We start from the raw sequence: 57,155 nt of genomic DNA, 5'->3' as shown, positions 1-57,155 counted from the left end.
CTATACAAGTCAGAAGCAATTTACATTTATTTACTAAGCGCTCGGCGCATTGAAATTTAATATATTTAAAGAATATGTAAAGAAAGCAAAGGGTATTGATGGCGGCTACAGACCGGAGCGCACCCGCATCTACTCGACTAAATAATACATTTTTATTAATTTTCTCGAAATTTTTACATTTTTTAACGCAGAGGGCTTTATTTATGTCCAGGTACTTAGTTAATCTTACTTTTGTCCACTCCACCTACTTACTTTTACAGCCACTCTATAGTGGCTGCGTTGTGACAACGAAGAAGTCATAGATTTATGAACTTGTTGCAGATTGCGCTTGAGAACTTGTGGCAGACTCAGGATATAAACCTAATTGTTGAGCTAATTGTCGGGCAACATGAAATAAAAATTTAGCTCCATCTGGGTTACTTTCATGAGCCATCATCGTTCCTACTTGTACTAAAGCTTGAACTAACCCTTGATCAATTAACTCAGCATTAGCATCTAAAACTTCAGGTTCTTGCCCATTAGGACAACGAAGAAGTTGATCAATTAAATTAAAATATTGTTCTTGACGTGAGGATGCCATGACTTTATTTTTCATTCATAATTGGTAAAACCACACTATCATTTTAAGTAGGCAAGTTTAGTAATAATTTTTACAATAACTTAGGACTTAACAGCGAGTATGACTAAAGACTAATGACTAATGACTAATGACTAAAGATTAATGACTAATGACTAATTAATCATCTTCATCAGGTGAGTGAGTTAAGACATCAAAGACGGTAGAAGCACAAGATTCTCTATTTTCATCAATGGCTTTAACTCGTGTGGTGATCATTTTAGCTTCCTCAATTCGGCCAATTTTAGCTAATAGAAAACCCTTAGCCGCATAAGCATTTAAATAGAGCCTAATGAGAGAATCATCTTTTTGTGTAAGCAGAATAGATTGAAGTTGTTCCCACGCTTGGGGTAAATTTTTACGTTGTTGGACTATCTCTAAAACTTTTTCCGAAATTCCGAGAGCAATATCTGTTTTGCCCTTATAGAAAAAGAAACGATAAGCACCAATTAAAACATCAAGATTATTGGGTGCTAAGGCCAGAGCTTCGTTAATGTATTGCTCTGATAAGACTGTATTTTCCCAGTTTTGTGAAGCTAACTGTAATTTTATCTTAACATCCTGAGATATATCAGAGCCAGAGAAATTTTCTTCAGCCGCTAGGGAATTGCTACTCATATTGTGGGAAATCAAATAAAAAAAGGGTCTTGGGTTATGTACTGATTGAGGCTCTTAATTAATGCTATAAATCCCGGGTCGAGGAAAAGAATTAACCTTTTTTAATGAAAGTCAATATCTCCTCTTTATAACAGTCTTAAGAGACAATTAGAATTTCATAACCCAGCCCGCTAGTCAGTGACGAAGAAATCAAATCTAACTAAGAGGAAACTCTAGGCTGGTAGAGGTTCATGAGTATAGCAATTTTTGGGGCATAAACGCGCACAAGCTTCACAACCAATACATTGAGCTTGGTTAAAAATGGTCATAACTTGACGCTCAATTTCGTCGTCTTCTGCATCTTCTACAAATTCTCCATCTTCGTTCATTCCCATTAATTTCAAGACATTCTGACCACAAGCTTTAAAACATCGTCCGCAACCAATACATTTACTAGCATCAATTGCTGTAACGAATTTAGGAATCCAATCGAGTTTACCAAATGTTAGACCTGATAAAGTTGACATAAGTGTTCTCCTTGGAGATGGTTTTTGTTTGGCTTTAGACCATTCATATAACTATTTTAATAATATTATTTATCGATTGCGTGAATTTTTTTAAAAAAACAAAACAAGAAAAAAATAATTAAAAATTTTCCCGGAATAATCGCTATACTAAAACACAAAAGCAGAGCAATAACAGCCGTACTGATGGCCGCTATTTGATGAACTTGATCTTGATCATTAGACACAATCCAAGCTGTCACAAAAACAATCAATAACAAAAGAAAGTAAACAGCAAGCATAGAAGAGTCCTTAATCAGAAAAAACCTGTGTAGAAACCCAATATAGCTCTAGCCATAAACGCGGATTGTCTTGTTTAATTTGTGACAAAGGGTCTCGAATGATCCGATCTGCATTGACATAAACAATATCAATTAACCCCATGTTTTCTGCTACTTCCTTCAAGGCATCTTGTTGATTTTGAAGCTCAAAGAACTTTTGTTTAGGATAATAAATGCCCAAGTAATAGGAAGATTTTCGCAGTTTTTTTACATAGTATTCAAGAACTCTGACATAGCAATACTGTAAAACTTTACCGGTTTCTGGGTAGTATTGATCGATCAGCTTAACAAATTCGGCGGCTAAGTATTCTTGTAACATTAGAGTCCTCAAAAAAGAGAAACTAGAGAAGTTTTGAGAGAATTTCAGCTTTAATACAAAAGTGTTTCAGCTTGAGGCATTTTTTATTGAAAGTTTCTGAAGAATATAAGTAACTTTTTTCACAGCTATCCTTTTTGTCTACCATAACTTTAATGGGGCAGGCATCATTAATTTTATTGCAGAACATAGGATTAGAACCCGAAAGCTTGACAGTACGATTATTTTTTTTGGATAATTCTAAATCTTGCTCATAAAGAAAATCCTGATAATCAGCAAAATCATCAATTCCTATCATCCCTAGCCAAACTTCCCCCACCGCCCAAAACACAAGCTTAAAAAGAAACTTTCTATTCAATACTCTACGTAAGATAGAGTCTTGAGGATGATTGATAACTTTCATAGACTTTAATATAGCTAGTCCAACTGTCAAACTTAATAAGTCAATTAGGATAAGAAGCCGCTCCTGTAATACCCCTTCTCATGCTCAAAACTACATATTAGAAATTTGGTGTAAATACAGGATACGACTTCAAAGTTTACCGGAGAGATAAAAATTAATTTTTAGACCAAGTAAGCTTCTTGATGAGTTCTAATCGTACAATCGGAACGAGGATAAGCACTACAAAGAAGAACGAATCCTTTTCCAACTTGTTCTTCATCTAAGAAACTTTGCTCAGACTGATCAATTTCTCCGGCTTCAATTCTGCCGGCGCAACTCGAACAAGCACCAGCTTTACAGGAAGAGGGTAAATCAATTCCTTCTTCTATTGCCGCATCAAAAATGGTAGTATCTTCATCTACTGTAATAGTCACATCCATTTCAGGCGGTTTTTTCTTGCTGCCTTTGATAAGACGAACTTGATAAGTAGCCATAATAGTGTTCTCCGTTGTTGATAAGAAAAAAACAAAAACTTAACTACAAGACACTCCGGCAGGAGTGCATTCTCCGGCTGAAAAAGACTTGCCACACCCGCAGGTACTGGTAGCATTAGGATTCTTGAAGGTAAAGCCTGCTTGGGTTAAACTTTCCACAAAATCTATGACAATTCCCTCTAATAAAGGGGCGCTTTTAGGATCAACATAGATTTGCATTTTATCTTGTTCAAAAATTAAATCTTCAGGATTGGGTTGCCCGACAATTTCTAAGGAATATTCGTAACCACTACATCCTCCATCGATGACTCCTACTCGAATTCCTTTTTGATAAGAAGTGCCTGATTCTGTCGTACCCCGTAAAAAAGTGCGAAGTCTAAATGCCGCTTTGTCTGTGAAGGAAACTGTCATGGAAACCTCCGTAAATCGAGATCTGAAAGATGAGTGCGTTAATAAGGGGCTAATTTATGGATGATTCACACTGAAATTGACAGATTTGTTTTGGTATTGACTAAATTCAGTGTTTGGTTAATTTTTTGTTGAGTAATCTTGCTACAGATGGGACAATTGGGGTCATGATAGGGACGATGTTTAGCAAAATGTAAACTGCCTAATTCCATCGTCAGGAGTTTTCCGTATAAGGGTTGTCCCAAACCGGTGATGACTTTGATGACTTCTAGGGCGGCTAAAGTGGCAAGGGTTCCCGAAACCGCGCCCAGAACACCAAACCCCCAACGGTCCCATTCAGGTTTTTCTGGAAAAATGCAAGATAAACAAGGAGTTTTACCCGGGATAATGGTAGTTAGATAAGCTTCCATTTCATTCATAGCCGCTTCTACCATCGGTTTATCCCACCTGACACAAGCTTCATTTAATAAATCGCGTTCCTCAAAATTAAAAGCGCAGTCTATGGCAATATCGGCTCCTCGAACCAAAATATCCACATTGTCAGGGGTAACGTATTCAGGTATAGCCTCGATTTGCACATCTGGATTAATTTTGCTGAGAGTTTCTTTGGCTTTGAGAACTCTTGGCTTTCCTACCCAGTCATCCGTCATCAAAATTTGACGATTCATATCATCGAGGCGTAGGTTTCCACCGCGAACCAGAATTAATTTTCCGATTCCTGCCACCGCCAGATAGAGGGCGACTGTACCTCCTAGTCCTCCTACTCCCGTCACGAGGGCGGTAGTGGACTTGAGTTTTTTCTGTCCTTCCTCACCCAAACCCGGTAACATGATTTGTCGCTGATAACGCTCTATTTCGGTCGGTGTAAGTTCCATCACGTTTATTTGACTCCTGCGTCCTTGGTAAGATCTTTGAGGAAAACTACATCTTTGGGTTTTTCTTGAAAGACTTTAAACAGTTTTGTTTCTACAGGGCTGGAAGTTTTAAAGAGTTCGTAAGCTTCTGCAAAGGCTTCACCATATTTGCTTAATTTTTCTGTTTCACTCAGGTCAGGAAACGCTTGGTCAACTTCTTCAATTAAAAGAGAAAATTGCTTGAGGATATGCAGGCGATTGACATTGACAAATGTCTGATCATAACTAATCCCAAAAAATTGTAAGTAGTCTTCAGTATCGGTTAAGCTTTTGAAATCAGCAAAGGTTTGAGTAGCCGGAGTAGTCATTTGAGTTGTTTCTCCCATTGTTTGAGTTGTTTATTTAATTGATCTAACTCACGAAAAATCTCGTAAGTTTTGCTGGCTTGCTCCACGAGTTTTTCATAATCAGTGGGCAATCCTTCCGCCAAATCATGAAGATCCATCTTCATTTGACCCGCTTTGCTATTTAGCCGCCGAATGGTGTTTTTTAGTTCGGTTACAGCTTCAGGAGTTGGACTTTTATCACTTAGTTGAACCATAATCTCTTCTTGTAGGCTGCGATATTGAGCGCATCCTGATAAGGTTTAAAGGTTAGCGACTTCAGGAAAACGTTGAATTAATTCGATTCCATTTTCAACCAATTTTTCTCCATCGGCCGCTAATTTTTCTAGAGATTCAAAACCGAAGCGATGAGCATCTCTGACTGTCCGACAAACCACCATTAAGCGGCCACTCCAAATTAAAGACCAACCAAAACCTTCATGGCTTATATCCAGGACAACTTGACATAATTTTCCAGTTTCTTTTTCAATACTAGCAGCGATAGCCCGATAGAATGATAAGATTCTTAATTGGGTTGCTGGATCGACATCTCCGTTAACCGGAATTTCCCGCTTTCTCTTCTTACTGACAATAAAATTAGCGAGAACTAATCTATCTTCCCAAGTACGAAAAACGCCATAATGATCTTGGGCACGTATTTGCTGAGCCAATTCTTTAAGAAAGGCATTTTCAGCAATAAAAAGAGCATCGGCTTCTGGATTAGTGCTTGTGGCTGTTGTCATGGATTTCACCCTAAGTTTATTAGTGATAAATTAACTGAACTTTGAGCAGTTAACAGTTATCCTTTTTGGAGTTTTTGTGAGCAGTTAACAGTAATAAACGGTATTTTTGGGTATTGTTACAGATATTGTAAGCAATATTTTTTCGGTTAACTGTTCACTGTTAACGGTTAACTGTTAACTAATTCTTCCTCTTCTTCAAATACGAATTGCTTATTTTCTTGTTGCAGAGCTTTCCGTAGCCAAGGGGGAGGATTTCCTTTCAATTGCTTGACTAAATTGGTGAGAATATCGGTAATTTTATCCGTCTCACTATTAGCCTTAATGGGGGTAACTTTTTTGCGAATTAAACGGGCTGCTGCGCTACCGCCAATGGCCGAAACATAAACGATAATACAATCGGTTAGAGCTTCGATTTTAGGAACTAATTTATCTTCATTCCCATCCTCTTTTAAATCTCCACTAAAATGAAGAGTCTCTAAAAAATTATAACCCTCGGTATTCACTTCGTAAAGATCAATTTTTTTCGCCCATCCAAAGTGAGCATTAACATGAATATTATCACTGGTGGTGAAAGCAACTTTCATGGTATTTCTCCTTAAAGATAGCTTAACAAAATTTAGGCTAAAAAAACTGATGGACTCTAGCTACAGCATACTGAATTAACTGTTCTCCAGTATTAATGAGCTTTTCTAGGGAATCAAACCCAAAAGAACTCACTCGTTCTAAAAGTTCATAAACCACTAATAAATTTCCACAACAAATCAAAGCTGAACTAGAACCTTGAGGACTTAAATTAATAAAAGTTTCAGGCAATCGTCCGGTTTTTTTCTCAATCTCTATGGCAACAGTATGATAAAAAGCACAAACTCGTAAATAAGATAAAGAGGAGTCTACCTGGCTATTTATCGCTCGATTTTTTTCCCGAATAGGAGACAAAATTAAAGAATTTAATAGCAACTCATTCGACCAATTTTCATAACATCCAGAGGTATCATGAAGTCGAAACTGTCTGAGCAACTCATCCACAAAAGGATGTTCTCGGGATAGGCTTTGCGCTAGAGAAAGAGTAGCACCGGACTGCATTTTTCATTAACTCCTAGAAAATCTTTTCAAGGTCTGTATAGGTGTGGAATCCTGAAAAAAACTTAATGGGCCGCTTCTTGTTCTTGCAACAGGTTACCAATATCGAACAACATAGAAACGGTACCCCGATAACCGACTAAACACCGTTGTCCATTTCCCAGGCGATCAAAAATGGGGAAACCCATACGATACAAAGGAACGCCAAGTCGCTGACTAATCCCCTTACCATGAGAATTGGTAATAATCAAATCAGCCCCCACTGACAAATCCTCCAAATCTTGTAAATCCCCAATCAGCACTTTTTCAACTGGCAAATCATACAATAAAGGCGATTTAGTCGTGGTGACAGCCGCTCCGATCACGGCTCCCATTTCTTTGAGCAACCAACTGGTAGAATAAAGTAAGTCCGGCTCTAGGGCCAAACAGATACGCTTACCACCAAAATAAAAATGACTATCGAGGATAGCATCCTGTAACTGTTTGCGTTGACGATGAAATTGGTCCGGCACAAACGGCGTACAGATAAAATGCGGGTCACAATAATTAAGGGCCATCTGGGATAACCGCATAATAAAGTTATCCATCGCCTCTAATCCGGTCAGCCTAGGAAACACCTCAAAAGGAGTCCCAAACCGCTTTTGTAGGATTTCCGCCGCGCCCCGCATACTCTCGCCAATGGCCAAAGTAAAAGTAGAACGTTCCAAGCGCTTCAAATCCGTCAACGAAGTCCCACCAGAAGTCACCGAATAATACTCGTCTTCTAAGTGTCCATCCACTGAACCCGATAAATCCGGCACCACAAGGGGAGTAATGCCAAAAGATTCGACGATTTCTTTAATTTCCTCTACATCCCCAGGCGAGAGCATTGGCCCAGCTAAGACCGTAATAAGCGGCTTAGAATGAACTGAAGGCGGCAACCCTTCCTCCGGCACATAGTGCCCATAATTGGTGGATACTATCTGCTCGACGGCGGCTGCGTAGCCATCCTGCATTGCCCCCTTATAATCAGGCGTAGAGACTAAGATAATCGGAAAGTTTTTTAACTGAGGGTTACGTTGACGAATACTTTTGAGGATGCCTTTCATATCATCCCCCCGAGTCTCGGTTAAACCTGTGGTTAATAAGCCGATAATGTCGGGTTTGGCTTTTTCTAAGAGGGTTAAGATGGCTTGTTCAACATTTTCCTCTCCCCCTAAAATGGTAGTGACTTCTGTCATGGCGGTAGTGGCCATGGGAATAGCTTCCCGGAAATGACGCACTAATAACACTTTGGCAAAGGCGGTACAACCTTGGGAACCATGAAACAGGGGCATCATTCCTTTTAACCCCAGAAAGGCTAAAGCCGCTCCTAAAGGTTGACTCTGTTTGAGGGGGTTAACGCTAACAGCTTTTTTCGGATCTAGTACGGTAGTCATCTTTCTCGTTATTAGTCTTACGTCATTAGTAGGAGGGCAGATTCAAGCCCCCATTGTCATTAGCTATTGACTATTGACTATTGACTTAGTGGATATAGTGGGCCAGTGTAGGATTATGATGTGCTAAATCCCAGGGAGCGGGTTTACGCACTTGTTCCCAGATTGGACTATGTAGCGCTTCGTCTAATTCTCTGGCCATCTCTACCAACCCTACATATCCCGCATAAGGATGATGCCGCTCTTGATTGATATCTAAAAAGGGTATTTTCGCTTTTAAAGCGGTGTACTGATTTCTACCCCCCGCCACCAACAAATCCGCTCCGGTTCTCTCGACGACTTTTAGAATTTCGGCAGCACTGCCTTTTTCTAACATAATCCCATCAGCACCCAAAAGGGTTTTTATCCTAGCAATATCTTCTTCTGTACTCTTTTTCGTGCTGGTGGCCACCACTTCCATGCCTAAATCTTGCGCGGCAGAAATAATCGACCAACTTTTTACACCACCGGTATACAGCACCATTTTTTTACCTTTTAGCCGCTCTCGATAGGGCGCTAAAACGATATCTAATTTAGCCGTTTCATCAGCAATTAATCGCTCTACTCGCTCCTGTAATTGGGCATCTCCTAAAGAAGCGGCAACATTTCTCAAGCAGCGATTCATATCCGCAATGCCGTAGAAGGATTCCTCGATGTAGGGAATATTATATTTTTCCTTCATTTTTTGGGCCATATTAATCAGCGCTTTCGAGCAAATCATCACATTTAATTTAGCCCGATGAGCCTGACAAACTTCGGCAAAACGAGCATCACCGGTAATTTTTGCTAATACCCGAATGCCCAATCTTTCAAATAACGGCAAAACCCCCCACATTTCCCCAGCGACATTGTATTCGCCAATTAAATTAATATCATAAGGAGTGGTATATTCTGGCTCTTTTGTGCCTACGACATACTCTAATAGAGCCTCTCCTCCTAAACGGTTGCCTAAATTTTTACTGCCGACAAATCCGGGAGAGTTAACCGGAATGACAGGGATTTTATATTTGTTTGCGACGGCTTCACAAACTACATCGATATCATCCCCGATCAAGGCTGTGACACAGGTAGAATAGACAAAAACAGCAGCCGGTTTGTAGCGTTTGACTACTTCGACGATGGCTTTATATAACTTTTTTTCGCCACCAAAAATAACATCATTTTCCGATACATCGGTGGTAAAACCCATTTTATAGGTAGTTGGACCACTAGAAAGGCTACCCCGGCTACCCCAGGAATTACCCGCACAAGCAATAGGTCCGTGTACTAAATGGGCTGCATCGGTAATGGGAACTAGAGCAATAGAAGCCCCATCAAAAGCACAACCGCCTTGAGCCGCTCCTGGTTGAGCTTGTTGTTTACAAGCTTTATTTTTTTGTGATTCTTTCTTATGGTTGTGTTCACAACCCGGTTGATCAAGCAGTTCGGCGATTTTGCCTTTTGTTATCTTCATGATGTCTTGCTTTAAAAAGTCTCTTGAGGAGTTAATTAGGGGGGGGGTTGGCGGTATTAATTGCCAAAAATATCATGTTTTAAATTTAAAAAATTAGCGATTCAATGCTTTGATACAATCTGCTCCGCAGCGCCGAAGGCTCCCAGAGAATCAGGAATAGGAAATAGGGAACGTTGATCAAGATATTTCTGTTCCCTGTTCCCCGTTCCCTGTTTCTTCTCGTATTAACGAACTAGATCGAAGGAGATATCAGTCTTAGAGGGGATATTGGTCTTACGATCGATATCTTCAAACAGAGCATTAACGATCCAATTGAGGAGGTTGATCGCACCATTGTAACCGATAGTAGAATAACGATGTAAGTGATGGCGGTCAAAGATGGGGTAGCCAATGCGGATTAAAGGAATACCTGTATCGCGCCAGAGGTACTTACCATAAGAGTTACCGATTAAGAAATCAACGGGTTCGGTAAACAGTAATGAGCGCATATGCCAGAGGTCTTTACCACCCCAAACGGTTGCTTTTGAACCATAGGGAGAGGAAGCGAGTAATGCTTTAGCTTCTGCTTCAAATTCAGCGTTAGAGTTGTTCACTAGCACATGAACGGGTTCTACACCCATTTCTAACATGAATTGTAACATTCCCATTACGAGGTCTGGGTCGCCATAGATAGCGGCTGTCTTACCATGTAACCAAGCATGGCTATCGGTCATCGCGTCAACTGCGCGTCCTCTTTCGAGTTCTAATTCAGCAGGGATAGGATTACCGGTCAGTTCAGAAAGTCCCATTAAGAACTCATCTGTTCCTTTGACACCCCAAGGACGATAGGTAAAGGTTTTTTGTCCCCATTTTTCCTCGATATATTCCCGAGTTTTAACGGTGGGGTAGGTTTGTAGGGTGATGGTAGCTTCTGCGTTGATGGAATCAGCCCCTTCTTCTAAAGTTGTACCGCCTTGGTACATCTTGAATTCCCCATCGTTAGGAGAATCTAAATAGAGTTCATTGTCAGCTAAAATGGTCGCATCAACGCCCATAGCAGCAGTCAGGTGCTTTAATTCGCGCAGGTTGCCAATGTAGGTTTCAAACCCAGGAATAAAGTTAATTTTTCCGTTGGTGGTTTCTTTCTTCTTGCCTTCAGTCAGGTTGAGCAATATGGCTTTGAGCATATTGTCATAACCCACAATGTGGGAACCGACGAAAGACGGCGTATGAGCAAAAGGTACGGGGAAAGTTTCGGGAACAGACCCATCTTTTTTAGCCGCACCAATGAAAGCACCTAAGTCATCCCCGATAACTTCCGCCATACAGGTTGTACAAACGGCGATCATTTTGGGTTTGTAGAGGCTGTAGGCGTTCTCTAACCCTTCGATCATGTTTTTCAGTCCACCGAAAACGGCTGCGTCTTCTGTCATGGAAGAAGAAACGCCGCTAAAGGGTTCTTTGAAGTGACGGGTAAAGTGGGTACGGAAATAAGCCACACAACCTTGGGAACCATGAACGAAGGGGAGGGTTCCTTCAAAACCGACGGCGGCTAAAATAGCACCGAGGGGTTGACAAGCTTTAGCGGGGTTGATGGTGAGGGCTTCGCGAGCAAAGTTCTTTTCCCGATAATCCCAACTCTTAGTCCATTCGGCTATTTTTTCGACTTCTTCAGGAGAAGCCATGCCTTCTACAGCTTTCTTGTTTTCGAATAACTCTTGGTACTCTGGCTGATGGAATAATTCAACGTGGTCTTGAATTTTATCGATATTCTGAGACATTACTTGTACTCCGTTCTTGGTTGCGATAACTGATGTAGTGTAAGGGGGGTGTGGGGGGGAAGGGGGAAGGGAGAAAAGGGCAAGTTTTACAGAGAAATCTTATCCCTTTAACCCTTGGTTATCTTGGGCAGACCTTTACCCTTTACCCTTTGCCCAACTTTCTATTTTTTCCAAGGAGTCTTAATCAAGCCCCAGGTTGGATTATTCAACGCTAAGTCCATATCTTTAGCAAAGATAGCAAATCCATCATAACCGTGATAAGGACCAGAGTAATCCCAAGAGTGCATTTGACGGAAGGGTAAGCCCATCTTCTGGAAGACGTATTTTTCTTTAACACCAGAAGCCACTAAATCGGGTTTGAGTTCAGTAACGAACTTCTCAAACTCATAAGCGGTTACGTCATCATAAACGAGAGTTGCATCTTCGATATAATCGGTTGTCCGCTTGTAGTCGTCACCGTGAGCAAATTCATACCCAGTACCGATGATTTCCATGCCTAAATCTCTGAAGGCGGGAACCACGTGACGAGGACGTAAACCGCCCACCATCAACATCACTTTCTTACCTTGTAAGCGAGAAAGATATTTATCGAGGACATCTTGGGTTTGTTTTTGGTATTTAGCGATGACTTTCTCAGCATTTTCGCGGATGGTATCATCGAACAGATCAGCGATCGCTCTTAAAGAAGCGGCAATCTTGGTGGGTCCAAAGAAGTTATACTCGAACCAGGGGATACCATATTTTTCTTCCATGTGACGGCTGATGTAGTTCATCGAGCGGTAACAGTGGATGAGGTTGAGTTTGACTTTGGGGGTTTGCATCATTTCATTGATGGTTCCATCCCCAGACCATTGAGCCACAACGCGCAGGCCCATTTCTTCTAACAGAATGCGAGAAGACCAAGCGTCTCCACCGATATTGTAGTCACCGATGATGGCGACATCATAAGGAGTGGTTTCGATTTCTTCTGCGTCTGTGCGGCTGAATACCCAGTCACGAACAGCATCGTTAGCGATGTGGTGTCCTAAAGACTGAGATACACCTCGGAATCCTTCGCAACGGACGGGAACAACCGGCTTACCAGTGTCTTTGCTGGCTTTACGGGCGACTGCTTCAATGTCATCCCCAATTAGACCAATCGGACATTCAGACTGAATTGAAACCCCATTGTTGAGGGGGAACAACGTCTCGATTTCCGTCATGATCTTGGTGAGTTTTTTATCTCCACCAAAAACGATGTCGCGTTCTTGGAAATCGGAGGTAAAGTTCATGGTTCCAAAGGTATCTACCCCAGTGGTTCCGATGTAGTAGTTACGACGACCAGACCAAGAGTAGTAACCGCATCCTACGGGACCGTGAGAGATGTGGATCATGTCCTTGATAGGACCCCAAACCACCCCTTTAGATCCTGCATAAGCACAACCACGAGCGGTCATTACCCCAGGAGCAGACTTGATGTTAGATTTTACACCGCAGTCTGACTTACCTTCTTCGTAAACATTGAGGTGTTTTGCCCGTTTTTTAGCTAACTTCTCAGGATACTCGTCTAGAACTTCCTGAATTAACTGCTTCCTGTCCTCTACCGTTGACATAGTGTTCCTCAGTTTCGATGGTGACAATAAAAAGGATCGGGGAAATTGAGTTAACAGTTAACAGTAATCAGTTAACAGTTAACAGTTTTTAGTTTTGCAGTTAACAGTTTTTAGTTTTGCAGTTAACAGTTTTTAGTTTTGCACTGTTAACTGTTAACTGTTAACTGTTTACTAATTACTTAGCGTTGAGAGACTTGGTCAGCGCTTGCTGTGCCATGTCAGCTTCCATTACTTTCTTGTACTCTTCATCAGAACCTAATAGACCGTAGTTGATCAGCAGTTCTTCGAGGGTATCATTGTCGATCGGAGTGGGGATAGTCAGTTTGGTATTTTCTTCGATCTTCTTAGCCAAAGCGCGATACTCATCAGCTTGTGGGTGATCGGGAGAGTATTGAATAACGGTCATCCGACGTAATTCAGCTTCTTGTACCTGCTTAGAACGAGGTACGAAGTGAATCATCTGAGTATTTAAGCGATCCGCTAACTCTTCAATGAGGTCAATTTCACGGTTAACGTTACGGCTGTTACAGATTAAGCCCCCTAAGCGAACACCGCCAGTATGGGCATATTTTAAGATGCCTCGGGCAATGTTGTTCGCAGCATACATCGCCATCATTTCCCCAGAGGTAACGATGTAGATTTCTTGTGCTTTTCCTTCACGGATAGGCATAGCGAAACCACCGCAAACAACGTCCCCTAATACGTCGTAGGATACGAAATCTAGGTCTTCGTAAGCTCCTTCTTCTTCAAGGAAGTTAATCGCGGTAATAATCCCACGACCGGCGCATCCTACACCAGGCTCAGGACCACCAGATTCTACGCACTTGATATCTGCGAACCCTTGGAGTAATACATCTTCGAGTTCTAGGTCTTCAACAGCACCCCGTTCTGCGGCTAAGTGGAGAACAGTTACTTGCGCTTTGGTGTTGAGGATCAAGCGAGTAGAGTCAGCTTTCGGGTCACAACCAACAATCATGATGCGGTTGCCGTTTTGAGCCATCCCTGCTAAGGTATTTTGAGATGTGGTAGATTTACCAATACCGCCTTTACCGTAGAATGCTATTTGTCGCATGGTTGATTTCTCGCTTAGTCTAGTTTAGAGTTTGATGAACTTGGAAAGTTCAAGTAGAGATAAAATAGAATGTCGATTGTTGGCCCAGTAGAGGTGAAAGAGTTTAAAGGATATTCAGTTTAACCTTTGTTCTCGTTCCACTTATCAGCCTTTCAATCTCTGTGTTAATTGGATTTCCCAAGGAAACACAGGTGAATAGATCTAGGGTTGTTAGTTTAATACAGCGTTGGGGAAAAGTTCACTATGATTTTTGAGATTTATTGAGCAACTATGGTTTAATCATAGTTTTTCTTTAATCATGGCAATCATAGTCACTTTTGGGGATGAAAGCGATGCTCAAGGGGGCGAACGCTCTCGGTTTTTGCCATTGTTTAACATATTAGGTTTGATTGAGTTTAATGATTTAAGTTGATGAAAATGCTTTATACAGCTTGAACCACTAAGGCGGGATCAATTAACTCTTTGAGCTTGGCTTCAATGGCGATTTTTAGGGTTGCAGTGCTACCAGCACAAGAGCCACAAGCTCCTTTTAGAACGACTTTAACTATCTCTCCTTCGAGATCATAGAGTTCTACATTTCCGCCATCAGCCATTAAAATCGGTCTGACTTCTTGTTCTAAAACTCGTTCGATCAGTTGGATTTTTTTGATGTTGGTTAGTTGTTTGAACCCGTTAGTATTATTCTCTTTAGCGGTTACCACGTTGGTCGCGGCTTCTACGGCTTTTGTTCTTTCTGTAGCCACTTCTTTGAGAATGTCATCGATATCGGCTAAACAAGAACTACAGCCACCACCCGCTTTAACATAGTTGGTTACTTGAGAAATGGTCGTCAAGTCATTTTCGATAATGATTCGGCGAATTTTTGTATCTGTAACCCCGAAACACTTACAAATTAATGCTCCTTCTTCCTCTTCATGAGTGGCTAGGGGAATGCCTTTGTAACTGAAGACTGCCGCTTCTAGCGCTTCCTGTCCCATCACAGAACAGTGCATTTTTTCTTCGGGTAAGCCGCCTAAATATTCGGCAATCTCTCTATTGGTCAATTTTAAAGCCTCATCTACGGTTTTCCCTTTGAGTAACTCTGTTAGGGCTGAAGAAGAAGCGATAGCAGAAGCACAGCCGAAAGTTTGGAAACGAGCATCTAATATGATTTGAGTAGCTTCGTCAACTTTTAAATGGAGTCGGAGAGCGTCTCCACAAGCAATACTTCCTACTTCTCCTGTAACAATTTTTTCGCCTTCTTTCTTCTCGGTAATCGTCCCTTGGTTTCGGGGATTGTAGAAGAATTCCATTACCTTATCTGTATATTCCCACATATCGATTCAAAAGTCAATACTCTAAGGGCAAATTTGTGATTAATTTAAGATTTATCGAGACAAGACAGATTTTTCCTGTTCTTGAAGCCACTGCGCGTTATCACTGTTAAAAGGAGACAGTGCGCGGAGACGATCGATAATGGTGGGCAAAATTTCCAGCACCCGATCAATCTCGGCTTGAGTGGTATAACGAGATAAACTAAAACGAATAGACCCGTGCAGTACACTATAGGGCAGTCCCATTGATCGCAGGACATGGGAGGGTTCTAAAGAGCCTGACGTACAGGCAGAACCAGAGGAGGCACAGATCCCATGTTGATCGAGAGACAGAAGAATCGCTTCACCTTCTATGTATTTAAAACCGATATTACTGGTATTAGGAAGACGTTGGAGGGGATGACCATTAACAGCAGTATCTGGAATAATAGCTAAGATAGTTTGTTCGAGATAATCTCTTAACTGTTGTTCGAGTCCTACATTAATCAGATGAGACTCGGCCAATTCTGCCGCTTTTCCTAAAGCCACAATACCTGGGACATTTTCGGTTCCGGCTCTGCGTCCTCGTTCTTGGTGTCCACCAATCAATAAAGGACGAAAGATCGTTCCGCGACGCACATATAGGGCACCAATACCTTTAGGAGCATGAATTTTATGACCACTGAGGGTCAGTAAATCGATGGTGCTAGTTTTCATATCGAGGGGAACTTTTCCCACAGCCTGAACGGCATCAACATGAAAGATTGCACCGCGTTCTTTAGCGATAGAACCAATACGCTCGATGGGAAAGATTACGCCAGTTTCATTATTGGCATACATAACCGACACAAGAGCGGTATTGCCAGTAATAGCGGCTTCTAATTCATCGAGATCGATTAATCCTTGGGAATCAACGGAAAGATAGGTAACGCTGTAGCCCTGCTTTTCCAGGAGTTTACACAAATTGAGGACAGCCGCATGTTCAACAGCAGTCGTAATAATATGGCGTTTATCCGGTTGAGCGGCAAGAGCGGCGCGAATAGCTGCATTATCTCCTTCCGTTCCACAACTGGTAAAAACGATTTCTGAGGCTTCTGCACCGAGTAGAGAAGCGATTTGCTCTCTGGCAGTTTTTACGGCTTTGCCTACTTGTCCGCCAAACGAGTGCATACTCGATGGGTTGCCGTAATATTGAGTTAGATAAGGCAACATTGCCTCTAAGACTTCTTCACTGACTTGTGTTGTGGCATTGTTGTCGAGATAAATACAGTCTCTCATCGCACTTTTCCCGTTGCTATCAGTAATACAATTGCGTTAAATCATCGATTGGGATAAAAGACTTGTGAGCTTCGATGAATAAGTATCAAACCAATGTTGCCAATAGCCGGTTTGATCGCCGCTTTTGAGTCGTTGCATCAGGTAGTTATAACGAGCAAACCAGCTATCCCAGTAGGGTGAAACCTCGCTTTTGAGGGCTTGCGGCACCCAAGTCGGTTCAGGCGTAATTGAGGCGGCACTGGGAATACAGCCGCCATTGGTGGGACAAATTGAGGCACACTGTGGTGTTCCATGATAACCGACACAATCATTACAGAGAGTAGAGTCAATTAGGAGTAGTCCGTCAACTTTTTGGATAGCTCCGGTGGGACATTGTACATAGCAGCGATCACAGCCGATGCAATTATTGGTGATGGTATAACTCATAACTCTACTCCTCTGATTTAATGATGGTGTGTGATTATCGGGTGAATTTATGCCTGAACTCGCTCAAGGGACTCTTTAGTGAGATACAGTTGATAGAAGTCGAGGGCAGCAGCATCGATAGTGTCAAAAGCCTCGTAGGGTTCTATACCAGCAGAGCGCAATTCTTCTTTAGGACAAGAACCGATCTTAGAAACCAGAACCCCTTTGCAATCAGCAATTGCTTTAATGATATACTCTAGGGTTGCCTCTTCGCCGTAGCCACTTTGACAATAATGATCGATTTTGCGGTGTCCGACGTATTTAACTTCAGTTCCATCAACTTCATAAACTTGGAACTCTTTAGCATGGCCAAAATGTTGATTGACTAAGCCGCCTCCCTTAGTAGCTACTGCTACCAAGATTTTTGGGGTTTTAACTGCTTCGTTATGAAGCGCTTTACGAATCGCTTTAACCGTTTGAGCTTCGGCGCGGATTTTTTCAATCCCGGCATGAACTTCTTGACGAACTCCTAGGTCATACTCGGGAGTCATTTCTAGGAATTTATCCTTGGTGAATTCCTGAGAGCGGTCTTCTCCAAGGAGTCCTACAGCATCCGCACGACACTGACGGCAATGGCGCATCATTTTCATGTTGCCAGAGCAACTATCTTGAACGGCTTTGAGTTCTTTAGGAGTGGGACCACGTTGTCCGGTCAACCCGAAGTGAGTACCGTGTTCAGGAGCCGAAATGAGGGGCATAATGTTGTGAATAAATGCTCCTTTAGAGCGGATCACTTCATTGACCTCTTGTAGGTGATGATCATTAATTCCCGGAATCAGCACCGAGTTAACTTTGCAGAGAATATCTGCTTCTCTTAGCGCCTCTAGTCCTTCCATTTGGCGCTCGTGTAAGATTTTAACTCCTTCTATACCGGTATAACGTTTGCGATTATATCGTACCCAAGGATAGATTTTTGTCCCTATCTCAGGGTCGATCATGTTAATGGTGATGGTGACGTGATCGACATTGAGTTCTTTAATACGATCTATGTAGTCCGGTAGCATTAAGCCGTTGGTGGACAAACATAATTTAATATCTGGAGCTTTGTCAGCGACTAGCTCAAAGGTCCGAAAAGTTTGTTTTGGATTTGCCAAAGGATCGCCAGGGCCTGCTATACCCAGAACGGTCATTTGAGGGATTTTGCCGGCAATTACTAAAACTTTGTGAGCCGCTTCTTCGGGGGTTAGCACTTCACTAACTACGCCGGGACGGCTTTCATTGGCACAATCATATTTGCGATTGCAATAGTTGCATTGAATGTTACAGGCAGGGGCAACAGCCACGTGCATCCGCGCATAATGATGGTGCGCTTCTTCGCTGTAACAAGGATGCTTTTCAATACGTTCTAAGATTTTCTCATCAGTAACGGCTTGGGTAGTAGGCCCGCAACCACAGCCTTTGTCGGCTTTGATAGAGTTGATCTTATTGTCACTCGTTGGTGTGTTTGTCGTCTTCAACATTGAATTCCGTGATTCTTATGAGTTGGAGAGTTGAACATCGTGCCTTTCATCAATTCAACTATTATGAATTTTTGAAAGAGCCTAACGGCTCACTGCCGACTAATTTGTTAGACTGTTATGTTGACGTTAACTGGTAGCATCCAGAGCCATCTTTCTCATTCCCTAGGGAGGGAGCTAGATTTAACATTTGTTTAAACTTTCTCTGGATGTTACTTTCAGTTATAACATCCCCCTTGTTGGACTCAAGAAAACTAGGTCGTGGTTCAAACTGATTGAATTACTTAGCAATGTACTCAATGATCAACCTTCGTATTTATACGGTTTCTAGCCTTCAAAAAAATTTTTTGAGGCTGGAGGACAAGTATTTTTTTGATGAGGCTTAGGTATTTTATGATCAGGTGACGGGGATTTATGCACTCAGGCTCAAGCCCAGGCCAGATAAAGGATTGACTGCTTTATTTCCTCTCCTCAAAATGACGATGAGGCTGCACTCAAATGACTAAAAAAAAACTGGAGTCAGCGTCTTGCTGCTTCCCCAGTGCTGTCACGGAATTCAATTCTGTATCTAATGTAACATATTTATCCGGATAGACAAGTAAGATGTTTACCAAGAGGAAGAAAAAAACTTGGAAACCTCCAATTGATAAGGGTTTAGCTCACTGTTGAGCGAGGAATAGATGAGTTGATCATCACTCATGCTCGGCGAGAGGCTAAAATGCCGTCAAACCTTCCACCAGCAAGGGGTTGACCTTGAGTCCACAAATACTAATCCCCTACTGGAAAAATACCCTAACCCCCAAGAAAAAATAATAGTCCCCCTACCCCAAAATTTTTTTTAAGCTATCCTTGTGCCATTGTCTCAGCGTTGATTGTAGTCTTGAGTACCCTCTAAATAAATTCAATCAATTTAACTGAGTGAAGCTGACCTAGAAAAAAATCAAGGCTTGATATAAGCATTAGAATTGCACCCATTTTAATTGGCTAATTAAAATTTGAATGTTTGGACTTATCTCTCTAGAAGCAAATCGCCATCATCACCGAGCCGCTCAAACCAAGAGTGCGGAACTCGTTCCGCACCCCACTGAGTCCTGCAAATTAGGCGCAGGCCATAGCCAAATTGGCCCTCAGTCAGGGATGATAGCAAAAGACGAGGACACTTGTCCGAAAGAAAGTTTTCTGTCTCAAATTCCCAAGGCTTTCTCGAATATTGCCCAAACCCTAAGGAGTGATTTTCAAATTATTTTTGAGCGAGACCCAGCCGCCAGAAATTGGTTAGAAGTGTTATGCTGTTATCCAGGATTACACGCTTTAGTGCTGCATCGACTTGCTCATGGGCTGCATCAGCAAAAAATCCCCTTTTTTCCCCGTTTTATCTCGCATTTAGCACGGTTTTTCACCGGCATTGAAATCCATCCAGGGGCAACCATTGGACGGGGCGTATTCATCGATCACGGAATGGGTGTAGTAATTGGTGAAACCGCTATTGTAGGAGACTATTGCCTGATTTACCAAAATGTTACCCTCGGGGGGACAGGGAAAGAAACCGGCAAACGCCATCCCACCTTGGGAAATCATGTAATTGTTGGTACAGGAGCAAAAGTTTTAGGAAACATTGAAATTGGCAGTCAAGTTCGCATTGGTGCTGGTTCGATCGTTTTGCGAAATGTTCCCAGTGATTGCACCGTTGTAGGAATCCCTGGTAGAATTATTTCTCGCAAAGAACACGCGCCGCTTGAACATGGGAAACTCCCTGATGTGGAAGCATCCGTAATTCGCTCATTGTTAGATCGAATTGAGCAATTAGAACAAAAACTACAAAATTTTGTTGGCGATTCAACTATACTGAATTCTAGAGGGGAAAAACCCCAGGGTATTACTCCTACTTCAGTAGAAAGCATTTTTTCTCAGTCGTTGACTTCAGAACAAGAGTTTTTAATCTGTGAGTTACCCAAAGAATTTTTGAGAGACAATTCTCAGCTTCAGGAAAATTATCAGGCTTCTTCTCACTCTAATTCGGCAACAGTGATCTAGCTGATGTAATTAACTGTTATTGCTAACAGCGAAAAGCTCAAGTTACTGAACTGGTTTGCTTCAAGGACAACCTTGCTCACACTATTCACGGTGCTCTCATGGAATCCAATTCAATTCTTAATCAATTTTATGAATTTTTACAGGAGGATTTGTTCCTCTCGAGTGCTGAACTGGCTGTGGTGCGAAATCAGCAGCATTCTGTCACTTCTTTAACCAATTTACCAATGCTTCTGTGGCAATATGGTTTAGTATCTCTAGAACAACTCCAACGAGTTCTGGATTGGTTAGATCACCAAACCTTGCTAAATCTACTCTAACCGCTATTGTTGGGAATAAAGGGATGAGTCATATTCAAATTAATGATACTACTTTACGGGATGGAGAGCAATCAGCAGGAATTGCTTTTACAGTTAGTGAAAAAGTAGCTTTAGCGACTATAATGGATGCGATCGGCATTCCTGAACTCGAAGTGGGAACTCCAGCCATGGGAGGAACCGAAGCTCAGGCAATTACCGAAATGACTCGTTTAGGATTACGATGTTCTCTACTTGGCTGGAATCGAGCCTTGCGCTCAGATATTGAAGCCTCAATCGCTTGTGGCCTCAAACGGGTTCATATTTCGATTCCCGTCTCAGATATTCAAATCAAAGCTAAATTTGGCGGCAATTGTCGTTTCGTTGGCGAGCGGCTGCGAGATAGTATTCACTTTGCTTTAGATCAAGGTTTATATGTGTCTATTGGGGGCGAAGACTCCTCAAGAGCCGATGAATCTTTTTTAATCGATATTGCTCTTTCTGCCCAAGATTGGGGGGCTTCTCGATTCCGTTTTTGTGATACGGTGGGCATTCTTGATCCAGTGACTACGGGTCAGAAAGTGAGTAAATTGGTGAAAGCTTTGTCTATCCCCGTAGAAATGCACACCCATAATGATTTTGGATTAGCCACCGCCAATGCACTTGCCGGATTGCAAGCGGGTGCTACCTCAGTTAACACCACAGTCAATGGTTTAGGGGAAAGAGCCGGCAATGCCGCTACTGAAGAAGTGGTGATGGCCCTTAAGCGGCTTTATGAGATCGATTTAAACCTTGATACTCGTCGGTTACGCGAACTGTCCCAATTAGTGGCGGCGGCTTCAGGTCATCCGGTTGCCCCTTGGAAAGCCATTGTGGGAAAAAATGTTTTTGCTCATGAATCGGGTATTCATGTTCATGGTGTACTGCAAAATCCGGCCACTTATGAACCCTTTGCCCCTGAAGAAGTGGGTATCCAACGACAACTGGTAGTCGGTAAACATTCCGGACGACATACGGTGTCTTCTCTTCTACAACAACATGGAATTACTTTAACGAAAGAAGAAACTCAATCGGTTTTAGATCGAGTACGGAATCTTTCAGTAGAAGTAAAACGGGGTTTAACCGTAGAAGAATTACTCAATTTAGTGTCAACTCATTAAGGAGAACTTAGATGGGACTCTATAACCCCGGTGAAGTAGAAATCAATGACCCCCCGATATATGAAATCGAGGAAAAAGTCCGCATTCGTAAAGTCTTACGGAATGATGGCACGTTTCCAGGCAAAGAAATAGGAGAAGTTTTAGCCAAAAAAGGCGATATCGGCTACGTTGTCAGTATAGGAACCTATTTACAAAGTTACTACATCTATGCTGTGCATATCCTCGAAAGAGGTGTTGTAGTGGGTTGTCGCTACAAAGAAATAGAAGCTGTTGACTAAATTCATCTATTAATCGGAGGTTACTTCAAAATGAAAGTTATTCTAAGCCGCACTTCAGATGGGAATTTATCGGTATATGTTCCTAAAAAAGATTTAGAAGAAGTCGTGGTCAGCAACACAGACGTACCCGACGGAACAGTATTGACATTAGCTAACGGTTGGGAATTAGCTTTTTCTCGCCTGGCTAATGACATTCAGTTGCCTCAAACCCTTGAAGCCAAAAAGCTTTAAGCGGCAACTGCCTTTACACCCCAACTCTACCTTCATTTGTAAGGAGGTTTTATTATGCTGAAAGCATCGGACATCATGACTCAAGACGTGGCCACTATTAAAGGTTCTGCCACTGTAGCTGAAGCAGTCAAATTGATGAAGTGGAAAGAATTACGAGCGCTCATCGTTGAGACTCGTACTCCACAAGATGCGTATGGCATTGTTACCCATACGGATATTATTACCAAGGTAGTTGCCTATGGTAAGGACCCTGAAAAACTACGAGTTTACGAAATCATGACTAAGCCTTGCATCGTGGTCAATCCCGATCTAGGTGTAGAATATGTAGCTCGTTTATTTGCTAATACCGGCATTCGCATTGCTCCGGTTATTCAAGGGGAATTACTGGGTATTATTTCGGAAAGTGATATCCTCTACAAGGGTGACTTCTTAGAAAATCCCAAACAGCCTCTGTTACAGCGACAATTGGCGGCAGCCATTGAAGAAGCTCGCAATCTGGCGGCGAGTTATGGTCCGACTTCCAAGCAATGTCTTGACGCTTGGGCCTTAGCTGATGAATTAGAGGCCGAAGCTGTTTATCAAGCAGGAGTCGTTCCTCCTGAAAAAACAGCTTTCCAAATCTTCTGTGACGAATATCCCGAAGTTTTACAAATTCATCATAAAGAGTTAGCGGCTGTCTAAGCTGATAGCTCTGGTGAGTTGTAGCGTTAAATGAGTTACAGAATGACTCGACTGTTATTTTAGTTCTGTTAGGCTATTAAAAGAATAACCGAAAGTTCTAGATAACGACTAAGAGGATAATTTAGATGAGAGCGGCAGGGTTAATCCTTTTGAACTGATGCCGTTCTCTTTTCCTGTTTTCTAGTAAATATTTTAATCAAATGCAAGCACTGTTTTTGTAGAAAGGAACACGCTTTAGCAAAAATGTTTTTTGAGTGAGGTGAATAGGATCACTAATTTTGTAGGGAGCGTTACAGGCACGTTTTCGCACCGCACTATTTTATATTTAACTGCTATAAAAAAAATGAGCAATGTAGGGTGGGTTAGGCGGCGATAACTGAATACCAACACTTTTTTATCAATCCGCCGTAACCCAACACCAAAAGCTTTGGCACAAAAAATACATTTTTCCCCATGATGACGAGAGAACCGTATATACATGGTTGGGAGTATGGTATATACATGGATGTTACAAAACTTTAGATCATGTTCAATTTTCTATTTATTATCTCTTCCCCCATTCTAGAAGACTAAAACCTGTACAATACTAATTGAAGAATTATCAGCCTAGAAATTCGTTTCATCCTCGCGCTTGCCGTAAAATGACGATCATCTCTCTCGAAGAAGCCCAAGCCAAACTCCCCGAACTGATTTACAATCTCAAACCCGGGGAAGAATTATTGATTACCGACAAGGATCGCCTACTGGCCAAATTAATCGGGCAAACACCAATAGCACCCCAACGTCCAGGCCCTGGACTGTGTAAAGGAATGATTACCATTGTGGCTGATGACGAAGAACACTTGCAAGATTTTGGTGAGTATCAGCCTTGAAATACCTAATCGATAGCCATACTCTGCTTTGGTACACCCTTAACGAATCACCCCTCAGTAGCACCGCCCATCAGCTAATTATTAACCAAAATAACGAAATATTAATCAGCCCAGTATCCTATTGGGAAATTGCCATCAAAATCAGCATAGGTAAACTCACTCTACATCAACCTTACAAGGATTTTATTGATGTATGTCTTAACCAATATCAATTTAATATCCTTGCTATCACACCAGAACACACTGATGCTGTGATCACCCTTCCTTTTTATCATAAAGATCCCTTTGATCGCCTACTGGTTGCTCAAGCAATCGTTGAAAAAATTCCGATTATTAGTGTAGATACTGCATTGGATCATTATGGCATTCAACGTCTTTGGTAATGCGGCTGCGCCTGATCTTATAGTAAGGCACCGCTTTAACTAAAAAATGGCTCTCTCGTCATTATGGAGAAAAACATATTTTTTGTGCCAAAGCTTTTGGTGGTGGGTTACGGCGGATTGATCAAAAAGTGTTGGTTTTTGATGTTATCGCCGCCTAACCCACCCTACAGGGCGGTCAATGGGGCGATTTCTGGTATAATAATGGATCTTTTGCTGCCGCATTAAATATGGATGGGTTTTACTGTAATTTTACCTCTTATATTCATGCAGATAATCGGGATACTGTTGCCGAGGCACTGATTGAGGTGCTTGTGAAAGAACCAGATTGTTATCTTCTTCCACAACTTCCTGATTTAAAATTCGATCTTGAACAATTATCACATCTTAGAATAGGGGAGCGACCTCCTTTATTAATAGTCGGCTTAGGGATTGGGCGATCTGGCTGGACAGTTGTCAAAACTTATCCGAATGAATGGTTATTTCTACGCGCTCCCGGTACGGATCACCCTCGATTATCGACTTTAGCAATGCAACTGGGATGTGAAGCTTTTTTCTATCGGGTAATGCACGATGAAGATGGTGTTCTACTAGAGGTTGACAGGACAGGAAATTTTCGATTTGACACATCTTTTGAGCCTCAATTCTCTCTAATAGAAGTTCCCGGATCATTTCAAGTCGCCATACGAGTCAATCAACAGCCAGAAATTTATGAATTCGCCGAAGGTGATGCCGAACGGATCGATATTGCTCTAGCCAAGACAATTGACCTCTATCAAGGTCGTTGGTACTGCTATGATTTATTTAAAGAAGTTTATTCTAATTGGAAAGAACTAGAACAGACGAACATCAAACTTTTAGGCTTCCAACTTCCCAATAATTATCTTAAAACTCTTCCTAAATATACCCCAGAATATAATGAGGATGATGAACCCTTCTAATGCCTGCTTAAAATAGGAATTTTCATTAGATAGCCCGAACAACTGGTAAGGAAAAAGTTTGGGCACAGCGCGGTTGGGCTAATTAGAGGGGAAGTATTTACGGAAAAAGAGGGCTGATAGCTTTGAAGTTTTAATTGCATAATAATCAAGCCAAAATTTTCAACAAAAATGAAGTTTTATTGCCTTGTGTAAACCTTGGCGGTAATTTAAGGCTGTAGGCCACTTTTCACCAATGCTTATAAAAGACGCAATAACCTCAAATAATTTGAAAAATATGAGCTTGATCCTAATTTTTAATTGTAATCTATTTTAATTTAGGTAAAAGGCGATCGCAAAAAAACAGCGTTCCTGAAGCCACACATAAAGGAATGGTGACTAAATTCAACAGAGGAATACTCACTAACCCTAAACAAACTAAACTAAACCCCGCACTAGCGGGTAAAGTGGCAAATATCATCTTTAATTTGCGGCGAAAGCGTAAACGGCGACGTTCTAAAGGTGCATCCAGAAAGTCCAGACAGACAATGATTGCTGTAAGAGTAATGCCGCCAACAGTAGAAATTAAAGTTCCTATACCTGGGAAAAAATTGGCCAGTAATAAAGGAATTCCCACAAAGGCCACTAATACCAGCTTTTTTAATTCAAATAAAATTGCTCGCCCAATATCTCGAATAATTCCCACTTCAACCGTTTCGACTTTACCGGTTTTTAGTTTTTCTAATTGTTCGGACAGTTTTCCATACCAAGGAGCGCCTAATAATGTCCCAAACTGAGCAAAGATAAAACCGGTAATAATAAATAGAATAATATTTAGCAGCAAATCTAATATAAGTCCCAATCCGACAATAAGGTATTCTAGAATACTTAACCAGGCGGGAAGGTTAGCAATGGCTTTATCTACCCATCCAGATAAGTTTACTATCCAAGTTTGTACGATTTGCCAGCCAAAAAAGACTAAGCCGCCATATAGCGTAATGAGTAAAAAAATATTGACTAAAATGGGAACAATGAGATAATTCCATAGTCTAGGGTTTTTTTTAAAAAGAGTCAGAGCGCGAAAAGGATAACTAGCGCCGCTTAATAAGCCAAATCCACTTAATATCTGTAGCATTTTCCGAAAAAATTGATCCTGAGTTTATTGTATCTTATTGGATAACAGGTTATTTTGAAAGAAGTAATGAAAGTCTATCTTAAGGATGATATTCTTTGTATTCATTATGAGGATTTACCGAGTTATAAAAAAGGCGGTTCTGTGGTTCGTAATAGCTATTTTTGGGCTTTGAAATCTATTGCTTGTTATGCTAGAAAAGGGGCTGATTGGGAATTTGATCAGCCGGTTTGGGTGGCGTTGTCTCGGATGTTGTTATCTTTTACTGAGTCGGGTTATTTGGGTTATTCTGAGACGATTCTAGAGTTTCCTATTGATACTCAAATTCCGGAGGTTTTACGCTCGGTTTCCACTTGGTTATAGGTTAATATTTTGGGGCCAGGCCAAGCCGCCAAGCCGCCAAGAAGAACGCAAAAGGTTTGTCTTTTAGGATATTAGGTTTTTTGTATATTGGAAATTATTTTATTTGTTTAATGAATCGGCAAGGGTTTCCGACAGCAACGGTATTTGGGGGGATATCTTTTGTGACAACACTTCCTGCACCAATGGTTGTATTTTCTCCGATTTTCACTCCGGGTAATATAATACTTCCTCCACCGATCCAAACGTTATCTCCAATTTCTATGGGATAAGCCATTTCTTTGCCGGCTATTCTATCAGCAATATTAACCGGATGTGTTGCGGTATATACTTGTACATTAGGGGCAAATAGGACATTATTCCCTATTTTAACAATATTGCAATCTAGAATAATACAACCAAAATTAGCATAAAAATTTTCGCCTATTTTTATATTATAGCCATAATCACATCGAAATGGCGATTCTATTAAGCAATTTTTCTTCGTTTGAAAAAGTTCTTGTAGTATTTTATTTCTTTCGTCCACAGGAGCATCGGGAATATCATTAAGTTGTTTACATAATTTTTTGGCTCGTTCTCTATCTCTAACTAATTCTTCGTCGAAGGAGTTATAATATTCTCCTGCCAGCATTTTTTCTTTTTCGTTCATGGGATTAATTTATATACATCAATGCCTTGATAAGCTAATATGAAAACACCTGAATCAATATAGGTTTTAATTAAAGTCACTCTGTTTCGCCTCGTCGTTGGGCAATTTCTTGTTCTATTCCTTCCCAATCAAGGAGTTTAATCTTTCCTTCAGCTATCGCTTTATTTCGGATTTGCCATAATTTTTTCCCTAATTCGGTTTTAGGGTGATAAGATGATTCTGATTCAGAGGAATTTGATTGAATTGACTTAATAAATTCTAAAACCTGTAGCTGTTTGTCAGTGGGTAAAGTTCGCCAGGTTTCAAGAAGAATTTGTTCGTTAGTCATTAGTCTTTTTCCTATATATAGCTTTTCTCCCATTAATGATTATATTTAATTATATTTCTTATTGCCGCTTGCCACTTGCCAAATTTATAGCGTCTCTCTGGCAAAAAAAGAACATCTTTACTAAATCCAGAGATTTTTTGAAAATAATGTTATTAATACAAGCGCTTACTCCCTGTTGCGCCAAGATAGAAAGATAGATAGCTAATTTATCCCTAAGTTTTCATCTTTGAGAGAATAGGAAAAAAAGACTTGTACAGGCTTAGAATCAAAAGCGGATGTCATCATATCATGAGAGGTAAACTAAATTAGCTAGAGCTATTTAGCTATATGGCCTCATTTTTGGGAAATTGTCTTTAACAAGCACCTTTGCGGCTAAAGATCACCCCTACTGTCTGCCAAATTAAGAATAGATCATATTGAATAGACCATTTATACTGATAATCTAGGTCCATTTGCACAATATCTTCAAAATTTTTGATATTTGAACGACCTTTAACCTGCCATTCTCCGGTTAACCCAGGTCTAACCTTTAGACGAGAGAAATGATGAGGTTTATAGTTAGCCACTTCGGTGACGGTGGGAGGACGAGTTCCCACTAGACTCATATCTCCCCATAAAACATTCCAAAATTGAGGAAATTCGTCTAGACTGGTGCGTCTGAGGAATCTACCCACCCGAGTCACTCGTGGATCGCATTCATTTTTGAAGATTTGACCTTGAGCTTGGTTAGGGACAAGATGCTGTTTTTGGTCAGCATCGACGATCATTGAGCGGAATTTCCAGATGACAAAGGGTTTTGCATTTAATCCACAGCGTTTTTGACGATACAAAACCGGACCCGGATCATCTAACTGCATAGCGATCGCAATGGGAATAAAAAGAATGGCCGTGATCGCAAGACCGACAATAGCGCCGAAAATATCAATAATGCGTTTGGTCTTACTGTAAACCGAAGCATGAGTCAATTCATGAACATGGAACTTCTTCGCTTGTACCTTATGCTTGGAAGAACTTAGACAAAAAAAGTTTAATCTAGGTGTGCTAATCACAATTACTGAGAAACTTAGTTAAAACAAAGGTTTTTTCGCCACTATTATGCAATTTATTTGGCCAATTGTCATCTCTTGAGCTAACTTTTTTCAAAATTTTTAAATTTCTTTATGATTTTTACTCGATCATACGAAATCAGTGCAGGTTTCTCTCTACCGGCTCTCGGTAAATTCATTTAGAAAAAAATATAAGCTAGAAGATTTCACTTCAGCTTCCCCTTTACTCCTGTGGCTTTTGAAAATTAGGAAAAAAGGGTAAACGCGCTAATCCTCTAGCTACTGTAGTAATCATTTCTGTTTGGTCATCATACAATAGCCTCGCTAGGGGAAATTTTTCATTCATCCAAGCTGATAAATAAGGCCATAAGGCTAAAGTGGTGCCGCCGGATGTGATCACTTGTCCCACATCCTCAAAAGAAAGATGGTTTTGAGAAAGCAAACTTTGAATTTGTTGCTCAAGATATCCTAAAAAAGGACCAATAACAATTTTTTCGAGATCGTGGCGTTGGAGAGTCCAAGGTTGATGGCCCAATTGAGAAGTAAAAGACACCTGTTGCTGTAGAATCAATTTCGCTAATTTAGCCGCTTCTAGAAAAGAAACACCGAGGGGACTAGCTTGTAAGCATTGCTTTAATTGCTCTCGTTTTTCCAGGTCCGGCATACCCGCACTCGGAACCATCTCCGCTATTCTAGGAAAAGAGGGATTCAGTTGAGAAAGCCACTGAGGATAAATTAACTGACAAAAGATATCTTGATCGAGAGCATTACCCCCATAAGGAATAGTTGAAAGCCGAAAATGCTCAGGCGATAAAGTTTCAATCTGGTGAGGGATATTCACTAAAGCTAAATCAGTGGTAGTGGCACCGGCATTAATCACAAGGGTTGTACTGGGCCATAAAGATAATAGATTTGTACTGGTTAAAGGTAAATGAGCTAAAAAAGTAGCGATCGCTTCTTCGAGAAAAAAGATCGGTTGATCCTCTTTGAGTAAATCAGCCGTTTTCACTGCCCATTTTAATTGAGAACGGTAGGGTTCTCCCCAACCATTAGGAATACTAAAAATTATCCCCTGTAAGTCGCTTAAAGCAGACTCTAGCTCAGAGGCGGATAACTGTTCGCTCATCACCGCCAGGGTTGCCGATACATCCATCTCGGTAGCTTTTAAGGTAGAAAATAAGCTGACTAAAATAAGGGCAAGGTCTTGAGATAAAGCCTCTGTTTGATTCAATAAAGATTTAAGATTATCTAACTGCATCGCTGTGCTTTGCTCAATTGAGGAGTAGGCCGTTGTGGGTAGACGAAAACTCGAGCATTCACCGGTTGACCAATATAAAGAATACTCTTGTATCAGATTTTCTTCGCCAGCTTGGCGGTTAAGCTTTGACAAAACCGCAGTTAAGGCGCTACTGCCAACCTCAACCCCTAAATACCAACCTTGGAGGCGAACAAAGTCCTCTTGGGTGGTGAGTTCTCTGGGGGGACAAACGGTTTCTGAAGTGGTGGTGAGCGGCTGTTGTTCAAGGAGCGTTGTTGAAGGAATTAAATCCGTCAATAAACGAATCGAGTCAATGGGAACTGAAGAAGCGGCTTGTGGTACACCAAGCTCATCCGTAGGAGAAGGAGAAAGACTAGCCTTTTCGAGTTGTTCACTGAGACGATTGATATAGGCCAGTAACTTCACCTCTCCTTGTTGTCCTAAACCGTGCATTCTCTCCAAACCCTGAGATAAAGACTGACTATAACCTTGTAAATCTTGCTCGAGGGTTTCAAATATCGTGCGGAAAGTGGTATCAAGTTCGCTTAAAAGTTGGTCTGAATGTTGTTGTAACTGGATTAACTGTTCTGCAATTTCTGAAGGATGAATCCAAGCAGAAGACTCTATCCTTAATTGTTGAGCGATGGTTTCTTGAGTTTGATAAATTTGCTGTTCCAATACATCTTGAGAGCGTTTCATCAGCAATTGCATAAAATTAGCAGTCATCTGCTGATACTGAAGTTGTAGACTTTGAAGGTCTTGTACTAAAGATTGTCTTTGCTGACGAAGGGCCTCTAATTCTGCCCCAAGAGAATCAAACCAAAGGCCCAATTGAGAATTCAGTTGAGCAATGACTGTAGAGGTGATTTGTTCAACCCATTGTTCTGCCGTTGAAGACAATTCTAGGGAACTTTCTGCTTGTGTTAAGGGTTGAGAGTCTAAACTCAGCAAATAAACCCGTATTTTCTGCAATAATTGCCGGGTTTGCTCTCGTTCAGCCCAAGTATCTGAGGTAGACCAAGATAGACGAGAGCTAGACTGAGATAGAAGGCGATCAAGATCAGCAATGAGGGATTGAAGATGTGAAGCAGTCACGAGTTTACCTTTTCCAGATAGGCGACAATATATTAATTAACTTAAGAAAAAGCTCTCACAAGCGTGTAATTTTTGATAGGGTTAGCATAGCAGATAGATTAATAATCTGCTTATAGCTTATGGACGAGAAAAAAGAACATTACGATCACAGGACTGATAGAGAGAAATTGCTGAACACGATTTCTTTATTTGAGGGATTATCTGAAGAGAGTTTGGACTTGATCAGCACCCATGCTGTCACTCGTACTCATCCAGCTAATCGCGTTATCCTACTGGAAAATGACTGGGGCGGTTCTGTTTACTTTATCCTTGATGGTTGGGTGAAAATCCGGACTTATAATATAGATGGTAAAGAGGTAACACTCAATATTGTTGGCAAAGGAGAAGTGGTTGGGGAAATGGCGGCTTTGGAAGAAGCACCCCGTTCTACGGATGTGATTACTTTAACACCAACGATGATCAGTAGTATTCCTGCCCAAGATTTTGTTAAGTTTCTCATGGCAGAACCTCTAGCCGGCATACGTTTATCCCAACTGATGGCCAAACGTCTGCGTCAACTTAACCGCCGACTTCGCTTACGAGAAGCTGATAGTTTATCTAGAGTCGCTGATACTCTGATTTTTCTGGCGGAAGGACAAGGAAAAAAAGCTCAAAAGGGTATTGAAATTCCTAATTTACCTCATCGAGAATTGAGTAGTATTAGTGGGTTAGCTCGGGAAACCGTCACTCGTTCTCTAACTAAACTCGAAAAGAAAGGTCTAATTCAACGGACTGCTGATACCGTTTGTATTCTCGATCTGTCATCTTTAGAACGGGTTATTACTTAATGAGGAATAATTAACGCCTAGATTAAACTACCACATTACTATATTGATAAGCTTGATGAATAATTTTTCTGATGATTTAAATCCCTCTCAAAAAGACAAAAACCAACAAAATTTGTCGAATGAGATTGATACTTTAGCTGATGAATCCAACTGGGTTGACGATGAAATTGAAACGTCAGAAAGACCGGTTTCTAACTCTTCTAAGACGAATTTTTCGCAAAAAAATTCTTTACGAGTTAGCCCGACTTTAGTCACGGTAGAAACAGCTTTTTTGGCAAGTACGGCAAGTTTAATCTGGCTGATTAATTATTATTTTCCTCTTGGGCCTGTTTTAAGAATCTTTTTTGCCCTTCCCATTGCTCTTGTTTATTTACGTTGGGGACAACGGGCTTCTTGGATGGCGGCTATTGTCTCAGGATTGCTTTTATCGGTACTGATGGGACCCACTCGCAGTATCGTTTTTTTTATCCCCTATGGAGTGATGGGGGTGCAATTGGGGGCTTGCTGGAGACGGGGGGCTTCTTGGTATTTGTCGATGTTGTTGGGGACTATTATTGGTGTATTTGGCTTGTTTTTTCGCATCTGGTTATTTTCAATTTTGTTAGGAGAAGATTTATGGCTCTATGCCATTACTCAAGTGACAGGATTTCTTGACTGGGCATTTATGAAACTAGGATTACTCGCTCAACCAGATATTTTGCTAGTTCAATTGTTAGCAGTCATTGCAATTATTTTTAATAATTTCCTCTATCTATTTGCGGTTCATTTGGTGGCTTTGCTGGTTTTAGATCGATTAGGAAATCCTATTCCTCGCCCTCCTTCTTGGGTACAAGTGATTTTGGATTATGAGTAAACTAATTTATAAGCTCCGTCGACGATGCAATTCAAAACATCTTAGTCAATGATTTCTATTTATACTCAGCCCCAAAGAGGACAAGCTTGGTTACAACGGTATCAAGAATGTTTGCCGATTTTTGCTTGCATTTTAGGCTTTACGAATACGGGTTTAATTCCGGGAATTTCAGCCGCCGGCGCAACCCCAGAAGACCGAAAATATACTGCCCTCGCCGATGCCGAATTTCTCATTAACGGCCCAAAACCTGAGCCTAAATATCCTTTACCCCCTCTGAGTGTGGGGGTTTCTCCAGTTTATATCTCTCGTGCAGTCATCAAAGCGTTTAATATACCTATTTATCTATTTAATGCCGGTTTGCTGGCTCCTCCTTCTGTGCCTTTTATTGATTTAGAGGGTACAGCCGCTAATTGTCTGACATCAGGTCATGCTTTACCCTTAGTAACGGTTGATCATCTTTACCAACAAGGCTTACATTGGGGAGAAAAATTAGCCGCTAAAGCGACAGGAAGTTATTTACTTATTAGCGAATGTGTGGTAGGTGGAACCACTACTGCTCTAGCCCTTTTAACGGGTTTAGGCTTTAAGGCTATGGGTAAGGTTAATAGTAGTCATCCCCAATGTAACCATGCACAAAAATGGTCGGTTGTAGCAACAGGATTAGCCAAAGCGGGCTTTTTACCGGTTTGTGGACCCGTTGATCCTTTTGCCTTGGTGGCGGCGGTGGGCGATCCGATGCAAATTGTCGCCGCCGGTATGGCCATTGCAGCAAGTCGTACTGTCGGGGTAATGCTTGCCGGGGGAACTCAAATGTTAGCGGTTTATGCTTTGATGCGTTCTATTATTGATCGATCACGAGAAGCGGCTAATTTAAAACAAGTGGTGGTGGGAACTACTCGCTGGGTAGCCGAAGATAAGAGCGCCGATACCATAGGATTAGCTCAAATGCTGCAAGATGTCCCTCTCTTAGCCACTCAATTAAGTTTTGCTGACTCTTGTTATCCTCAGTTACGGGTGTATGAACAGGGATTTGTCAAAGAAGGAGTGGGAGCCGGCGGATCAGCCATTGCGGCTCATCTCTATCAAGGTTGCACTCAGGAACAATTATTGCTGACTATTGAGGCTTTAATTGCTCAATCTTTAGTTAGGTAATCAGTTATGAATTTCAATTGAAAATCTTAAATTTTTGTAGAGACGTTGCCTAGAACATCTCTACTTTTAATGGTGTACCTCATGGACTTGAGAATTGCTATAGTAATCCCACTAAATGCAGTGGACCATGACCAGTAATTAACTCAATCATCAGAGCAATAAAGCCAAGCATAGCCAAACGGCCATTCCACACTTCTGCGGCTGAGGTCATGCCCCATTCCCAACGCTCTTGAGGATACATTTTCATATTCTTTTTAGGGTGAGTAATTTGCTCAAAGGTACAAGGATTTTCTTGTAGGGATTGAACGACTAACTGGGCTAAAGAATCAATGAAAATCGGATGAGTATTTAAGGCAGGTACTCGATGAAAATCTTCTATGCCTGCCTCTTCTGCTACTTCGCGATACTCAATATCTATTTCTTGTAAAGTTTCAATATGTTCAGAAACAAAGCTAATCGGAATTACTAAAATTTCTTTAACTCCTTGTTCTCCTAACTCTTTTAAGGCATCTTCTGTATAAGGTTTGAGCCATTCCACCGGACCGACGCGGCTTTGATAGGCTAGAGTATAAGGGTTAGGTCGATTTAGGGTTTTCATGATCAGGCGGGTGCATTCCTCAATTTCTTTTTGATAAGGATCGCCTGCTTCATCAACATAGCTTTGAGGGACACCATGTGCGCTAAAAAAGATTTCCACTTGATCAGGATTAGCAATTTCTGTCAATTCCTGATGGATCAGATCGGCCATCGCCTGTAAATATCCTAGACTATTATACCAAGATGGAATTAGGGTATATTCAATCTGGGAAAGACTGGGGTCTTGTTTCCACATTTCTTCTAACACCCGAAAACTCGAGCCGCTAGTGCTAATGGAAAATTGAGGGTAAAGAGGCAAAATGACTAATTTTGTGATCTGATCCCGTTTAATGCGGGCAATGGCTTCTTCAGTAAAAGGATGCCAATATCGCATTCCGATATAGATTTGAGCCGGTTGGCCGATTTCTTCTAAGCGTTTTTCTAAAGCTTCTGCCTGAGCTTCTGTTATCTTTCTTAAGGGAGAGCCGCCCCCGATTTGCTGGTAGTTTTCCTGGGATTTTTTGGCTCTTAAACTTGAAATTAACCAAGCTAGAGGCTTTTGCAGCCAAGGAACAGGCAAACGGATGATTTCTGGATCAGAAAACAGGTTAAATAAGAAAGGACGAACATCCTCGATCCGATCTGGCCCACCTAAATTTAATAATAGAACCCCAACGCGACCCATAGTATTTAATAGATGACTACAATTTTCATATTCTTTACCAAGTTTAACAATATTAGGTGTGTTTCTGGTAACCCCAATTACAGAACACCCATTATTTAATTTCGCGGAGGTTAACAATTGATAACGATTTTAAGGACTGGGAGCTATCAATATCTCCGGCTAGATAATTTTCTCTCTCGTGCGTGCTGTGCTTAGGGTGGCCCGAGAAAGACGATTTCGTCAGCTTATCGTGACAGACATCGACCTCAATGGGCAAGTGTATCGCATTTTAAAACCGCAGGAAATTTTTGCTGTCATTGATTTCCCTCAAGGTATCAATAGCTTATTCTGGCGTAGACTTGCTATATTTTTAGGGTTGTTGGAAACTTCCACCGCTTGACAACTGCTAAAAACAAGAAAAGCGGTGAGCGAGGGTTAGCCAGCCCGTTTTAACGGCTGGCAGTGGAGCGAACGAGGGGGATTTATCCCCCCGTATCCACTTCTCGCAACAATCTTTTTATGACCGAGGAGTAACTACAACCCCATTTTTGCGCTAATAACTCTAACACTCTTCGCTCATATTCGTCTAAGTAAACGGGCAATGGTTTTTTTTTCGGCATCACACTACAATAATATTGTATTGATATTGCTATAATAGCATGGGAGGGAAAAAAATATGTACGGATGCCAACAAGTATTAATTCACCCGTCCGAAGAAGTTAAGGCGATTTTGGAGTTTATTTGCTCACAAGCCAATAAATTAGCGAATTGCGCTATTTATTACTGTCGGCAAATACTCTTTAAGACAAGTCGCTATGTCGGAAAGTATGAAATTGACGAAGCCCTAAAAAGCAATGTTAATTTTAAGGCGATGCGTTCTGCTTGCGCCCAACAACTATTGCATGATGTCGTTGAGTCATTCACTTCTTATCGTCGGTTACTCGCACTATGGAAGAAAGGAGAGTTAGCTGATAAGCCAAGAGTTCCTAATTACCGCAAGAAAGGAGGAATGGCAGTTGTAGCTTGCCCTAGCAGATGGATTAAATTAATTGAAAATAATCAACTAAAAATTCCTCTTGGCAACCAAGTAAAAGCTTGGTTTGGGATTGATCATTTTCTTTTGCCCATGCCCACCAATCTTAACTATAAAGACATCAAGGAATTTAGAATTGTCCCTCGCAATGGTTGTTTTTACTTAGAGTGTGTTTATCGGCAAAAAGAACTTGTTGAAATGTCGCCAAACCCTAATGTGCTAGGCATTGATCACGGGGTTGACAACCTTTTAACTTGCACTTCTAGTACGGGAAAGTCTTTTATTATTGACGGCAAAAAAGTTAAATCCCAAAACCAGTGGTACAACAAGCGCATTAGCAAAATCCAAACAGGCAAACCTCAAGACTATTGGGATGATGAATTAGCCTTGTTAACGGAAAAGCGCAACCGTCAGATGCGAGACAATGTTAATAAATCTGCGAGATTTATTATTAATTGGTGTCTCCGCAATAATATATCTACCATTGTTTTTGGTTGGAATAAGAGGCAAAAAGACTCTATTAATATAGGGAGAAAGAATAACCAAGAGTTCGTTCAGATTCCTATGGCTAAGCTGAAAAGCAGAATCGCCCAATTGTGCGAACCATATGGGATTCGGTTCGTCGAGACAGAAGAAAGTTACACCTCAAAAAGCTCTTTTTTAGACAATGATTTGCTACCTACTGTCGGTGAAAAACCTGACGGGTGGCAATCATCAGGTAAAAGAGTCAATAGAGGTTTGTATCGCACTTCTAATGGGAAATTAATAAATTGCGACGCTCAAGCTGCTGCTAATATTATTCGTAAAGTAATCACACAGCTAGAGGTTTCTTTAGCCAAGGTGACTAGGGGAGTTTTGAGTCTCCCGCAACGGTATCGATTGGATAGACTATCTAAATCATATCGTAAGCAAGCTTCGTGGTGGCTTCAGCCCGACGAAGCTTTCCGCTTAGAATCCTCGCCGTTTTAACGCGAGGAGAACTCAATGATTTAGTCACTGTAATGAACTCGGTTGGGTTTAGCGAGTGTAAATAATTGCTCTTTGCCGGTGGCAGTTGGCAAGTGCTTCAAGCCCAAAAATAACAGCTTAATCACAATCCCCAAATATTACTTTACTACTGTTTATGACTAGAGCGAAGATTTTACAACCGGATTTAATTTTAGGAGACACCATCATTCATTTGAGTCCCGATATTCTCCTTTCTCATGACATCAAGGGGTTAATCCTCGATGTGGATGAAACGCTGGTTCCTCTGCGAGAGTCTTCAGTTTCTGAGGATTTAAAAGATTGGGTAGAGCAAATCCGAAAAGTGGCTGTGATCTGGTTAGTGAGCAATAATATCAGTGAAAACCGTATTGGTCGTATCGGTCAGACGCTCAGTGTTCCTTACCTTTTTGGAGCCGGTAAACCCTCTCGACGTAAATTACGCCAAGCTATTCAGGCAATGGATTTACCGGTTGCTCAAGTGGCAATGGTTGGGGACCGTCTTTTTACTGATGTCCTCGCGGGAAATCGACTAGGAATGTTTACTATCTTAGTCGAACCTATGGTAGATTCGGCTATGGCAGCCCGCTACTATCCGATTCGGAATTTTGAGGTTTGGTTTTCCCAAAAATTGGGCATTTCCTTAGCTCCTCATGCAACAAAAGTTCACAAAACTTAATTAGCCATTACAAAACTAAACATAAAGAAATGATTAAAAATGACAAGGATGAGTCAAAAATGGGGAATTCTATATACAGATAGTAATGGGGTCAGCCGATATAAAGACCCCAAATATAAATAATTGGCAATACTCTAGGACGTTGGCAACGGAAAAGTCTACAATATCCTGATGCCAGCGTTCTTTAACAGGAATAGTTTCTAGTCATTAGTCATCAGGATAACAGTTAATAATCAAAAAAATCAATAATCCCAGATCCACAGCTAATAACTAATGACTAATAACTAATAACTAATAACTAATAACTAATGACTAATAACTAATGACTAATAACTAATGACTAATGACCAACAAGAAAACTGTAGTTATTAAAATTGGCACTTCAACGCTAACGAAACCGGACACAGGACAGTTAGCCCTATCAACCATTGCCGAATTAGTAGAAACCTTAACTAGCTTAAAACAAGCCGGATATCAAATCGTTTTAGTGTCTTCGGGTGCGGTGGGAGTCGGTTGTGGACGCTTAAACCGCAAAGAACGCCCGAAAGATATCGCCATGAAACAGGCCATAGCCGCCGTAGGACAGGGGCGGCTGATTCGGGTATATGATGATTTATTTAATACATTAGGGCAGCCCATCGCCCAAATTTTACTCACTCGGCGAGAGTTAATTGATCGTCGATGTTATGTCAATGCTTATAATACTTTTGCTGCCTTATTTGAATTAGGGGTTATTCCTATCGTCAATGAGAATGACACAGTAGCCGTTGAAGAGTTAAATTTTGGCGATAATGATACCCTTTCTGCCTTAGTGGCTAATTTAATTGACGCAGACTGGTTATTTCTCTTAACTGATGTAGATCAATTATATTCGGCTGATCCGCGTTTGGTTCCGGATGCTCAACCGATTAATCTAGTTAATCATGAAGATTTCCCTCATTTACAAGTAGATGCGGGGGGGCAAGGTTCCAGATGGGGTACTGGAGGGATGGCTACCAAATTAGCGGCGGCTCGCATTGCCACCAGTGCGGGAGTGAGAATGGTGATCACCAGTGGTACACAGCCGAAAAATATTGTCAAAATTTTGGCGGGGGAATCCATAGGGACTCAATTTATCCCTCAACCTCGTATTGAAAACGCTCGTAAACGTTGGATCGCTTACGGGTTACTGCCGATGGGAAAATTATTTCTCGATGCCGGGGCAGTTAAAGCCATTTGTCAGGGGGGTAAATCCCTTTTACCCGCCGGCATTACTCAGGTTGAAGGAGAGTTTCTCGATTCTGAGGCGGTTTTGTTATGCGATCAACAAGGAAAAGAAATTGCCAGAGGATTAGTTAATTACAGTAGTGCAGAAATTGAAAAGATCAAAGGTTATCACTCTGATAAAATTCCTTTGCTTTTGGGATATGTGGGAGAAGAAACGGTAATTCATCGGGATAATTTGGTGATTTATCAAAAAGGGGAATAGGAAAAGGGAAAAAACGCTCTGACTAATGAGCGCAAACCCTACTAATCACTATTGACTATTGAATTAATTGAAAAAAATTATCATCTAACTCATAACCAAAAATCTGCGCCATTGATTTAAGGCGATAGAGTGCTGGCATATTTTGTTTGTTTAACCAATCATGAAGAATAAAAATTTTGTGCATCACAAAAATTTCTAGGGCTTCTGGATTATATTGAATGCCTTCTGTGCGGCTGAATTGATGGGGCACTAACATAGCGGTATAACGGGCTAATTCGCCGCTTTTCCAAGCCAATAAAAAGGGAATCCAAGGATAAACGGAATCCAACCGCACAAACCACAATCTTATTGCGGGAATTTCCGAAAGTTCTCGAGGATCAGCCGCCTCTCGGGGATAATTAATTTCAAAACTCAGTTGTTGCTCTTGGGAAGCAATGGTTCCCTCTTGTAAAAGTTTTTCTACTACTGTTGTCACTGGAGACAAATCTAATTTTTCTAAGCAGTCTTGAGTTAATTCAATAGTAATCATTAGCGATTGGTTATTAGTTGGTGAACAATGGTCAAGATAAATGATCTATTTGATGCCTCTGGGAGAGTAATTGTTCTTGAGTTTCTCTCCTTTCCCGATGAGACGAGCAATTTTTTCGGATAATTCAAGAAGGTAAAGGGAATTTTAGCTTTTTTGATTATATAGCGTTTCTCAAACCAATGAGGTACACCTCAATTTTATTTTTTATTACCTGTTCCCCGTTCCCTGTTCCCTGTTCCCTGTTCCCTGTTCCCTGTTCCCTAAAATCGAAAAACTATGTACCTCACTAAAATGAGAAATGCTATATAACAATCGGTTTCTTTAACCAAGACTCAATCAAACTGCCACCATTCACAGGAGAGTTTTAATTGTTTATACTGATAAGAAATCTACCTATCTCTTAAAAAAGAGAAATTAGTAATTAAATCTTTGTTGAAAAACCAGGAAGATTAATAATGACTAGCGTAATTTCAACCCAAGCGGCTGCTAAACTCCCCGACGGGCCAAAAATCCCTGCGATCATACAAACAATTCTAGCCTTAATGGATCAGTTTGGATCGCTAGAGAGAAACTATCAAAAGTATGGAGACATTTTTTATACTCCTAAATCGTCCTTATTTCCTGCTTTTGTCGCTTTGAGTGACCCCAAAGCCGTTGAAAAAGTTTTAACCGCTAATCCTCGCCTGTTTGAGGTGGGAAAACAAAGCTCTTTGGCAGTCAGGGTTTTATTAGGAGATAATTCTTTAGTTTTGCTCGATGGAATCGAACACCAAAAACGACGTAAACTGTTAATGCCTCCTTTTCATGGAGAGAGGATGAAAAGTTACGGTCAGACCATTGTTGATGTGACTAAAGAAGTGATGGCACAATGGCAAGAAGGTAAATCTTTTTCTATTCGTGATTACACTCAACAAATTTCTCTGCGAGTCATCTTACGAACGGTTTTTGGTTTAGATGAGGGGGAAAGATATGCACGATTAGAAAAAATTTTGACTGCTTGGCTTAATATATTTAACTCTCCTTTTAATGCTTTTTTCCTATTTTTTCCGGTATTACAAAAAGATTTTGGTGCTTGGACTCCTTGGGGACAGTTTGTTGAGCAAAAGCGGCTCATTCACGAAATTTTGCAGAGTGAAATTGAGCGCAGAAGACATAATCCTGACTCTCTTGGGGAAGATATTTTGAGTCTATTGCTGAGTGTAGAGGACGAAGAAGGTCAACCCATGAGTGATACAGAAATCAAAGACGAGTTAATGACAATGCTGTTTGCGGGTCACGAAACTACGGCTAATACTTTAGCTTGGGCTTTTTATTGGATTCATTATCGTCCAGAAATTTATCAAAAACTTTTAGCGGAATTAAACTCTTTAGATGAAAATGCCGATTTCAACGCTATTAATAAACTGCCCTATCTTAATGCGGTTGTGTCTGAAACTTTAAGACTTTATCCGGTTGTGCCTTTCTTGAGTCGTCAATTAAAAGAACCTTTTGAAATTATGGGTTATCAATTTGAAGCAGGAACGGCTCTTTTGCCTTGTATTTATTTAATTCATCAGCGAGAAGATATCTATCCTCAACCTAAACAATTTAAACCCGAACGCTTTTTAGAAAAACAATTTTCCCCTTATGAATATTTACCTTTTGGGGGTGGTCATCGTCGCTGTTTAGGCTATGCTTTTGCTCTGTTTGAGATGAAATTGGTATTAGCTACCGTTTTATCACAGGTTCATCTAGAATTGCCTTTTCAGCGTCCTCCTAAAGCTATCCGTCGAGGCATTACTTTTGCTCCTTCGGGCGGCCTGAAAATGCGACTTAAAAAACAGGTGTAATTTGAACTTCTAAACTCTGTTTAACGGTAATTAGACTCCCTTCTGCAATTTTGTGCCAATTTCCTTCAAATAAAGGCTCAGAAGCAATAATAACCCCATCGGGGTAAAGGGGGTCATCCCTTAACCAGTATAAGGTAGAAGTGGGGGCACGATTGGAGTATCGAGAGGCGACTAACTGCTGTCCGTCACTGAGGATAATGTTAGCCGAAAAATAAACACTATGGGTTTTAGCTAAAGCTGTCAGAGTAGCAAGGGTGTTTCTTAAGGCTGTTTCTAAAGAAATTTCTGGATTTTTCTCTAACTCATTCACCACTAAAGCAAAAATATGTTCAGAATCTGTACTGCCTAAAATTAATTGATAAGCTGTATCTTCTAATGTATATCGAATTGGGCGATAGAGAGAGGAGCGAAAATTATGAATAAAGCCATTATGGATAAATACAAGGTTTTTGTAAGTAAATGGTTGACAGTTACTATAATCTACCGCTAGAGGGGGGGTAGCACTTCGAACATAGGCTAATGTACATTTTGTTTCAACGTATCGACTCAGATGAGCTAGATTATTATCGTTCCAAATCGGTAAAAGATTTTTATAGATGTAGGGCTGGGCTTCTTTTTCGGGATGATACCAACCCAGGCCAAAACCGTCTGCATTCAGTAATCCTGTGACCATCTCCCGAGGTTTGTAACTCTGTACCACTAGAGAATGTTCTGGTTTATACAAAAGTTGATCGAGGGAAATGGTTGAGCCAAAATAGCCTACTAGACGGCACATATTATCTGATAAACGGTTATTTGTATGTCGGTTGATTTCCCTATTTGCTTAGGGATTTAGCTCAGCAAATCGCTGAGTTTAACCTAATTAGTTTAGGGTGGGTATTCAACATAAATTTATACTTATTTTGAATGTACCCGATCTTTACCGTTAAGGTAGTACGCTACAATACAAAAATTGATAAACATTGTTAAATAAAGCCTAAAAATATGATTTTCAGTTCGGTGTTTCTAATGAGAAACCCATCCAAATAACAACTTTAGATGGGGACTCGCTTTGATGAAATTGTCTTGACGGGGAGTTGATGAGGACCAAGATTAAACGAATTGTTAGAAAAGTTCATTAAGTTATTTAACAATTCCCAAAACCGGTGCCACTTCAGAGTCTAAATTTTGAGGCCATAAAAAGTTTTTAGCATAAATGTTGGGATTAACGGAGGCGATTTCTGTGTAGGATTGGCGTAGTTCAGCATTGACCGCTACCGTTTTCACATCATACATCTGTGTCGCCAGCTTAGGATAAAAACCGATGCCGATAATCAACAGCAGAAAGCAAGCCGCGATAAAGACTTCCCGAGGTTTAGCATCACTAAATTTAGCATTAACCGGTAGAACGCAGTTAGTTCCAAAGCAAACGGGTTGATCATTACCCAAGCTATCCCAACTATCTTCGCTCAAAACGCAAGTGGGTGCAGCATCAGAGCCATAAAATAGTTTTCTGAGCATCGAGAGCAGATAGACGGGTGTCAGAATCAATCCTACGGCGGCGAGAATCAGAGTCACACATCGGAAAGTAGAACTGTAAACATCACTACTGGTTAAACCGACAAAGACCGATAATTCACTGGCAAAACCACTCATTCCAGGGAGTGCTAAAGAAGCCATAGAAGCGGCGGTAAATAAAGCGAATACTTTCGGCATTACCCGACCAATATCACCCATATTATCTAAAGATAGGGTATGAGTGCGATCGTAAGTCACACCTGCCAAGAAGAACAACACCGCAGCAATTAAACCATGAGAAATCATCTGTAACATCGCGCCGCTAATTCCCAAGTCGGTAAAGGAAGCAATTCCTAGCAGCACAAAACCCATGTGAGAAACAGACGAATAGGCTAAGCGGCGTTTCATATTCGACTGAGCAAACGAATTAAAGCCACCGTAAATAATATTCACTACTCCTAAAATCACCAGCACCGGAGCAAAATAAACATGAGCATCAGAGAAGATTTCTAAATTTAGACGAATCAATCCGTAGCCGCCCATCTTGAGCAGTACACCAGCCAGAATCATAGATACAGGGGCACTTGCCTCACCGTGAGCATCAGGTAACCAAGTATGTAAAGGAAAAACAGCCAACTTTGTGCCAAAAGCAATTAATAAACCCGCATATAATACTAATTCTAGAGACAGAGGATAATCCTTCATCCCCAGAGCAACAATATCAAAAGTCATTTGCTCACCGCCGTAGAGAGCCATTCCCAAAGCGGCTACCAAGATAAACACAGAAGCGGCTGCGGTATAGAGTAAGAATTTCGTTGCCGCATAGCGACGCTTTTGTCCTCCCCAAATATTCACCAGCAGGTAAACCGGAATCAGTTCCAGTTCCCACATAATAAATAGCAGTAACAAATCTTGGGCCACAAATACGCCTATCTGAGCGGAATACAGCACAAGAATTAAGAAATAGAACAGACGCGGCTTAAGATTAACTTGCCAGGCAGCCAAAATAGAAAGAGTGGTCACCAGTCCAGCTAACAGCACTAGGGGCATGGACAGCCCATCTACAGAAACAGACCAGTTTAGCCCAATTTGAGGCATCCAGGCATAACTTTCTACTAATTGAAAACTAGAATTACTGAGATCATAATGATTCCAAAAAACGTAGCACATTAAAACAAAATCGGCGATTCCTACTGCCAGGGCATATAAGCGGACGCTCTTGCCTTCTTTATCGGGCAATAGGGGAATGAACAAAGAAGCGACGAGCGGCAACAGCACGATCGTACTTAGCCAAGGGAATTGATCTAGTATCATAAGCAAGGTAAAAATACTTATCTTTAGGATGTCGTTATTTTACTAAATTATGTAAACTTTTGTTCATTAATCTTTACAATACCGATCCCCATAGTTTTATCTATGGATAAAAATCTATTTATGGTAACCATTGTATAGACAAAGATAGATGATTAATTATCTAAAAGGCAAAACCATCCAAATCCACAAAACTGCAACTAACCGCCTTCAATTGATCTTGGAAGTCAATCAAATTGGCTATGAGATTCAAATACCCTCTCGTCTTGCCCGAAAATTAACCCTAGACGACGATCAAACCATTCAAATATTCACTCATCTACAAATTCGGGAAGATCAACAGATTTTATATGGATTTGCCACTAGCGAAGAAAGAGACTTATTTCGCCAGTTAATTAGTGTGAGTGGAGTAGGGGCGCAATCAGCGATCGCTCTTATTGATACCCTAGGATTAGAAGAATTAGTGCGAGCCATCATGAGTAATAATGGGCGGACTTTGGCGAAAAGCCCAGGAATTGGCCCAAAGACGGCTGAACGGATTCTTCTAGAGTTAAAAACAAAAGTATCCCAATGGCAGCCACAGGGCTTAAAGACTTCTGTTAGCGCCGGTCTTCCCCGCAAAGAAATTTTAGAAGAAGTAGAGATGACCCTTTTAGCATTGGGTTATAGCGATGAAGAAATTACAGGAGCGATTTCTGCCATCAGTCAAGATAACCAACTGCTGAAAAATTCCAACATAGAAGAATGGCTCAAAAGTGCGATCACACTGCTGAGTCAGTAAACAAAGGAAACGACCAATGACCAATGACCAATGACAACTATGAACTTTTCTAACGCTTCAGCACAAATTCAGGGTAGGATTACCCCTCCTTGCTTAAAATGTATTCTTAAGTTTTCTTAGAATTTAGTAAACCGGAGAACTCAAATAAGATGGCTGAATACCCACAGGTTGTTCAACCTTATAATGACAATCCTTTCGAAGGACACCTAGCAACTCCTATTTCCGCCTCTGGCTTTACCAAAGCCTTTATTGGTAATCTACCCGCCTATCGTCGTGGGTTGTCTCCCATTCTGCGAGGCTTAGAAATTGGGATGGCTCATGGTTACTGGATCATTGGTCCTTGGGTAGTCCTTGGCCCTTTACGGGACTCAGAATTTGCAAATCTAGGAGGTTTAATCTCTGGTTTAGCACTGATTCTGATTGCAACTGCTTGTCTAGCTAGTTATGGTTTAGTCTCTTTCCAAAACGAAGCTAAAGAAGGTGAAACTCGCCTGTTACCTCCAAGCAACCCCTTCCACACGGCCGAAAGCTGGAGTCAGTTTACCGCCGGTTTCTTTCTTGGAGGAATGGGAGGCGCTTTTGTGGCTTACTTCCTTCTAGAAAATTTGGGTGTTGTTGATGGTATTATGCGTGGACTCTTTAATAATTAGTCCCTGCATCAATAAATAGCAATTTTTGTTTTTTTTCTCTCAATTTATTGCTCAAAAGGAGATTTTGACATGACAGGTACTTATGCCGCGTCTTATTTACCTTGGATTTTAATTCCCGTCATCACCTGGTTATTCCCGGCGGTGGTTATGGGGCTATTGTTTTTCTACATTGAAAGTGATGCCTAATTAATACTGTCGTCTAGAAACAACAGTAAAAAATAGGGTACTAATACTCCACTCCCTTAAAAGTGGAGTATTTTTTTTAAAAAAGCCATTAGTTATCTTTTTTGAGAAAAAGAGAGTTAAAACTAAGAACAAGAGCGGTTTTTGGTTTTTTTAAAAAGTTTCAAAAATATGTTACTTTTGAGCGGCTAAATGGGAACTCTATCAGTAGAGATGTAACTCAGGACTATTAAGATACTTAAAACTGCTCAGATTTGGAAAGGAGAAAGACAATTATGATTACTAGCCAACTCGAACTAGAACGCTGTCTTTGTAAAAATAATCATGCCACTTACAATGTCTTTGATGCCCTACGTTATAATGCTTACTGCAAAAAACCTGAAGAATTGTGGCAACAAATACAATTAGAATACGCTTTTATGCTTGAGCAAGTTAATTTTTATTTCCTGACTAGCGAACTGACGACTGATAAAGATGGGATTAATTTGGTTCTAGAACTAGCCAGAAGAATACAATTTGACTAAGTAAGTATTGTTTATGGATACTACTAAAAACCCATTAGAAAAGAACTAGGATGTGTTAAATCAACGCATCCTACCCTTTATTAACTGAGAATTTCTTCTAACTGATGTTGTTTCCACAAACTTTGATATAATCCGGGCTGATCAATCAATTCAGCATGAGTACCCATTTGTAAAATTTGTCCTCTATCCATCACGAAAATTCGATCAGTGGTTGCGGCAGCCGATAATTGATGAGAAATAAAAATCACTGTCTTACCGCGTTCTGAGGACAAATAATTTAAAATTAAAGTAGCCGTTTGATTATCTACACTACTTAAAGCATCATCTAAAATTAACACCGGAGCATCCACCAATAAAGCCCTAGCTAAAGCAGTACGTTGACGCTGACCACCCGATAAAGTAATTCCTCTTTCTCCCACTAAGGTATCATATTGCTGAGGAAAATTGAGAATCTCCGGATGAATTTGGACTTGTTTAGCCACATATTCTACCTCGGGTTGTTCTTTGAAGGGATCGCCATAACGGATATTATTTCTTACCGTACTACTAAAAAGAAAACTATCTTGAGGAACATAGGCGATGGCCCCTCGAAGGTCCTCTAAACGCAGTTGAGTAATATCATAACCATCTAAAAATAATTGTCCCTCTTGAATATCTAATAAACGAGGAATGGCATTAGCTAGAGTTGACTTTCCAGAACCTATAGGCCCCACAATGGCTACAGTTTCTCCAGGATAAATGGTAAAATTGACATTTTTCAGCGCCGGTGTAGCACTTCCGGCATAAGTATAGGATAGATTTTTCGCCGTGATTTTTCCTTTGACTTCTTCTCGAGGCAGAACAATACTGTTAGGATGGTCTTTAATGTTGGGAGTAACTTGAAAAATCGCATCAACCCGATCAATACTCACTTCTCCCCGTTGATAAGCACTAATGGTAAATCCTAACAAAGCTGTGGGAAAAACCAGACGCTCGACTAAAATAATTAAAGCCAAAAAATCCCCGATAGTAATTGCTCCCGACGAGATCATTTTGGGGCCAAATATTAACAAAATTAACAACCCCACAGTAGATAATCCTTCTACCAGGGGAAACAAAAGAGTTCGAGTTCGGGCTAATTTAAGATTAGCGTTTAATAAACGATAGTTTTTAAATTTAAAAGCAAGGCGCTCATTTTCCTCTTGAGCATAAATTTTAATTAAAGCCATGCCGCTCACATCTTCTTGGATCAACTCACTGAGATCAGAGAGTTTTTCTTGTACCTCTTGCTGTTGATCTCGTAGCTGCTTACTAAATAGCTGTACCGTAATTAACATCAGAGGATAAACCCCGATCGCCATTAAACTTAAAGGAATATTAATGGCGAACATGGCCGGTAAAGTCAAAACATAGGCAAAAATAGTATTAATGATACTTAATACAGCAAAACCCACCAGACGGCGAATATTCTCGACATCACTGGTAGCGCGGTTAATTAAATCCCCTGATGTGTGAGTAGCAAAGTAAGATGGTTCAAGGAGCAATAAATGTTGAAAAATTTTTTGTTTCAGGTCAAATTCTATTTGACGACCTATGCCAAACAGCCAGATCCGGGATAACATACGGCTAACCCACATCAACGAGGAAAGAACCAAAATTAAGACGACGTAGTACCAAACTTTACCAAAATTAAAGGCTTTTTGTAAGTCGTCTATGCTATCCCGGATCAAGAGGGGAATATATACACCCAAGGCGTTGACAATTAATAAAGCGACCACACCAGCTAAAACCATTCGCCAGTGAGGAAGCAGATAACCCCATAATTTTTTGAGTCGTCGGTTGACCATTATTTATAAACAAAGCACATCACCCTCGGATCATAACTGATGAATCATGATGACACCAACTTACAACCCCCCATTTCCTATAGTATCCCCATTGCCCCAGAAGGCTTTAAGTCGGGTTTTGTGGCCATTATTGGTCGTCCTAATGTGGGTAAGTCAACATTAATGAATCAATTAGTCGGACAAAAAGTTGCCATTACCTCTCCGGTGGCGCAAACCACCCGTAACCGTTTACAGGGTATTCTGACTACTGATCAAGCTCAAATTATTTTCGTTGATACCCCAGGAATTCACAAGCCGCATCATGAACTCGGCAAAGTCTTGGTGAAAAACGCTCAAATTGCGATTAATGCCGTAGATTTAGTTTTATTGGTAGTGGATAGTTCCATCGAAGCCGGCGGCGGGGATCGCTATATCATCGAATTGGTAGAAGATACGCGAACTCCGGTCATTTTAGGCTTAAATAAGTCAGATCAGCAACCGGCTAATTATGAACCGCTTGACGAGAGTTATACTCGCTTGTCCCAACTCCACCATTGGCCGATGGTTAAATTTTCAGCCCTTCAAGGGACTGGAACCGAACAGTTACAAAACTTATTAATTGAGCATTTAGAACCGGGGCCTTATTATTACCCTCCGGATTTAGTTACTGATCAGCCTGAACGGTTTATTATGGGAGAGTTAATCCGAGAGCAAATTCTTTTATTGACTCGCCAAGAAGTTCCTCACTCAGTAGCGGTGGTGGTGGAAAATGTTGAAGAAACCCCGAAACTGACTCGCGTTTTCGCGGCAATTAATGTGGAGCGCAATTCTCAAAAAGGGATTATTATCGGAAAAAATGGCAGTATGCTTAAGGCGATCGGATCAGCCGCTCGTGAAGCCATTCAAAAGTTAATTGATGGAGAGGTTTATCTCAATCTATTTGTGAAAGTTGAACCAAAATGGCGGCAATCTCGTCAACTTTTAGCTGAGTTTGGCTATCGGGTAGAAGAAAGTTGATCCAAACTAGGGCAAAATGACCAATGACCAATGACTAATGACTAATGACCAATGACTAATGACCAATGACTAATGACCAATGACTAATGACCAATGACTAATGACCAATGACCAATGACTCAAATCTATCTTAAGAGAGAAAACTAACAAAAAAAAGCAGACTCACGTTTCAATCATAGGGGTGATTTAAGTTTTATACTTTACCTCAATAATGTAAAAAGCTTAACAAAAAAGAGGTCATAAATATGCTATTGACTCATCTGAAAAACTCTCTAAAAAATTCTTTAAAAGTAGTCATTACTGCTTGTCTGAGTCTGTTTTTATGTATTTTAATAGTTAATCCTGCTGTGGCTACTATTGTCAATCCCCCCGATATGGGTGAGGCCAGCTTAAATGCTATTCAGGACAAAACTGATCGTGCCGCTAGTGAAAATCCCTATGCGACTCAAGAAAGAGCAAGAACCCAAGATCGCAAAAAAGGGTTAAATCTAGTTCAGGAGGATGCTGACAAAGAGAATATGTATAATGAAGGAAGTTCTAAAGATGATAGATCTATCACCCAAAAAGTAGAAAATGCTCTAGAAAAGATCACCGGGGCAGATAAAGATAAGGACTAAAAACTTTGGGATCAGTTGTTGCCATAAGTTAAAAAAACACCAATAATTATAGTGAATCGACTAATAGTTAACAAAAAATTTCCCCCTCAATCCTATTGAATAGGAAGATAAAGGGGGAATAAATTTGTATTTTAAGGCTAAAGACTAAAACCGGAAAAACTACTCAGCCGCTTCCCCGCCAACCACCACATCTCGAATTCTTAAACTCGGACCGGCGGCTCCTACTGCTAACCCACTTTGTCCACCTTTGCCGCATCCTCCCGACTCATCCCAGTAAAAATCATCGCCAATGGCCTCAATATTGGCTAAAGTTTTAAACACATTGCCCGAGAGGGTAACATCTCGCACCGGTTCAGCAATCTTACCATTGCGAATCATCCAAGCTTCGCCAGCGCTAAAGGTAAACATTTCACCATTCGTCATCCCCCCTAACCAATTGCGAGCATAAACCCCCTCTTTAATATCATCAAACAAATCCTCAACCGGGGTTTTCCCTCGCTCGATCCAAGTATTAGTCATGCGAACAATGGGCGCAAAATGATAATTCAGACAACGAGCATTGCCTGTGGGTTGTTCTCCTAACTTGCCGGCCGTTTCTCGGGAATGCAAGCGCCCCACTAAAACCCCATCTTTAATTAACTGAGTCGTAGTAGCGGGGGTGCCTTCATCATCATAATAGTAACTGCCTCGATGACCTTCGGGTGCAGCCCCATCAAAAATCTGCAATTCTTCTGGGCCAAAACGTTTTCCCATACTCATCACTTCTAAGAGATCAGGGTTTTCATAGAGCATATCCGCTTCCGAAAGATGCCCAAAGGCTTCATGCACAAACAAACCCGTCAAAATAGGATCAATCACAACGCGATAAGTATTTCCTTTGACTGGCGGCAAAACAAGCGCCTCTACTGCCCGTTGTGCTGCCCCCCGTACCTGTTCCTCGAGATTGGTTAAATCTTCATATCCGCGACGAGATCCCGTCGTTTCTCGACCCGTTTGCACCGTTTCACCGTTCCGGGCGGTAGCCGAAAAACGCATTTCTAAATCATTCCAAGACTGTTCTATTAAAGTTCCTTCTGAAGTAGCGATCAGGATATGTTGGGCACTGTCTCCGTATCGCACCGTAGTAGTGGTGATTTTATCGCTGTAGCTTTTGAGGAGGTCGTTATAGCGATCACAGAGGGCTTTTTTCTCGGCGAGGGAAACCTGACGGGGATCTCTCCCTATTAACGGCAATTGACAAACGATCTCTACCGGCTCAACCGGGGCTAATAGCGTTTCTTCATCCCCGATCATTTTAGCCGCTCCTATAGCTTCTTCTATGCGTTGAGCTAAGGTCGATAACTGATTAAAACTAGCAAACCCCCACCCCCCTCGATGACAGACTCTCACTTGTCCACCAATAGCGATCCCTTCGCTGAGGGTTTCTACCTTATCCCCTCGTAAAAGTATACTGCTTCCTTGGGACTGTTCAAGACGAATGGTAATCAAATCTGCGTGATCGCGGTAGCGCTTAATTAAGTCAGTGACGAGATTTTTACTTTCGGTGATGAGATTAGACATATTTGCTTCGCAAATCAGCTATATTAATAGATTAAACACTGATGATTTCAAGGAGAATTTACTAACACAAACCCTCGGCTTTTATTAGAAGCTTGATCTAAAGTTCTAATGGCTTGCCAAAGTTCGGAGGCGCTTACCCAAACCGGCGGGTATTTATAACGAGCCACATCTAAAATCAGAAAACGATCAGTTTCTTTATTATAGGCAGCAATAGGAGAAATATGACCGCCTCTTTCCTGATGAAGGGTAGAGCGCAAATAATTGACGATGACATAGTTATTGGGTTGTTCTAAATTTTTCATCACTAATTGACGAAACTGCTCTAAGCTTACCTCACTGCCATAATAGACTTTAACCTTGAGAGAATAACTTTCTAGAAGTTGGCCTAACTGTTGTAGCGTCATTCCTTGTCGTGACACCTGTTCGGCTGTGATAATTTGTGAGGTTTTCGGGTTATCAAAAAGATTCGTCTGAGTAAAGGCATGATAAGGTTTATGGACGGGGTCTTCTGGGGCAGAAATACCAAGGGCATTCAGCACCATAACTATACTCGCCACACCACACCACGCCGGGTTTTCCTGAGTTAAAAAATGAATACTGAGGGGAAAATAGTCTTGTCTGGCCTTGCTTTGGAGTAGTAACTTTTCGCCTTCAGTGGAGTTAAAATTAATCAGGTTAGGAGCAAGAGGTAAGGTTTGTCCTAAGAGTTTCTCAACGGTTAAACCTAGTGCTACGATAATTCCTGGCAAGGTACAGAAGATAAGTTTTGATCGTCGGTGTAACCTCATGCTCAATATTCCTATTAGAAAGCGCTATCTTTTAATTAGAGCATTTTTCCTGGTTTTATAGAAACTGTCCAGAAACTTTTTTAACATCAGCACTTGCCTATTTAACTGTTACCGCTTTTTCCATCAAACTGAACCGGAAAAATTCATGAGTATTACCATTGCTGGCTACCAATTCCTAGAAACTCTTTATGATGGTTCCACTACCCAAATTGCTCGTGGTATCAGAGAATCAGATGCCGCCCCGGTAATTATTAAAACCCTTAAAGTTGAGTATCCTACCCTAGAACAACTGAGCCGCTTAAGATACGAATATCAGACGCTAACCCGTTTAGACCTAGAAGGAATCGTTAAACCTTTAGCTCTTTTAAGCTATCATAATGGTTTGGCCTTAATTTTCTCAGATTTCGCGGGAGAACCTCTAAAAAAACTGATTAACCCTTCATCTTTAGACTTAAATATTTTTTTAGAAATTGCCCTTCAATTATCTTCAATTGTGGGACAGTTACACGAAAATAATATTATTCATAAAGACCTCAAGCCTGATTATATACTGGTGCGAAACGCGTTCGGTCCCCCAGTCAATCTCAAAACCCTTGAAGTTAAAATTATCGACTTTAGTATTGCTTCATGCTTATGGCGAGAAACACAAACCAATAACAACCCCAATTTATTAGAAGGCACTCTCCCCTATATGTCACCGGAACAAACGGGGAGAATGAACCGTTCTATTGATTATCGAACTGACTTTTATTCCTTGGGAGTTACTTTTTATGAAATGCTCACAGGTCAGCTTCCCTTTCAAGCTCTCGATCCGTTAGAATTAATTCACTGTCATATTGCCAAAGCTCCCGTCCCGTTAGACCAAATAAAAAACATTCCCTCATCACTATCAGATATTGTTATAAAATTATTAGCCAAAACGGCAGAAGAAAGATATCAAAGTGCTTGGGGATTAAAAGCCGATTTAGAAAAATGTGCAAATCAATGGCAAAAAAGGGGGAAAATAGAACCTTTTTTAGTAGGACAATTGGATCAGAGTAGCCAATTTGTTCTGCCTCAAAAACTTTATGGACGCGAAAAAGAAATAACTCTTTTAATGGATGTGTTTAAGCGAGTCAGTCTTGGCGCAACCGAACTGATGTTAGTGAGTGGTTATTCAGGCATTGGCAAATCTTCCTTAGTGCAGGAAATTCATAAACCAATTATCGAAGCAAGAGGTTATTTTATCTCGGCGAAGTTTGATCAATTTAAGCGCAATATTCCCTATGGTTCTCTCATTCAAGCTTTCCAAGAATTAACGCGGCAACTATTAACAGAAAGTGCCGAGCAATTAGCCGCTTGGAAAACCCAATTCAAAAAAGCTTTAGGCAGTAATGGACAGGTGATCATTGATGTTATTCCTGAAGTAGAACTGATTATGGGTACTCAGCCGCCTGTTCCTGAATTAGTTTCGCCAGAAGCTCAATACCGTTTTAATCGAGTTTTTTATCAATTTATTAATTTATTTCTTCAAAGCAATTCCCCTATAGTTTTATTTTTAGATGATTTGCAATGGGCGGATTCTGACTCTTTAAAATTGATTAAATTATTGATGTGTGATGCGGATAGTCAATACCTGTTATTGATAGGAGCTTATCGAGATAATGAAGTGAATCCCACTCATCCCTTAATGTTAATGTTAGAAAAGGTTGAAAGCCTGGGGGTAAAAGTCAACAACATTGTGCTAGAACCTTTAAAACTCGATGAAGTCAATAAATTGGTCAGCGATACAGTGCATTGCAATCCGCTAAAAACACAAGCTTTAGCAAAATTATTATTAAAAAAAACGGCAGGAAATCCTTTTTTCTTAACTCAATTACTGAAGTCTTTATATGAAGAAAAATTATTGAAATTTAATTTTAGCCAAGGCTATTGGCAGTGGAATATTGACCAACTTAAAGAAATTCAAATAACGGATAATGTGGTCGAATTGATGACCAATCAAATTCAAAAACTCTCGCCAAAAACTGAAAATATATTAAAATTAGCGGCTTGTATTGGCAATAAATTTACCCTAGATATTCTGAGCATTGTTAATGAAAAATCCCCTTCAGAAACCGCGTCAGATTTATGGGAATCTTTACAAGCCGGTTTAATTGTTCCTCTTTCTGAAGCTTATAAAATCCCCCTGGTGATCGATTTTCAAAACCCGGTGTTTTTGCCAGTTGAACCTTTAAAAGTGAGCTATAAATTTTTACATGACCGCGTGCAACAAGCCGCTTATTCTCTCATTCCCGATGCTCATAAAAAAGAAACTCATCTCAAAATCGGTCAACTATTACGAAAAAACACGAGCTTTGAAGAACAAAAAGAAAATATTTTTACTTTAGTAAACCAACTGAATTATGGAAGAGAATTACTCTGCCTAGACTCAGAAAAATATGACCTAGCCCAACTCAATCTGATAGCCGGACAGAAAGCCAAAATAGCCACCGCCTATGAGTTTGCTATGAACTATTTTAATCTAGGTTTAAGCTTATTGACCCAAGAGAGTTGGCAGCAACAATATGAACTGACATTAACTTTACATCAAGAAGCGGCAGAAACAGCTTTTCTGAGCGGTGATTTTGAGCAAATGAAGCAATTAACACAAGAGGTATTAGAACAAGCCAAAACACTGCTAGACCGAGTAAAAATATATCAAATCCACATTAAAGCTTGTGAAATCCAACGAAAACTCCTCAAAGCCGTCAAGCTTGGACTGCAAGTTTTAGAAATGTTAGACATCAAACTTTCTTCATCTCCTTCCCTAGAAGATATTCAGCAAGCTGTCAAGGAAACCACCGCCAATTTAGCCGAAAAAACCCGAGAAGATTTAATCAATTTACCCTTAATGACAGACAGTAATAAACTAGCCGCATTAGGAATTATAGCCTGTTTAATACCGGCGGCTTTTCAGTCTGCGCCTGAACTATTTATTTTAATGATGTGTCAAGAAGTCAATTTATCAATCAAATATGGAAATGCTAAATTTTCCGCCAGTGGTTTTGCTGATTATGGAGTCTTTTTAAGCGGCGTAGTTCAAGACTTAGAAGGGGGTTATAAATTTGGACAATTGGCTTTAGATTTGTTATTAAAATTAGATGCTCGTGAGGTAAAAAGTCAGACCCTTTTTAAAGTAGCCACCTTTACTATCCATTGGAAATATCATCTTAAAGAAACTTTAGGGCTTTTAGATGATGCCTATTCTAGTGGGCTGGAAAATGGAGATTTAGCTCATGCGGGATATGCAGCCAGCCATAAATGTCAATATTTATATTGGATTGGTTTAGATTTAAAAAGTTTAGAATCTGAAATGGCCACTTATAGCAAAGCCATCGCTCAAATTCATCAAGAAACAGCCTTGAAGTGGCATCAAACTTTTCATCAGGCCGTTTTGAACTTATCAGGCGGCGTTGAAAATCCCTGTATTTTAAGGGGGGAAGTTTACAATGAGACGGAATTATTACCCCTCCATATTCAAGCCAATGAGCGCACCCTTATTCACTATGTCTATCTTAATAAATTAATTTTGTGTTACCTATTTGCCGATTTTAATAGCGCGGTGGAAAATGCGGCAAAAGCTCAAGAATTTTTAGATGGAGGAATCGGCTTGATTAATGTCCCGTTATTCTATTTTTACGATTCTTTAGCACAACTCGCTATCTATCCATCAGTGCCATCTTCGCAACAAGAAACCCTCTTAACAAGCGTCAATCAGAATCAGCAAAAAATGAAAAAATGGGCCGACTCAGCGCCGATGAATTTTCAGCATAAATATGAACTGGTAGAGGCTGAAAAAGCTCGGGTATTAGGTGAATACAGACAAGCAATGGAGTATTATGATAGCACCATAGCCGCCGCCAAAGAACAGGAATATCTTCAAGAAGAAGCCTTAGCCAACGAACTCGCGGCTGCCTTTTATTTTCAACGGGGAAGAGAGAACCTGGCCAGAGACTATCTCACTCAATCTTATTACTTGTATCTTCAGTGGGGAGCCATGAGTAAAATCAACCATTTAGAAGAGAAATATAGCCATATTTTTGCGAAAAAAGGCCAAGATTTACAGCCGTTTATTGCTCCGATAACGGATAATCCAATCATGCTAGATTTAGCCACAGTTATGAAAGCGGCACAAGCCCTATCTAGTGAAATATTTTTAGATAGTCTCTTGAAGAAATTAATGCAAATTTTGCTAGAAAATGCCGGAGCAAGAAGGGGGTTTTTGATTTTAGAAAAAGCGGGTAAATTTTTTATCGAAGCGGCGGGCAGTGTAGAATCTAATGAAATTGAGGTACAACAATCTCTGCCGGTAGAAACGAGCCAAAAACTGCCGTTATCGCTGATTAATTATGTTGCCCAAACGAGAAAAAATATTGTTTTAAATGATGCAAGTCAGGAAGGCGTTTTTACCAAGGATGGTTATATCATCAATCAACAGCCAAAGTCGGTTTTATGTATCCCTATTGTGCATCATGCTAAACTGATCGGAATTCTTTACTTAGAAAATAATTTAACTCCGGGTGCTTTCACCCCGCAACGGGTAGAAGTGTTAA

59 protein-coding genes and 1 pseudogene (1 of these 60 running past the window's edge) are annotated in these 57,155 nt (G+C 40.7%); 25 read left to right on the top strand and 35 right to left on the bottom strand.

The window, feature by feature from the left end; genetic code table 11:
* Positions 1-304 precede the first annotated feature (304 nt).
* From CYAN7822_RS18065 to nifB, 23 genes are all read right to left on the bottom strand, one after another.
* A complete protein-coding gene (locus tag CYAN7822_RS18065; protein WP_041933826.1) occupies positions 305-580 on the bottom strand; it encodes a hypothetical protein in 276 nt (91 codons plus the stop codon).
* 156 nt (positions 581-736) lie between these two features.
* A complete protein-coding gene (locus CYAN7822_RS18060; RefSeq protein WP_013323698.1) occupies positions 737-1,234 on the bottom strand; it encodes a hypothetical protein in 498 nt (165 codons plus the stop codon).
* 212 nt (positions 1,235-1,446) lie between these two features.
* The gene (gene fdxB / locus CYAN7822_RS18055) at positions 1,447-1,740 is read right to left on the bottom strand and encodes a ferredoxin III, nif-specific (protein WP_013323697.1); all 294 of its coding nucleotides are present in this window, start codon (positions 1,738-1,740) and stop codon (positions 1,447-1,449) included.
* 65 nt (positions 1,741-1,805) lie between these two features.
* Positions 1,806-2,018 (bottom strand): hypothetical protein, encoded by a 213-nt coding sequence (locus CYAN7822_RS18050; protein WP_013323696.1) that lies wholly within the window; start codon positions 2,016-2,018, stop codon positions 1,806-1,808.
* Positions 2,019-2,028: 10 nt separating this feature from the next.
* Positions 2,029-2,376, bottom strand: coding sequence for a hypothetical protein (locus CYAN7822_RS18045; RefSeq protein ID WP_013323695.1), 348 nt, complete (start codon positions 2,374-2,376; stop codon positions 2,029-2,031).
* Positions 2,377-2,398: 22 nt separating this feature from the next.
* Positions 2,399-2,776, bottom strand: a complete 378-nt coding sequence (locus CYAN7822_RS18040; RefSeq protein WP_013323694.1) for a hypothetical protein — start codon at positions 2,774-2,776, stop codon at positions 2,399-2,401.
* A 161-nt stretch (positions 2,777-2,937) separates the two neighbouring features.
* Positions 2,938-3,249 (bottom strand): 2Fe-2S iron-sulfur cluster-binding protein, encoded by a 312-nt coding sequence (locus CYAN7822_RS18035; protein ID WP_013323693.1) that lies wholly within the window; start codon positions 3,247-3,249, stop codon positions 2,938-2,940.
* Positions 3,250-3,288: 39 nt separating this feature from the next.
* Positions 3,289-3,660, bottom strand: a complete 372-nt coding sequence (locus CYAN7822_RS18030) for an iron-sulfur cluster assembly accessory protein (protein ID WP_013323692.1) — start codon at positions 3,658-3,660, stop codon at positions 3,289-3,291.
* A 65-nt stretch (positions 3,661-3,725) separates the two neighbouring features.
* Positions 3,726-4,532 (bottom strand): HesA/MoeB/ThiF family protein, encoded by an 807-nt coding sequence (locus tag CYAN7822_RS18025; RefSeq protein WP_013323691.1) that lies wholly within the window; start codon positions 4,530-4,532, stop codon positions 3,726-3,728.
* A gap of 5 nt (positions 4,533-4,537) precedes the next feature.
* A complete protein-coding gene (nifW, locus tag CYAN7822_RS18020; protein ID WP_013323690.1) occupies positions 4,538-4,897 on the bottom strand; it encodes a nitrogenase-stabilizing/protective protein NifW in 360 nt (119 codons plus the stop codon).
* Positions 4,876-5,112 (bottom strand): CCE_0567 family metalloprotein, encoded by a 237-nt coding sequence (locus CYAN7822_RS18015; RefSeq protein WP_013323689.1) that lies wholly within the window; start codon positions 5,110-5,112, stop codon positions 4,876-4,878. Before CYAN7822_RS18015 ends, nifW begins: the two co-directional genes overlap by 22 nt.
* A gap of 45 nt (positions 5,113-5,157) precedes the next feature.
* Positions 5,158-5,637 carry a NifX-associated nitrogen fixation protein gene (locus tag CYAN7822_RS18010; RefSeq protein WP_013323688.1) on the bottom strand — a complete coding sequence of 160 codons (480 nt, stop codon included), beginning with the start codon at positions 5,635-5,637 and terminating at the stop codon, positions 5,158-5,160.
* A gap of 167 nt (positions 5,638-5,804) precedes the next feature.
* Positions 5,805-6,221 carry a nitrogen fixation protein NifX gene (gene nifX / locus CYAN7822_RS18005; protein WP_013323687.1) on the bottom strand — a complete coding sequence of 139 codons (417 nt, stop codon included), beginning with the start codon at positions 6,219-6,221 and terminating at the stop codon, positions 5,805-5,807.
* Between the two features lie 37 nt (positions 6,222-6,258).
* The gene (locus CYAN7822_RS18000; RefSeq protein WP_013323686.1) at positions 6,259-6,720 is read right to left on the bottom strand and encodes a NifX-associated nitrogen fixation protein; all 462 of its coding nucleotides are present in this window, start codon (positions 6,718-6,720) and stop codon (positions 6,259-6,261) included.
* Between the two features lie 62 nt (positions 6,721-6,782).
* On the bottom strand, positions 6,783-8,135 hold the full coding sequence (nifN, locus tag CYAN7822_RS17995) for a nitrogenase iron-molybdenum cofactor biosynthesis protein NifN (RefSeq protein WP_013323685.1): 1,353 nt from the start codon (positions 8,133-8,135) through the stop codon (positions 6,783-6,785).
* A gap of 85 nt (positions 8,136-8,220) precedes the next feature.
* Positions 8,221-9,624 (bottom strand): nitrogenase iron-molybdenum cofactor biosynthesis protein NifE, encoded by a 1,404-nt coding sequence (gene nifE, locus CYAN7822_RS17990; RefSeq protein ID WP_013323684.1) that lies wholly within the window; start codon positions 9,622-9,624, stop codon positions 8,221-8,223.
* A gap of 224 nt (positions 9,625-9,848) precedes the next feature.
* Complete coding sequence (gene nifK / locus CYAN7822_RS17985) at positions 9,849-11,384, bottom strand: nitrogenase molybdenum-iron protein subunit beta (protein ID WP_013323683.1); 1,536 nt, start codon at positions 11,382-11,384, stop codon at positions 9,849-9,851.
* Between the two features lie 161 nt (positions 11,385-11,545).
* Positions 11,546-12,976 carry a nitrogenase molybdenum-iron protein alpha chain gene (gene nifD / locus CYAN7822_RS17980; protein WP_013323682.1) on the bottom strand — a complete coding sequence of 477 codons (1,431 nt, stop codon included), beginning with the start codon at positions 12,974-12,976 and terminating at the stop codon, positions 11,546-11,548.
* Between the two features lie 175 nt (positions 12,977-13,151).
* Entirely contained in the window at positions 13,152-14,048 is an 897-nt protein-coding gene (nifH, locus tag CYAN7822_RS17975) for a nitrogenase iron protein (protein WP_013323681.1), read from the bottom strand.
* 422 nt (positions 14,049-14,470) lie between these two features.
* On the bottom strand, positions 14,471-15,364 hold the full coding sequence (gene nifU / locus CYAN7822_RS17970; protein WP_013323680.1) for a Fe-S cluster assembly protein NifU: 894 nt from the start codon (positions 15,362-15,364) through the stop codon (positions 14,471-14,473).
* Positions 15,365-15,415: 51 nt separating this feature from the next.
* Positions 15,416-16,618, bottom strand: a complete 1,203-nt coding sequence (nifS, locus tag CYAN7822_RS17965; RefSeq protein WP_013323679.1) for a cysteine desulfurase NifS — start codon at positions 16,616-16,618, stop codon at positions 15,416-15,418.
* Positions 16,619-16,654: 36 nt separating this feature from the next.
* Complete coding sequence (locus CYAN7822_RS17960; RefSeq protein ID WP_013323678.1) at positions 16,655-17,044, bottom strand: 4Fe-4S binding protein; 390 nt, start codon at positions 17,042-17,044, stop codon at positions 16,655-16,657.
* A gap of 47 nt (positions 17,045-17,091) precedes the next feature.
* The gene (gene nifB, locus CYAN7822_RS17955; protein WP_013323677.1) at positions 17,092-18,543 is read right to left on the bottom strand and encodes a nitrogenase cofactor biosynthesis protein NifB; all 1,452 of its coding nucleotides are present in this window, start codon (positions 18,541-18,543) and stop codon (positions 17,092-17,094) included.
* Positions 18,544-19,677: 1,134 nt separating this feature from the next.
* Between nifB and cysE the strand changes: the two are divergent.
* From cysE to CYAN7822_RS17910, 9 genes and pseudogenes are all read left to right on the top strand, one after another.
* Positions 19,678-20,361, top strand: a pseudogene (gene cysE / locus CYAN7822_RS17950) (serine O-acetyltransferase); the annotation flags it as partial.
* A gap of 311 nt (positions 20,362-20,672) precedes the next feature.
* The gene (locus CYAN7822_RS17945) at positions 20,673-20,891 is read left to right on the top strand and encodes a DUF2949 domain-containing protein (protein ID WP_013323675.1); all 219 of its coding nucleotides are present in this window, start codon (positions 20,673-20,675) and stop codon (positions 20,889-20,891) included.
* Positions 20,892-20,914: 23 nt separating this feature from the next.
* Positions 20,915-22,027 (top strand): homocitrate synthase, encoded by a 1,113-nt coding sequence (gene nifV / locus CYAN7822_RS17940; protein WP_013323674.1) that lies wholly within the window; start codon positions 20,915-20,917, stop codon positions 22,025-22,027.
* An 11-nt stretch (positions 22,028-22,038) separates the two neighbouring features.
* Positions 22,039-22,305: a nitrogen fixation protein NifZ gene (locus CYAN7822_RS17935; RefSeq protein ID WP_013323673.1), complete on the top strand. Its 267-nt coding sequence runs from the start codon at positions 22,039-22,041 to the stop codon at positions 22,303-22,305.
* 30 nt (positions 22,306-22,335) lie between these two features.
* Positions 22,336-22,536, top strand: coding sequence for a putative nitrogen fixation protein NifT (gene nifT / locus CYAN7822_RS17930; RefSeq protein WP_013323672.1), 201 nt, complete (start codon positions 22,336-22,338; stop codon positions 22,534-22,536).
* A gap of 54 nt (positions 22,537-22,590) precedes the next feature.
* Positions 22,591-23,217: a CBS domain-containing protein gene (locus CYAN7822_RS17925; protein ID WP_013323671.1), complete on the top strand. Its 627-nt coding sequence runs from the start codon at positions 22,591-22,593 to the stop codon at positions 23,215-23,217.
* 641 nt (positions 23,218-23,858) lie between these two features.
* Positions 23,859-24,089 (top strand): type II toxin-antitoxin system Phd/YefM family antitoxin, encoded by a 231-nt coding sequence (locus CYAN7822_RS17920; protein WP_013323670.1) that lies wholly within the window; start codon positions 23,859-23,861, stop codon positions 24,087-24,089.
* Positions 24,086-24,472 carry a type II toxin-antitoxin system VapC family toxin gene (locus tag CYAN7822_RS17915; protein WP_013323669.1) on the top strand — a complete coding sequence of 129 codons (387 nt, stop codon included), beginning with the start codon at positions 24,086-24,088 and terminating at the stop codon, positions 24,470-24,472. Before CYAN7822_RS17920 ends, CYAN7822_RS17915 begins: the two co-directional genes overlap by 4 nt.
* Positions 24,473-24,699: 227 nt before the next feature.
* Positions 24,700-25,410: a hypothetical protein gene (locus tag CYAN7822_RS17910; RefSeq protein WP_013323668.1), complete on the top strand. Its 711-nt coding sequence runs from the start codon at positions 24,700-24,702 to the stop codon at positions 25,408-25,410.
* 304 nt (positions 25,411-25,714) lie between these two features.
* On the opposite strand, the gene CYAN7822_RS17905 is transcribed toward CYAN7822_RS17910, so the two are convergent.
* On the bottom strand, positions 25,715-26,521 hold the full coding sequence (locus CYAN7822_RS17905; protein WP_013323667.1) for an EI24 domain-containing protein: 807 nt from the start codon (positions 26,519-26,521) through the stop codon (positions 25,715-25,717).
* 66 nt (positions 26,522-26,587) lie between these two features.
* Here CYAN7822_RS17905 and CYAN7822_RS17900 point away from each other — a divergent pair, with 66 nt between their 5' ends.
* Positions 26,588-26,881, top strand: coding sequence for a hypothetical protein (locus CYAN7822_RS17900; RefSeq protein ID WP_013323666.1), 294 nt, complete (start codon positions 26,588-26,590; stop codon positions 26,879-26,881).
* A 94-nt stretch (positions 26,882-26,975) separates the two neighbouring features.
* On the opposite strand, the gene CYAN7822_RS17895 is transcribed toward CYAN7822_RS17900, so the two are convergent.
* From CYAN7822_RS17895 to CYAN7822_RS17880, 4 genes are all read right to left on the bottom strand, one after another.
* Complete coding sequence (locus CYAN7822_RS17895; protein ID WP_013323665.1) at positions 26,976-27,527, bottom strand: sugar O-acetyltransferase; 552 nt, start codon at positions 27,525-27,527, stop codon at positions 26,976-26,978.
* Positions 27,528-27,603: 76 nt separating this feature from the next.
* Positions 27,604-27,855: a hypothetical protein gene (locus CYAN7822_RS17890; RefSeq protein WP_013323664.1), complete on the bottom strand. Its 252-nt coding sequence runs from the start codon at positions 27,853-27,855 to the stop codon at positions 27,604-27,606.
* Positions 27,856-28,208: 353 nt separating this feature from the next.
* Complete coding sequence (locus CYAN7822_RS17885; RefSeq protein WP_013323663.1) at positions 28,209-28,904, bottom strand: sugar transferase; 696 nt, start codon at positions 28,902-28,904, stop codon at positions 28,209-28,211.
* A 220-nt stretch (positions 28,905-29,124) separates the two neighbouring features.
* Complete coding sequence (locus CYAN7822_RS17880; protein WP_013323662.1) at positions 29,125-31,254, bottom strand: Hsp70 family protein; 2,130 nt, start codon at positions 31,252-31,254, stop codon at positions 29,125-29,127.
* A 119-nt stretch (positions 31,255-31,373) separates the two neighbouring features.
* On the opposite strand from CYAN7822_RS17880, the gene CYAN7822_RS17875 reads away from it, so the two are divergent.
* The 3 genes from CYAN7822_RS17875 to cobT are packed head-to-tail and all read left to right on the top strand — an operon-like array spanning position 31,374 to position 34,086.
* Complete coding sequence (locus CYAN7822_RS17875; RefSeq protein ID WP_013323661.1) at positions 31,374-32,081, top strand: Crp/Fnr family transcriptional regulator; 708 nt, start codon at positions 31,374-31,376, stop codon at positions 32,079-32,081.
* A gap of 55 nt (positions 32,082-32,136) precedes the next feature.
* Complete coding sequence (locus tag CYAN7822_RS17870; protein WP_013323660.1) at positions 32,137-32,934, top strand: DUF2232 domain-containing protein; 798 nt, start codon at positions 32,137-32,139, stop codon at positions 32,932-32,934.
* Positions 32,935-32,982: 48 nt separating this feature from the next.
* Positions 32,983-34,086 carry a nicotinate mononucleotide-dependent phosphoribosyltransferase CobT gene (gene cobT, locus CYAN7822_RS17865; RefSeq protein ID WP_013323659.1) on the top strand — a complete coding sequence of 368 codons (1,104 nt, stop codon included), beginning with the start codon at positions 32,983-32,985 and terminating at the stop codon, positions 34,084-34,086.
* Between the two features lie 97 nt (positions 34,087-34,183).
* Here cobT and hemH read toward each other — a convergent pair whose 3' ends face one another.
* Complete coding sequence (gene hemH / locus CYAN7822_RS17860; protein ID WP_013323658.1) at positions 34,184-35,347, bottom strand: ferrochelatase; 1,164 nt, start codon at positions 35,345-35,347, stop codon at positions 34,184-34,186.
* Between the two features lie 178 nt (positions 35,348-35,525).
* Between hemH and CYAN7822_RS17855 the strand changes: the two genes are divergently transcribed.
* The 4 genes from CYAN7822_RS17855 (at position 35,526) to proB (ending at position 39,490) form a co-directional block, all read left to right on the top strand.
* Entirely contained in the window at positions 35,526-35,726 is a 201-nt protein-coding gene (locus CYAN7822_RS17855) for a hypothetical protein (RefSeq protein ID WP_157871824.1), read from the top strand.
* Positions 35,727-36,002: 276 nt separating this feature from the next.
* Positions 36,003-37,328 carry an RNA-guided endonuclease InsQ/TnpB family protein gene (locus CYAN7822_RS17850; protein WP_013323657.1) on the top strand — a complete coding sequence of 442 codons (1,326 nt, stop codon included), beginning with the start codon at positions 36,003-36,005 and terminating at the stop codon, positions 37,326-37,328.
* Between the two features lie 154 nt (positions 37,329-37,482).
* Positions 37,483-38,022 (top strand): YqeG family HAD IIIA-type phosphatase, encoded by a 540-nt coding sequence (locus CYAN7822_RS17845; RefSeq protein WP_013323656.1) that lies wholly within the window; start codon positions 37,483-37,485, stop codon positions 38,020-38,022.
* A 343-nt stretch (positions 38,023-38,365) separates the two neighbouring features.
* The gene (gene proB / locus CYAN7822_RS17840) at positions 38,366-39,490 is read left to right on the top strand and encodes a glutamate 5-kinase (protein ID WP_013323655.1); all 1,125 of its coding nucleotides are present in this window, start codon (positions 38,366-38,368) and stop codon (positions 39,488-39,490) included.
* A 55-nt stretch (positions 39,491-39,545) separates the two neighbouring features.
* Here proB and CYAN7822_RS17835 read toward each other — a convergent pair whose 3' ends face one another.
* Positions 39,546-40,019, bottom strand: coding sequence for a CRR6 family NdhI maturation factor (locus CYAN7822_RS17835; protein ID WP_013323654.1), 474 nt, complete (start codon positions 40,017-40,019; stop codon positions 39,546-39,548).
* 455 nt (positions 40,020-40,474) lie between these two features.
* On the opposite strand from CYAN7822_RS17835, the gene CYAN7822_RS17830 reads away from it, so the two are divergent.
* Positions 40,475-41,848: a cytochrome P450 gene (locus CYAN7822_RS17830; RefSeq protein WP_013323653.1), complete on the top strand. Its 1,374-nt coding sequence runs from the start codon at positions 40,475-40,477 to the stop codon at positions 41,846-41,848.
* On the opposite strand, the gene egtC is transcribed toward CYAN7822_RS17830, so the two are convergent.
* Both egtC and CYAN7822_RS17820 read right to left on the bottom strand, forming a co-directional pair.
* Positions 41,832-42,623: an ergothioneine biosynthesis protein EgtC gene (gene egtC, locus CYAN7822_RS17825; RefSeq protein WP_013323652.1), complete on the bottom strand. Its 792-nt coding sequence runs from the start codon at positions 42,621-42,623 to the stop codon at positions 41,832-41,834. The two genes, CYAN7822_RS17830 and egtC, sit on opposite strands and share 17 nt — an antisense overlap.
* 347 nt (positions 42,624-42,970) lie before the next feature.
* A complete protein-coding gene (locus CYAN7822_RS17820; RefSeq protein WP_013323651.1) occupies positions 42,971-44,659 on the bottom strand; it encodes an NAD(P)H-quinone oxidoreductase subunit 4 in 1,689 nt (562 codons plus the stop codon).
* A gap of 148 nt (positions 44,660-44,807) precedes the next feature.
* Between CYAN7822_RS17820 and ruvA the strand changes: the two genes are divergently transcribed.
* The 4 genes from ruvA to CYAN7822_RS17800 all read left to right on the top strand — a co-directional run bounded on the left by ruvA (position 44,808) and on the right by CYAN7822_RS17800 (position 46,794).
* Positions 44,808-45,437 carry a Holliday junction branch migration protein RuvA gene (gene ruvA / locus CYAN7822_RS17815; protein ID WP_013323650.1) on the top strand — a complete coding sequence of 210 codons (630 nt, stop codon included), beginning with the start codon at positions 44,808-44,810 and terminating at the stop codon, positions 45,435-45,437.
* A gap of 149 nt (positions 45,438-45,586) precedes the next feature.
* Entirely contained in the window at positions 45,587-46,087 is a 501-nt protein-coding gene (locus CYAN7822_RS17810; RefSeq protein ID WP_013323649.1) for a photosystem I reaction center protein subunit XI, read from the top strand.
* A gap of 69 nt (positions 46,088-46,156) precedes the next feature.
* Complete coding sequence (locus CYAN7822_RS17805) at positions 46,157-46,273, top strand: photosystem I reaction center subunit VIII (protein ID WP_013323648.1); 117 nt, start codon at positions 46,157-46,159, stop codon at positions 46,271-46,273.
* 272 nt (positions 46,274-46,545) lie between these two features.
* Positions 46,546-46,794 carry a hypothetical protein gene (locus CYAN7822_RS17800; protein ID WP_013323647.1) on the top strand — a complete coding sequence of 83 codons (249 nt, stop codon included), beginning with the start codon at positions 46,546-46,548 and terminating at the stop codon, positions 46,792-46,794.
* A gap of 80 nt (positions 46,795-46,874) precedes the next feature.
* Here CYAN7822_RS17800 and CYAN7822_RS17795 read toward each other — a convergent pair whose 3' ends face one another.
* Positions 46,875-48,620: an ABC transporter ATP-binding protein gene (locus CYAN7822_RS17795; RefSeq protein WP_013323646.1), complete on the bottom strand. Its 1,746-nt coding sequence runs from the start codon at positions 48,618-48,620 to the stop codon at positions 46,875-46,877.
* Positions 48,621-48,659: 39 nt separating this feature from the next.
* On the opposite strand from CYAN7822_RS17795, the gene era reads away from it, so the two are divergent.
* Both era and CYAN7822_RS17785 read left to right on the top strand, forming a co-directional pair.
* Entirely contained in the window at positions 48,660-49,616 is a 957-nt protein-coding gene (gene era / locus CYAN7822_RS17790) for a GTPase Era (protein ID WP_013323645.1), read from the top strand.
* A gap of 245 nt (positions 49,617-49,861) precedes the next feature.
* Positions 49,862-50,233, top strand: coding sequence for a hypothetical protein (locus CYAN7822_RS17785; protein ID WP_013323644.1), 372 nt, complete (start codon positions 49,862-49,864; stop codon positions 50,231-50,233).
* 159 nt (positions 50,234-50,392) lie between these two features.
* Here CYAN7822_RS17785 and CYAN7822_RS17780 read toward each other — a convergent pair whose 3' ends face one another.
* On the bottom strand, positions 50,393-51,793 hold the full coding sequence (locus CYAN7822_RS17780; RefSeq protein ID WP_013323643.1) for a TldD/PmbA family protein: 1,401 nt from the start codon (positions 51,791-51,793) through the stop codon (positions 50,393-50,395).
* Positions 51,794-51,840: 47 nt separating this feature from the next.
* Positions 51,841-52,581 (bottom strand): phytochelatin synthase family protein, encoded by a 741-nt coding sequence (locus CYAN7822_RS17775; RefSeq protein ID WP_013323642.1) that lies wholly within the window; start codon positions 52,579-52,581, stop codon positions 51,841-51,843.
* Positions 52,582-52,726: 145 nt separating this feature from the next.
* Between CYAN7822_RS17775 and CYAN7822_RS17770 the strand changes: the two genes are divergently transcribed.
* Positions 52,727-57,155 carry the 5' portion of a hybrid sensor histidine kinase/response regulator gene (locus tag CYAN7822_RS17770; RefSeq protein WP_013323641.1) on the top strand. The gene runs 1,583 nt beyond the window's last position, so 4,429 of the gene's 6,012 nt are visible here — the first part of the coding sequence; it begins with the start codon at positions 52,727-52,729; its stop codon lies off the right edge, out of view.

Source organism: Gloeothece verrucosa PCC 7822, assembly GCF_000147335.1.
Lineage (GTDB): Bacteria > Cyanobacteriota > Cyanobacteriia > Cyanobacteriales > Microcystaceae > Gloeothece > Gloeothece verrucosa.
Note: the sequence above shows the minus strand (reverse complement) of the source record. Positions and strands in the feature narration are given on the sequence as shown.

What these genes read in the sequence shown, in the direction of transcription:
- CYAN7822_RS17875 (WP_013323661.1), top strand. Translation starts at nt 31,374, where the DNA reads ATGGACGAGAAAAAAGAACATTACGATCACAGGACTGATAGAGAGAAA.
- hemH (WP_013323658.1), bottom strand. Translation starts at nt 35,347, where the DNA reads ATGGGTCGCGTTGGGGTTCTATTATTAAATTTAGGTGGGCCAGATCGG.
- CYAN7822_RS18000 (WP_013323686.1), bottom strand. Translation starts at nt 6,720, where the DNA reads ATGCAGTCCGGTGCTACTCTTTCTCTAGCGCAAAGCCTATCCCGAGAA.
- CYAN7822_RS17895 (WP_013323665.1), bottom strand. Translation starts at nt 27,527, where the DNA reads ATGAACGAAAAAGAAAAAATGCTGGCAGGAGAATATTATAACTCCTTC.
- era (WP_013323645.1), top strand. Translation starts at nt 48,660, where the DNA reads ATGAATCATGATGACACCAACTTACAACCCCCCATTTCCTATAGTATC.
- CYAN7822_RS18050 (WP_013323696.1), bottom strand. Translation starts at nt 2,018, where the DNA reads ATGCTTGCTGTTTACTTTCTTTTGTTATTGATTGTTTTTGTGACAGCT.
- cobT (WP_013323659.1), top strand. Translation starts at nt 32,983, where the DNA reads ATGATTTCTATTTATACTCAGCCCCAAAGAGGACAAGCTTGGTTACAA.
- CYAN7822_RS17850 (WP_013323657.1), top strand. Translation starts at nt 36,003, where the DNA reads ATGTACGGATGCCAACAAGTATTAATTCACCCGTCCGAAGAAGTTAAG.
- nifD (WP_013323682.1), bottom strand. Translation starts at nt 12,976, where the DNA reads ATGTCAACGGTAGAGGACAGGAAGCAGTTAATTCAGGAAGTTCTAGAC.
- CYAN7822_RS18065 (WP_041933826.1), bottom strand. Translation starts at nt 580, where the DNA reads ATGGCATCCTCACGTCAAGAACAATATTTTAATTTAATTGATCAACTT.
- CYAN7822_RS17820 (WP_013323651.1), bottom strand. Translation starts at nt 44,659, where the DNA reads ATGATACTAGATCAATTCCCTTGGCTAAGTACGATCGTGCTGTTGCCG.
- nifH (WP_013323681.1), bottom strand. Translation starts at nt 14,048, where the DNA reads ATGCGACAAATAGCATTCTACGGTAAAGGCGGTATTGGTAAATCTACC.
- CYAN7822_RS17925 (WP_013323671.1), top strand. Translation starts at nt 22,591, where the DNA reads ATGCTGAAAGCATCGGACATCATGACTCAAGACGTGGCCACTATTAAA.
- CYAN7822_RS17810 (WP_013323649.1), top strand. Translation starts at nt 45,587, where the DNA reads ATGGCTGAATACCCACAGGTTGTTCAACCTTATAATGACAATCCTTTC.
- egtC (WP_013323652.1), bottom strand. Translation starts at nt 42,623, where the DNA reads ATGTGCCGTCTAGTAGGCTATTTTGGCTCAACCATTTCCCTCGATCAA.
- CYAN7822_RS18060 (WP_013323698.1), bottom strand. Translation starts at nt 1,234, where the DNA reads ATGAGTAGCAATTCCCTAGCGGCTGAAGAAAATTTCTCTGGCTCTGAT.
- CYAN7822_RS17900 (WP_013323666.1), top strand. Translation starts at nt 26,588, where the DNA reads ATGAAAGTCTATCTTAAGGATGATATTCTTTGTATTCATTATGAGGAT.
- CYAN7822_RS18040 (WP_013323694.1), bottom strand. Translation starts at nt 2,776, where the DNA reads ATGAAAGTTATCAATCATCCTCAAGACTCTATCTTACGTAGAGTATTG.
- CYAN7822_RS17785 (WP_013323644.1), top strand. Translation starts at nt 49,862, where the DNA reads ATGCTATTGACTCATCTGAAAAACTCTCTAAAAAATTCTTTAAAAGTA.
- proB (WP_013323655.1), top strand. Translation starts at nt 38,366, where the DNA reads ATGACCAACAAGAAAACTGTAGTTATTAAAATTGGCACTTCAACGCTA.
- CYAN7822_RS17775 (WP_013323642.1), bottom strand. Translation starts at nt 52,581, where the DNA reads ATGAGGTTACACCGACGATCAAAACTTATCTTCTGTACCTTGCCAGGA.
- CYAN7822_RS17805 (WP_013323648.1), top strand. Translation starts at nt 46,157, where the DNA reads ATGACAGGTACTTATGCCGCGTCTTATTTACCTTGGATTTTAATTCCC.
- nifU (WP_013323680.1), bottom strand. Translation starts at nt 15,364, where the DNA reads ATGTGGGAATATACAGATAAGGTAATGGAATTCTTCTACAATCCCCGA.
- nifB (WP_013323677.1), bottom strand. Translation starts at nt 18,543, where the DNA reads ATGTTGAAGACGACAAACACACCAACGAGTGACAATAAGATCAACTCT.
- CYAN7822_RS18025 (WP_013323691.1), bottom strand. Translation starts at nt 4,532, where the DNA reads ATGGAACTTACACCGACCGAAATAGAGCGTTATCAGCGACAAATCATG.
- CYAN7822_RS18010 (WP_013323688.1), bottom strand. Translation starts at nt 5,637, where the DNA reads ATGACAACAGCCACAAGCACTAATCCAGAAGCCGATGCTCTTTTTATT.
- nifT (WP_013323672.1), top strand. Translation starts at nt 22,336, where the DNA reads ATGAAAGTTATTCTAAGCCGCACTTCAGATGGGAATTTATCGGTATAT.
- nifK (WP_013323683.1), bottom strand. Translation starts at nt 11,384, where the DNA reads ATGTCTCAGAATATCGATAAAATTCAAGACCACGTTGAATTATTCCAT.
- CYAN7822_RS17780 (WP_013323643.1), bottom strand. Translation starts at nt 51,793, where the DNA reads ATGTCTAATCTCATCACCGAAAGTAAAAATCTCGTCACTGACTTAATT.
- CYAN7822_RS18035 (WP_013323693.1), bottom strand. Translation starts at nt 3,249, where the DNA reads ATGGCTACTTATCAAGTTCGTCTTATCAAAGGCAGCAAGAAAAAACCG.
- CYAN7822_RS18015 (WP_013323689.1), bottom strand. Translation starts at nt 5,112, where the DNA reads ATGGTTCAACTAAGTGATAAAAGTCCAACTCCTGAAGCTGTAACCGAA.
- CYAN7822_RS17945 (WP_013323675.1), top strand. Translation starts at nt 20,673, where the DNA reads ATGGAATCCAATTCAATTCTTAATCAATTTTATGAATTTTTACAGGAG.
- CYAN7822_RS17910 (WP_013323668.1), top strand. Translation starts at nt 24,700, where the DNA reads ATGGATGGGTTTTACTGTAATTTTACCTCTTATATTCATGCAGATAAT.
- nifS (WP_013323679.1), bottom strand. Translation starts at nt 16,618, where the DNA reads ATGAGAGACTGTATTTATCTCGACAACAATGCCACAACACAAGTCAGT.
- CYAN7822_RS17905 (WP_013323667.1), bottom strand. Translation starts at nt 26,521, where the DNA reads ATGCTACAGATATTAAGTGGATTTGGCTTATTAAGCGGCGCTAGTTAT.
- nifV (WP_013323674.1), top strand. Translation starts at nt 20,915, where the DNA reads ATGAGTCATATTCAAATTAATGATACTACTTTACGGGATGGAGAGCAA.
- CYAN7822_RS17935 (WP_013323673.1), top strand. Translation starts at nt 22,039, where the DNA reads ATGGGACTCTATAACCCCGGTGAAGTAGAAATCAATGACCCCCCGATA.
- CYAN7822_RS17835 (WP_013323654.1), bottom strand. Translation starts at nt 40,019, where the DNA reads ATGATTACTATTGAATTAACTCAAGACTGCTTAGAAAAATTAGATTTG.
- fdxB (WP_013323697.1), bottom strand. Translation starts at nt 1,740, where the DNA reads ATGTCAACTTTATCAGGTCTAACATTTGGTAAACTCGATTGGATTCCT.
- nifW (WP_013323690.1), bottom strand. Translation starts at nt 4,897, where the DNA reads ATGGGAGAAACAACTCAAATGACTACTCCGGCTACTCAAACCTTTGCT.
- CYAN7822_RS17800 (WP_013323647.1), top strand. Translation starts at nt 46,546, where the DNA reads ATGATTACTAGCCAACTCGAACTAGAACGCTGTCTTTGTAAAAATAAT.
- CYAN7822_RS17845 (WP_013323656.1), top strand. Translation starts at nt 37,483, where the DNA reads ATGACTAGAGCGAAGATTTTACAACCGGATTTAATTTTAGGAGACACC.
- CYAN7822_RS17795 (WP_013323646.1), bottom strand. Translation starts at nt 48,620, where the DNA reads ATGGTCAACCGACGACTCAAAAAATTATGGGGTTATCTGCTTCCTCAC.
- CYAN7822_RS17830 (WP_013323653.1), top strand. Translation starts at nt 40,475, where the DNA reads ATGACTAGCGTAATTTCAACCCAAGCGGCTGCTAAACTCCCCGACGGG.
- CYAN7822_RS17870 (WP_013323660.1), top strand. Translation starts at nt 32,137, where the DNA reads ATGAATAATTTTTCTGATGATTTAAATCCCTCTCAAAAAGACAAAAAC.
- nifX (WP_013323687.1), bottom strand. Translation starts at nt 6,221, where the DNA reads ATGAAAGTTGCTTTCACCACCAGTGATAATATTCATGTTAATGCTCAC.
- ruvA (WP_013323650.1), top strand. Translation starts at nt 44,808, where the DNA reads ATGATTAATTATCTAAAAGGCAAAACCATCCAAATCCACAAAACTGCA.
- CYAN7822_RS17890 (WP_013323664.1), bottom strand. Translation starts at nt 27,855, where the DNA reads ATGACTAACGAACAAATTCTTCTTGAAACCTGGCGAACTTTACCCACT.
- CYAN7822_RS17920 (WP_013323670.1), top strand. Translation starts at nt 23,859, where the DNA reads ATGACGATCATCTCTCTCGAAGAAGCCCAAGCCAAACTCCCCGAACTG.
- nifE (WP_013323684.1), bottom strand. Translation starts at nt 9,624, where the DNA reads ATGAAGATAACAAAAGGCAAAATCGCCGAACTGCTTGATCAACCGGGT.
- CYAN7822_RS18045 (WP_013323695.1), bottom strand. Translation starts at nt 2,376, where the DNA reads ATGTTACAAGAATACTTAGCCGCCGAATTTGTTAAGCTGATCGATCAA.
- CYAN7822_RS17960 (WP_013323678.1), bottom strand. Translation starts at nt 17,044, where the DNA reads ATGAGTTATACCATCACCAATAATTGCATCGGCTGTGATCGCTGCTAT.
- CYAN7822_RS18030 (WP_013323692.1), bottom strand. Translation starts at nt 3,660, where the DNA reads ATGACAGTTTCCTTCACAGACAAAGCGGCATTTAGACTTCGCACTTTT.
- nifN (WP_013323685.1), bottom strand. Translation starts at nt 8,135, where the DNA reads ATGACTACCGTACTAGATCCGAAAAAAGCTGTTAGCGTTAACCCCCTC.